Annotated in this window: 56 protein-coding genes (1 of these 56 running past the window's edge); 30 read left to right on the top strand and 26 right to left on the bottom strand. The window is 65.8% G+C overall.

Features of this window, described 5'->3' with window-relative positions; translation table 11 throughout:
- From AKN83_RS36310 to AKN83_RS36320, 3 genes are all read right to left on the bottom strand, one after another.
- On the bottom strand, positions 1-237 hold a 237-nt coding region (locus AKN83_RS36310; protein WP_157113748.1), incomplete at its 3' end, for a helix-turn-helix domain-containing protein.
- A 94-nt stretch (positions 238-331) separates the two neighbouring features.
- On the bottom strand, positions 332-778 hold the full coding sequence (locus AKN83_RS36315) for a VOC family protein (RefSeq protein ID WP_050403947.1): 447 nt from the start codon (positions 776-778) through the stop codon (positions 332-334).
- A gap of 157 nt (positions 779-935) precedes the next feature.
- Positions 936-2,105, bottom strand: a complete 1,170-nt coding sequence (locus tag AKN83_RS36320) for a PA0069 family radical SAM protein (protein ID WP_050403948.1) — start codon at positions 2,103-2,105, stop codon at positions 936-938.
- 162 nt (positions 2,106-2,267) lie between these two features.
- On the opposite strand from AKN83_RS36320, the gene AKN83_RS36325 reads away from it, so the two are divergent.
- Both AKN83_RS36325 and AKN83_RS36330 read left to right on the top strand, forming a co-directional pair.
- A complete protein-coding gene (locus AKN83_RS36325; RefSeq protein ID WP_050403949.1) occupies positions 2,268-2,837 on the top strand; it encodes a glycosyltransferase in 570 nt (189 codons plus the stop codon).
- A gap of 42 nt (positions 2,838-2,879) precedes the next feature.
- The gene (locus AKN83_RS36330) at positions 2,880-3,821 is read left to right on the top strand and encodes a bifunctional helix-turn-helix transcriptional regulator/GNAT family N-acetyltransferase (protein WP_050403950.1); all 942 of its coding nucleotides are present in this window, start codon (positions 2,880-2,882) and stop codon (positions 3,819-3,821) included.
- A 126-nt stretch (positions 3,822-3,947) separates the two neighbouring features.
- Here AKN83_RS36330 and moaB read toward each other — a convergent pair whose 3' ends face one another.
- Together moaB and ypfJ are read right to left on the bottom strand one after the other, a co-directional pair.
- On the bottom strand, positions 3,948-4,511 hold the full coding sequence (gene moaB, locus AKN83_RS36335; protein WP_050403951.1) for a molybdenum cofactor biosynthesis protein B: 564 nt from the start codon (positions 4,509-4,511) through the stop codon (positions 3,948-3,950).
- 162 nt (positions 4,512-4,673) lie between these two features.
- Positions 4,674-5,609, bottom strand: a complete 936-nt coding sequence (gene ypfJ, locus AKN83_RS36340; protein WP_050403952.1) for a KPN_02809 family neutral zinc metallopeptidase — start codon at positions 5,607-5,609, stop codon at positions 4,674-4,676.
- A gap of 381 nt (positions 5,610-5,990) precedes the next feature.
- Here ypfJ and AKN83_RS36345 point away from each other — a divergent pair, with 381 nt between their 5' ends.
- The 3 genes from AKN83_RS36345 to AKN83_RS36355 all read left to right on the top strand — a co-directional run bounded on the left by AKN83_RS36345 (position 5,991) and on the right by AKN83_RS36355 (position 8,493).
- Positions 5,991-7,124 (top strand): site-specific DNA-methyltransferase, encoded by a 1,134-nt coding sequence (locus AKN83_RS36345; protein WP_050403953.1) that lies wholly within the window; start codon positions 5,991-5,993, stop codon positions 7,122-7,124.
- 223 nt (positions 7,125-7,347) lie between these two features.
- Positions 7,348-7,674, top strand: coding sequence for a hypothetical protein (locus tag AKN83_RS36350; protein WP_050403954.1), 327 nt, complete (start codon positions 7,348-7,350; stop codon positions 7,672-7,674).
- A gap of 132 nt (positions 7,675-7,806) precedes the next feature.
- The gene (locus tag AKN83_RS36355; RefSeq protein WP_050403955.1) at positions 7,807-8,493 is read left to right on the top strand and encodes a glutathione S-transferase family protein; all 687 of its coding nucleotides are present in this window, start codon (positions 7,807-7,809) and stop codon (positions 8,491-8,493) included.
- Positions 8,494-8,558: 65 nt separating this feature from the next.
- Here the strand turns inward: AKN83_RS36355 and AKN83_RS42190 are convergent, their stop codons facing one another.
- Entirely contained in the window at positions 8,559-8,750 is a 192-nt protein-coding gene (locus AKN83_RS42190) for a DUF1127 domain-containing protein (protein WP_083992401.1), read from the bottom strand.
- Positions 8,734-9,177 (bottom strand): nuclear transport factor 2 family protein, encoded by a 444-nt coding sequence (locus AKN83_RS36360; protein ID WP_050403956.1) that lies wholly within the window; start codon positions 9,175-9,177, stop codon positions 8,734-8,736. Before AKN83_RS36360 ends, AKN83_RS42190 begins: the two co-directional genes overlap by 17 nt.
- Positions 9,178-9,328: 151 nt before the next feature.
- Between AKN83_RS36360 and AKN83_RS36365 the strand changes: the two genes are divergently transcribed.
- On the top strand, positions 9,329-10,243 hold the full coding sequence (locus AKN83_RS36365; RefSeq protein ID WP_050403997.1) for a LysR family transcriptional regulator: 915 nt from the start codon (positions 9,329-9,331) through the stop codon (positions 10,241-10,243).
- Positions 10,244-10,321: 78 nt separating this feature from the next.
- Here the strand turns inward: AKN83_RS36365 and AKN83_RS36370 are convergent, their stop codons facing one another.
- Entirely contained in the window at positions 10,322-10,942 is a 621-nt protein-coding gene (locus tag AKN83_RS36370) for a glutathione S-transferase family protein (RefSeq protein ID WP_050403957.1), read from the bottom strand.
- A gap of 171 nt (positions 10,943-11,113) precedes the next feature.
- Here AKN83_RS36370 and AKN83_RS36375 point away from each other — a divergent pair, with 171 nt between their 5' ends.
- Positions 11,114-12,385, top strand: coding sequence for a flavin-dependent oxidoreductase (locus tag AKN83_RS36375; RefSeq protein ID WP_050403958.1), 1,272 nt, complete (start codon positions 11,114-11,116; stop codon positions 12,383-12,385).
- Positions 12,386-12,561: 176 nt separating this feature from the next.
- On the opposite strand, the gene AKN83_RS36380 is transcribed toward AKN83_RS36375, so the two are convergent.
- Both AKN83_RS36380 and mutY read right to left on the bottom strand, forming a co-directional pair.
- Entirely contained in the window at positions 12,562-13,035 is a 474-nt protein-coding gene (locus AKN83_RS36380) for a PaaI family thioesterase (protein ID WP_347336852.1), read from the bottom strand.
- Between the two features lie 73 nt (positions 13,036-13,108).
- A complete protein-coding gene (gene mutY, locus AKN83_RS36385; protein ID WP_157113749.1) occupies positions 13,109-14,221 on the bottom strand; it encodes an A/G-specific adenine glycosylase in 1,113 nt (370 codons plus the stop codon).
- Between the two features lie 142 nt (positions 14,222-14,363).
- Here mutY and AKN83_RS36390 point away from each other — a divergent pair, with 142 nt between their 5' ends.
- The 8 genes from AKN83_RS36390 (at position 14,364) to AKN83_RS36425 (ending at position 24,286) form a co-directional block, all read left to right on the top strand.
- Entirely contained in the window at positions 14,364-14,843 is a 480-nt protein-coding gene (locus tag AKN83_RS36390) for a DUF721 domain-containing protein (RefSeq protein ID WP_063695701.1), read from the top strand.
- A 122-nt stretch (positions 14,844-14,965) separates the two neighbouring features.
- A complete protein-coding gene (locus AKN83_RS36395) occupies positions 14,966-15,622 on the top strand; it encodes a DsbA family protein (protein WP_050403998.1) in 657 nt (218 codons plus the stop codon).
- A gap of 346 nt (positions 15,623-15,968) precedes the next feature.
- Complete coding sequence (smc, locus tag AKN83_RS36400) at positions 15,969-19,433, top strand: chromosome segregation protein SMC (protein ID WP_050403961.1); 3,465 nt, start codon at positions 15,969-15,971, stop codon at positions 19,431-19,433.
- 125 nt (positions 19,434-19,558) lie between these two features.
- Positions 19,559-20,554: a small ribosomal subunit Rsm22 family protein gene (locus tag AKN83_RS36405; protein ID WP_050403962.1), complete on the top strand. Its 996-nt coding sequence runs from the start codon at positions 19,559-19,561 to the stop codon at positions 20,552-20,554.
- A 214-nt stretch (positions 20,555-20,768) separates the two neighbouring features.
- Positions 20,769-21,329 (top strand): LemA family protein, encoded by a 561-nt coding sequence (locus AKN83_RS36410; RefSeq protein ID WP_050403963.1) that lies wholly within the window; start codon positions 20,769-20,771, stop codon positions 21,327-21,329.
- 35 nt (positions 21,330-21,364) lie between these two features.
- Entirely contained in the window at positions 21,365-22,603 is a 1,239-nt protein-coding gene (locus AKN83_RS36415; RefSeq protein ID WP_050403964.1) for a M48 family metallopeptidase, read from the top strand.
- Between the two features lie 164 nt (positions 22,604-22,767).
- Complete coding sequence (locus tag AKN83_RS36420; RefSeq protein WP_050403965.1) at positions 22,768-23,511, top strand: P-loop NTPase family protein; 744 nt, start codon at positions 22,768-22,770, stop codon at positions 23,509-23,511.
- Positions 23,512-23,617: 106 nt separating this feature from the next.
- Positions 23,618-24,286, top strand: a complete 669-nt coding sequence (locus AKN83_RS36425; protein WP_050403966.1) for a P-loop NTPase family protein — start codon at positions 23,618-23,620, stop codon at positions 24,284-24,286.
- 157 nt (positions 24,287-24,443) lie between these two features.
- On the opposite strand, the gene AKN83_RS36430 is transcribed toward AKN83_RS36425, so the two are convergent.
- Both AKN83_RS36430 and AKN83_RS36435 read right to left on the bottom strand, forming a co-directional pair.
- On the bottom strand, positions 24,444-24,983 hold the full coding sequence (locus AKN83_RS36430) for an adenine phosphoribosyltransferase (protein WP_018273383.1): 540 nt from the start codon (positions 24,981-24,983) through the stop codon (positions 24,444-24,446).
- Positions 24,984-25,097: 114 nt separating this feature from the next.
- Positions 25,098-27,263: an anthranilate synthase component I gene (locus AKN83_RS36435; RefSeq protein ID WP_050403967.1), complete on the bottom strand. Its 2,166-nt coding sequence runs from the start codon at positions 27,261-27,263 to the stop codon at positions 25,098-25,100.
- Between the two features lie 330 nt (positions 27,264-27,593).
- Here AKN83_RS36435 and AKN83_RS36440 point away from each other — a divergent pair, with 330 nt between their 5' ends.
- Positions 27,594-28,592 (top strand): VOC family protein, encoded by a 999-nt coding sequence (locus AKN83_RS36440; RefSeq protein WP_050403999.1) that lies wholly within the window; start codon positions 27,594-27,596, stop codon positions 28,590-28,592.
- Between the two features lie 56 nt (positions 28,593-28,648).
- Here the strand turns inward: AKN83_RS36440 and AKN83_RS36445 are convergent, their stop codons facing one another.
- The gene (locus AKN83_RS36445) at positions 28,649-29,713 is read right to left on the bottom strand and encodes a glutathione S-transferase family protein (RefSeq protein ID WP_083992402.1); all 1,065 of its coding nucleotides are present in this window, start codon (positions 29,711-29,713) and stop codon (positions 28,649-28,651) included.
- A gap of 37 nt (positions 29,714-29,750) precedes the next feature.
- The gene (locus AKN83_RS36450; protein WP_050403968.1) at positions 29,751-30,530 is read right to left on the bottom strand and encodes an SDR family oxidoreductase; all 780 of its coding nucleotides are present in this window, start codon (positions 30,528-30,530) and stop codon (positions 29,751-29,753) included.
- 130 nt (positions 30,531-30,660) lie between these two features.
- On the opposite strand from AKN83_RS36450, the gene AKN83_RS36455 reads away from it, so the two are divergent.
- Entirely contained in the window at positions 30,661-31,563 is a 903-nt protein-coding gene (locus AKN83_RS36455; protein WP_050403969.1) for a LysR family transcriptional regulator, read from the top strand.
- Positions 31,564-31,723: 160 nt separating this feature from the next.
- Here AKN83_RS36455 and AKN83_RS36460 read toward each other — a convergent pair whose 3' ends face one another.
- The 3 genes from AKN83_RS36460 to petA form a co-directional block, all read right to left on the bottom strand.
- Positions 31,724-32,398 carry a dienelactone hydrolase family protein gene (locus AKN83_RS36460; protein WP_050403970.1) on the bottom strand — a complete coding sequence of 225 codons (675 nt, stop codon included), beginning with the start codon at positions 32,396-32,398 and terminating at the stop codon, positions 31,724-31,726.
- Positions 32,399-32,602: 204 nt separating this feature from the next.
- A complete protein-coding gene (locus tag AKN83_RS36465; RefSeq protein ID WP_050403971.1) occupies positions 32,603-34,678 on the bottom strand; it encodes a cytochrome c1 in 2,076 nt (691 codons plus the stop codon).
- A 72-nt stretch (positions 34,679-34,750) separates the two neighbouring features.
- Entirely contained in the window at positions 34,751-35,281 is a 531-nt protein-coding gene (gene petA / locus AKN83_RS36470) for a ubiquinol-cytochrome c reductase iron-sulfur subunit (protein ID WP_050403972.1), read from the bottom strand.
- Between the two features lie 278 nt (positions 35,282-35,559).
- Between petA and AKN83_RS36475 the strand changes: the two genes are divergently transcribed.
- The 6 genes from AKN83_RS36475 to AKN83_RS36500 all read left to right on the top strand — a co-directional run bounded on the left by AKN83_RS36475 (position 35,560) and on the right by AKN83_RS36500 (position 39,096).
- Complete coding sequence (locus AKN83_RS36475) at positions 35,560-36,039, top strand: tRNA (cytidine(34)-2'-O)-methyltransferase (RefSeq protein WP_050403973.1); 480 nt, start codon at positions 35,560-35,562, stop codon at positions 36,037-36,039.
- 10 nt (positions 36,040-36,049) lie between these two features.
- Positions 36,050-36,682, top strand: a complete 633-nt coding sequence (queE, locus tag AKN83_RS36480; RefSeq protein ID WP_050404000.1) for a 7-carboxy-7-deazaguanine synthase — start codon at positions 36,050-36,052, stop codon at positions 36,680-36,682.
- 34 nt (positions 36,683-36,716) lie between these two features.
- Positions 36,717-37,082, top strand: coding sequence for a 6-pyruvoyl trahydropterin synthase family protein (locus AKN83_RS36485; protein ID WP_050404001.1), 366 nt, complete (start codon positions 36,717-36,719; stop codon positions 37,080-37,082).
- A gap of 2 nt (positions 37,083-37,084) precedes the next feature.
- Positions 37,085-37,981 carry an oxygen-dependent coproporphyrinogen oxidase gene (gene hemF / locus AKN83_RS36490; protein ID WP_172803669.1) on the top strand — a complete coding sequence of 299 codons (897 nt, stop codon included), beginning with the start codon at positions 37,085-37,087 and terminating at the stop codon, positions 37,979-37,981.
- On the top strand, positions 37,972-38,712 hold the full coding sequence (locus AKN83_RS36495; protein ID WP_050403974.1) for an HAD family hydrolase: 741 nt from the start codon (positions 37,972-37,974) through the stop codon (positions 38,710-38,712). The genes hemF and AKN83_RS36495 overlap by 10 nt, the downstream gene beginning before the upstream one ends.
- Positions 38,713-38,823: 111 nt before the next feature.
- A complete protein-coding gene (locus AKN83_RS36500) occupies positions 38,824-39,096 on the top strand; it encodes a YodC family protein (protein WP_050403975.1) in 273 nt (90 codons plus the stop codon).
- Positions 39,097-39,228: 132 nt separating this feature from the next.
- On the opposite strand, the gene AKN83_RS36505 is transcribed toward AKN83_RS36500, so the two are convergent.
- The 4 genes from AKN83_RS36505 to AKN83_RS36520 are packed head-to-tail and all read right to left on the bottom strand — an operon-like array spanning position 39,229 to position 42,066.
- The gene (locus AKN83_RS36505) at positions 39,229-40,485 is read right to left on the bottom strand and encodes a CCA tRNA nucleotidyltransferase (RefSeq protein ID WP_050403976.1); all 1,257 of its coding nucleotides are present in this window, start codon (positions 40,483-40,485) and stop codon (positions 39,229-39,231) included.
- Positions 40,482-40,745 (bottom strand): DUF6111 family protein, encoded by a 264-nt coding sequence (locus AKN83_RS36510; RefSeq protein ID WP_050403977.1) that lies wholly within the window; start codon positions 40,743-40,745, stop codon positions 40,482-40,484. The genes AKN83_RS36505 and AKN83_RS36510 overlap by 4 nt, the downstream gene beginning before the upstream one ends.
- On the bottom strand, positions 40,742-41,377 hold the full coding sequence (locus AKN83_RS36515; protein ID WP_394329917.1) for a CoA pyrophosphatase: 636 nt from the start codon (positions 41,375-41,377) through the stop codon (positions 40,742-40,744). Before AKN83_RS36515 ends, AKN83_RS36510 begins: the two co-directional genes overlap by 4 nt.
- A 32-nt stretch (positions 41,378-41,409) precedes the next feature.
- On the bottom strand, positions 41,410-42,066 hold the full coding sequence (locus AKN83_RS36520) for a DUF1285 domain-containing protein (RefSeq protein ID WP_244522230.1): 657 nt from the start codon (positions 42,064-42,066) through the stop codon (positions 41,410-41,412).
- 229 nt (positions 42,067-42,295) lie between these two features.
- On the opposite strand from AKN83_RS36520, the gene AKN83_RS36525 reads away from it, so the two are divergent.
- The 6 genes from AKN83_RS36525 to AKN83_RS36550 all read left to right on the top strand — a co-directional run bounded on the left by AKN83_RS36525 (position 42,296) and on the right by AKN83_RS36550 (position 52,204).
- Entirely contained in the window at positions 42,296-43,300 is a 1,005-nt protein-coding gene (locus AKN83_RS36525) for an AAA family ATPase (RefSeq protein ID WP_050403979.1), read from the top strand.
- Positions 43,300-44,241: a DUF58 domain-containing protein gene (locus tag AKN83_RS36530; RefSeq protein ID WP_050403980.1), complete on the top strand. Its 942-nt coding sequence runs from the start codon at positions 43,300-43,302 to the stop codon at positions 44,239-44,241. Before AKN83_RS36525 ends, AKN83_RS36530 begins: the two co-directional genes overlap by 1 nt.
- Entirely contained in the window at positions 44,241-47,051 is a 2,811-nt protein-coding gene (locus tag AKN83_RS36535; RefSeq protein ID WP_050404004.1) for a DUF4159 domain-containing protein, read from the top strand. The genes AKN83_RS36530 and AKN83_RS36535 overlap by 1 nt, the downstream gene beginning before the upstream one ends.
- 1 nt (position 47,052) lies before the next feature.
- The gene (locus AKN83_RS36540) at positions 47,053-49,116 is read left to right on the top strand and encodes a hypothetical protein (protein WP_050403981.1); all 2,064 of its coding nucleotides are present in this window, start codon (positions 47,053-47,055) and stop codon (positions 49,114-49,116) included.
- A gap of 172 nt (positions 49,117-49,288) precedes the next feature.
- On the top strand, positions 49,289-49,714 hold the full coding sequence (locus AKN83_RS36545; protein ID WP_050403982.1) for a DUF2946 family protein: 426 nt from the start codon (positions 49,289-49,291) through the stop codon (positions 49,712-49,714).
- Positions 49,715-49,843: 129 nt separating this feature from the next.
- Positions 49,844-52,204 carry a TonB-dependent receptor gene (locus tag AKN83_RS36550; RefSeq protein WP_050403983.1) on the top strand — a complete coding sequence of 787 codons (2,361 nt, stop codon included), beginning with the start codon at positions 49,844-49,846 and terminating at the stop codon, positions 52,202-52,204.
- A gap of 60 nt (positions 52,205-52,264) precedes the next feature.
- Here AKN83_RS36550 and AKN83_RS36555 read toward each other — a convergent pair whose 3' ends face one another.
- The 3 genes from AKN83_RS36555 to AKN83_RS36565 form a co-directional block, all read right to left on the bottom strand.
- Positions 52,265-52,582 carry an EthD family reductase gene (locus tag AKN83_RS36555; RefSeq protein ID WP_050403984.1) on the bottom strand — a complete coding sequence of 106 codons (318 nt, stop codon included), beginning with the start codon at positions 52,580-52,582 and terminating at the stop codon, positions 52,265-52,267.
- A gap of 113 nt (positions 52,583-52,695) precedes the next feature.
- Positions 52,696-53,208, bottom strand: a complete 513-nt coding sequence (locus tag AKN83_RS36560; protein ID WP_050403985.1) for a GNAT family N-acetyltransferase — start codon at positions 53,206-53,208, stop codon at positions 52,696-52,698.
- Positions 53,209-53,247: 39 nt separating this feature from the next.
- Positions 53,248-53,736, bottom strand: coding sequence for an NUDIX domain-containing protein (locus tag AKN83_RS36565; protein ID WP_050404005.1), 489 nt, complete (start codon positions 53,734-53,736; stop codon positions 53,248-53,250).
- A 147-nt stretch (positions 53,737-53,883) separates the two neighbouring features.
- Here AKN83_RS36565 and AKN83_RS36570 point away from each other — a divergent pair, with 147 nt between their 5' ends.
- Entirely contained in the window at positions 53,884-54,771 is an 888-nt protein-coding gene (locus AKN83_RS36570; RefSeq protein WP_050403986.1) for a metallophosphoesterase family protein, read from the top strand.
- Positions 54,772-54,774: 3 nt separating this feature from the next.
- On the opposite strand, the gene AKN83_RS36575 is transcribed toward AKN83_RS36570, so the two are convergent.
- Complete coding sequence (locus AKN83_RS36575; protein ID WP_083992403.1) at positions 54,775-55,530, bottom strand: glycine-rich domain-containing protein; 756 nt, start codon at positions 55,528-55,530, stop codon at positions 54,775-54,777.
- A gap of 22 nt (positions 55,531-55,552) precedes the next feature.
- Positions 55,553-56,021 carry the 3' portion of a hypothetical protein gene (locus AKN83_RS36580; protein WP_050403988.1) on the bottom strand. 107 nt of this gene lie beyond the right edge of the window, so only the last 469 of its 576 coding nucleotides appear in the window; the start codon falls outside the window, past its right edge — the gene reads right to left on this strand; the stop codon is at positions 55,553-55,555.

Consider the following 56,021-nt stretch of genomic DNA (forward strand, 5'->3'; position numbering starts at 1 on the left):
AATGGCGCGTGCCCGCTCCTTTAGGCTCGGCACAACGGCATCGCTTTTGCGCGGGCGGCCGATCGGCCGCAGCGCTGCCGCCCCGCCTGCCCGAAATAGATCGCGCCAGGCGTAGAGATCCTTGCGCAGCACCTTCAGCTCGTCTGAAAGCGCCCTTATCCGCTCGCCCGCCAGAATGCGGCGAACCGCCTCAAGCTTGAACTCTCGGCTGAAAACACGGGGTGATTTGTTGGGCATAGGTTCTCCGTTAGAGAACTGTCCCTAATTTCCCGTGTCTCACTTTTGGGGTGCACTCCACTTCCCTTCCCCGCTATTCAATCCATATCTCTCTCTAATCCGGGATCGATACCCGCCCGTTTTCGAGAACCTCAAAGCCCGGCGCGCGCACCACTTCCCAGGCGTGGCCGTCGGGATCGCCGAAATAACCGCAATAGCCGCCATAGCTGGTCGGCTGCGCGCGCTTGAGCAGTTTGGCGCCTTTCGACAGCGCGAACGCCATCACGCGATCGACCTCGGCATCGTCATTGCAGTTCCAGGCAATCGAGACGCCGTGGAATGCGGCCGGCCGCGGCTGATCGGACAGTCCGGCGTCGTCGGCGAGCAGATGCCACGGGAACAGCCCGAGCACGCTGCCGCCGGTGTCGAAGAAGGCGACCTCCTCGCCGGTCGCGCGCATCTTCCTGGTGAAGCCGAGCGATTCGTAGAAGGCGATGCTGGCGCGCATGTCGCTGACGCCGAGCGTGAGGACGGTGAAGCGGGCGGTCGGGGCGTTACTCATGGTCGCACTCGCTGTTTTGACTTCTTCTTCGTAGCCCGGATGCAGCGAAGCGCAATCCGGGGAAGCTCTGGCCGCAGACACGAGACCCCGGATTTCGCGGAACCTGTCATCGGGCGCGCGTTCGCGCGACCCGTTGGCTGCATCCGGGCTACGGGTCTCACCCAAACAAGCTGAGTTGCTCCCCGCTACGCTTCGGCTTGGCGAAGTGATCGGTGGTCAGCTTGGTGCGCCGCTTGTTGAGGCCGAGCTTCTCGCAGGCGATCTCGAAGCGGCGGCCGATCATCCAGGCCATCGGGCCGGTGCCCTTCATCCGTGTGCCCCATTGCGAGTCGTAATCGCGGCCGCCGCGCATGTCGCGGATCAGCGTGAAGACGTGGCGATAGCGATCCGGATAGTTCGCCATCAGCCATTCGCGGAACAGATCGCGGACTTCGAGCGGCAGCCGCAGCAGCACGTAGCTCGCCTCCTTGGCGCCGGCGTGGGCTGCGGCATCGAGGATGCGCTCGATCTCGGAATCGTTCAGCGCCGGGATCACGGGCGCGACCATCACCGTGGTCGGGATGCCGGCATTGGCGAGCCGCTTGATCGCATCGAGCCGCTTCGGCGGGGTTGAGGCGCGCGGCTCCATGGTGCGGGCGAGCTTCGGGTCGAGCGTCGTCACCGAGAGTGCGACCTTGGCAAGATTGCGCTTGGCCATCCGTGCCAGGATGTCGATGTCGCGGGTCACCAGTGCCGACTTCGTGACGATGCCGACCGGATGCCCGGCACGCTCCAGCACCTCGAGGATGCCGCGCATGATCTTCCGGTCGCGCTCGATCGGCTGGTAGGGATCGGTGTTGGTGCCGATCGCGATCATCCGGGCCTCGTAGTCGGGCGCCGCCAGCTCCTTCTCGAGCAGCGCGGGCGCGTCCGGCTTGGCGAACAGTTTCGATTCGAAGTCGAGCCCCGGGGACAAGCCGAGATAGGCATGGGTCGGCCGCGCGAAGCAATAGACGCAGCCATGCTCGCAACCGCGATAGGGATTGATCGAGCGGTCGAAGCCGATGTCGGGCGAGTCGTTGCGGGTGATCACCTTGCGCGAGGTGTCGAGCGCCACGCTGGTCGAAAACGGCGGCAGGTCCTCGAGGCTCTGCCAGCCGTCGTCGAAGGCAACCCGCGCCTCGGCCTCGTAGCGGCCGCTGGCGTTGGACTGCGCGCCGCGACCGCGCCGTCGCTCGCGCTCGATCGCAACCGCAAGCTCGGGAAAGGGAGGGGGTGCACCCGCCGGGTTATCGGAGGGCGCCGTTACCGGCGGGTGCTTGAGGGCATGAGAGGATGCTCGGCTCATGCTGTGAAGCTAACACAGCTTGAGAACAAATCAAGAACATGGGCCGAGAAAATCCACAAATTGATGGCGTGAAAATCTGCAGGCGAACAGGCTGCTTTGAATATGACAAGGTGATAACAAGGCCTGAGTTCTCCAGTTTGAGCCATCGAAGCCTCAAAGTTCATGTTGAGCGTGATCATTCCAACCGACGGAGTCGAGCGCACCGCGGTCGCGACGCTCGCAGCGCTGGTGCCGGGCGCGGCCGCCGGCGTCGTCCGTGAGGTGCTGCTGGTCGACCGCACCGATACCGACGTGATCGAGCGCGTCGCCGACGTCGCCGGCTGCCACTTCCTGCGCTTCAAGGGCACGCGCGCTGCGGCGCTTGCGGCGGGCGCACGGCAGGCGCGCTCACCCTGGCTGATGTTCCTGCATCCGGGCGCGGTGCTCGATGCGGGTTGGATCGAGGAGACCACGCAATTCATCCAGATGGTGGCGGCGAGCGGCAAGGACCGCGCCGGCATCTTCCGCTACGCGCGCGCCCCCTATACCGACCCCGGCCTCCGCGACGGCCTCAAATTCGTCGCCCGGATTATCGCCGGGCCCTCGGCCGAACAGGGCCTTCTGATCGCGCGCGAGCATTACGAGCGGATCGGCGGCTACCGGCCGGATGCCCGACGCTCCGAGGCGCGGCTGCTGCGCCGGCTCGGCCGCTCATCCCGCACCATGCTGCGCAGCCGGATCATGGTCGCGTAAAATCGCTTGCAGTTTATTTGATTCCGTCAAATAATATGTTTGATGAAATCAAATTCCCATGACACCGCGCTCGAGAGCCAGGTCGCCGCGGTCCGCGGCTTCAGCCGGTTCTACACCCGCAAGCTCGGCATCATCGAGCCGAAGCTCCTGCACTCGACATTCACGCTGCAGGAAGCGCGGATCATCTACGAGCTCGCGCACCGCGAGACCTGCACCGCGACCGATCTGGTGCGCGATCTCGACCTCGATGCCGGCTTCGTCAGCCGCACGCTGGCGGCGCTGCAACGCCGCAAGATCGTGACGCGCAAGCCGTCGAAGGCCGACAAGCGCGTCAACGAGGTGGCGCTCACCGCCAAGGGCCGCACCGCTGCCGCCGATCTCGACCGCCGCTCGCGCAGCGAGGTCGGGGCGCTCTTGAAGCAGATGGACGGCGACCGCCGCGCAGCGGTGGTGCGCGCGATGAGCACGATCGAGCAGTCGCTGGAGCCACCGGCCGAGAAGCCGGCGGCCTTCCTGCTGCGCAGCCACCGCGTCGGCGACATCGGCTGGGTGATCTCGCAACAGGGACGCGCTTACGCGGAGGAGTATGGCTGGGATATCAGCTACGAGGCGCTGGTGGCCGAGATCTGCGCGCAGTTTCTGCGATCGTTCGATCCGGCCTGTGAGCATTGCTGGATCGCGGAGGTTGACGGCGAACCGGTCGGCTCGGTCTTCCTGGTCAACGGCGGCAACGGGATCGCCAAGCTGCGGCTGCTGGCGGTCGAGGAGAAGGCCCGCGGGCTCGGCGTCGGCCGCGCTTTGGTCGACCAGTGCATCCGCTCGGCACGCGAGATGGGCTACAGGAAGATGACGCTGTGGACCCAAAGCATTTTGGTCGCCGCGCGCGGCATCTATGCGCGCGCGGGCTTTGAGCGGGTCAAGGAAGAGAAGCACCACAGTTTTGGCGTCGACCTGGTCGGGGAGACCTGGGAAATGGAGCTTTAGGACACCACATCCCCGTCATTCCGGGATGCGCCGTCAGGCGCGGGCCCGGAATCCATCGGGCCACAAAACCTGCGGCAAAATGGATTCCGGGCTCGCGCTTCGCGCGCCCCGGAGTGACGATGGAGACTACGCGCTCGCGCCCTTCGCCTTGGCGCGGCGCAGGTGCTCGTCGAGCCGCGGCATGATCTCGACGAAATTGCAGGGCCGCGTGCGGTAGTCGAGCTGCGCGGCCAGGATGCCGTCCCAGCCGTCGCGGCAGGCGCCGGGCGAACCGGGCAGGCAGAAGATGAACGTCGCCCCTACGACGCCGGCGGTGGCGCGGCTCTGGATCGTCGACGCGCCGATCTTGGCGTGACTCAACATGTGGAAGGCGATCGAGAAGCCGTCCATCCGCTTCTCGAACAGCGGCTCGACCGCCTCCGGCGTCACGTCGCGGCCGGTGAAACCGGTACCGCCGGTGGTGATGACGGCATCGACGCCCGCGTCCGCGATCCAGCGCCGGATGACCGCGCGGATCGCCTCGACGTCATCGGTGACGATCTCGCGCGCCGCGAGCTTGTGGCCGGCCGCGGTGAGACGGTCGGCCAACGTGGTGCCCGATTTGTCATCCGCCAACGTGCGGGTGTCGGAAATCGTCAGCACCGCGATGTTGAGCGGGATGAAAGTTTTGGATTCGTCGATCGAGGACATCTCACACCTCTTTCCAAACCCACAGACGTCATCCTGAGGTGCGAGCGCTCGCGAGCCTCGAAGGATGGGCCACGGGCGTTTTATCCTTCGAGGCTCGCCGAAGAGGCGAGCACCTCCCGAGTGAGCGCGTTCGCGCTCATCCGGGGATGACGCGACGTAGAGCTACGCACCGCCGCCGAACGTGTTGCAGGCCTGCACCGTGCCCTGCTGGTAGCCGGTCATGAACCATTGCTTGCGCTGCGCGGCGGAGCCGTGGGTGAAGGAATCAGGCACCACCCTGCCCGTCGCCTGCCGTTGCAGCGTGTCGTCGCCGATCGCGTTCGCGGTGGTCAGCGCGGCGTCGATGTCGCCGGCCTCGAGGAAGCCCGGCCGCTTCTTCTCCTCGCGGTTGACCCAGACGCCGGAGAGACAATCGGCCTGCAACTCGACCTTGACCTGCAGCGCGTTGGCCTCGGCCTTGCTGCCGGCCTGCTGCTGCAACCGGTTCACCCGCGGGATGATGCCGAGCAGATTCTGGATGTGATGGCCGGCCTCATGCGCGATGATATAGGCCGCGGTGAACTTGCAGGCGTTGCCCGAGCAGCCGCGGAAGCGCGTCTCGACCTCGCGGAAGAAACCTGTGTCGAGGAAGATGGTCTTGTCCGGCGGGCAGTAGAACGGTCCCATCGCCGACTGCGCCATGCCGCAGCGGCCGCCATTGGTGGCGTTGCGGAACAGCACGATCTTCGGACCGGTGTAGGACTGGCCTGAGGCCTGGAAGATCTCGCTCCAGCGATCGTCGATCTCGCCCAGGATGCCTGAGATCATACTCCCCATCTCGTCGGTCGGCGCGCCGCGCTTGACCTGGCCGCCCGACGCCTGCCGGTCGGTCTGATAGGTCGGCGCCTGGCCGCCGCCGGTGAGAATCTCGGCGCCGCCGATCAGGATGCGCGGATCGATGCCGAAGGCATAGCCGAGGAGGCCGAGCACGATGATGGTGCCGATGCCGAGCCCGCCACCGCCGCCCATCGGAATCCCGAAGCCACCACCGCCGCCGCCACCACTGTCGTCGCGACGATCTTCAATGTCGTCGCTGCGGCGGAAATCATCATAGCGCATGGCGGTTTCCCTTCATTCCGGTCGGCGCCCCAATGCGGGACACACCAACCTAAAATTTCCATTCTGTTAATCAATATCCTGCCCGGCAAAAATTGCCTAGTCCGTTGGGCGCGCATCCTGCGCGCCGCGAAGAGTGCAAGCGGCGGGCAATTTACCGGCCGAATCGTGCCGGTTTGATGATCCGCAAAATTTTTCGCCGAACGCGCTGATGTTGCAGCACAACGCCAACGACACCGCGCCACGTCACGCAAAAGATGCAGCAATCTTTTGCATGAACATTTCCAATTAAGTCGATTTTTACTTTGCCGGGTCAATGTGACGCCAGTCGGTTGTTTAGTCCCGCGTCGCCGACAGCGTCGCCTGAGTCAGAGTTCTTGAGTCATGGTAGTGTCGCGTCGCGGGGCGTCTGCAAGGGCGCCCCGCACTAAATTTGAGAGTGCCCCGTCGAGCCACATCGTCATTGGCGATTGCGTGGCCGAATTGTCGAAGCTTCAGGCCGGCTCGGTCGACCTGGTCTTCGCGGATCCTCCTTACAATCTGCAGCTCAAGGGCGATCTCAAGCGCCCCGACGAATCGCATGTCGATGCCGTCAACGACGACTGGGACAAGTTCTCGTCGTTCGCTGCCTATGACGATTTCACCCGCGCCTGGCTGCTGGCCTGCCGCCGCGTGATGAAGCCGTCGGCGACGTTGTGGGTGATCGGCTCCTATCACAATATCTTCCGCGTCGGCGCGATCATGCAGGACCTCGGCTTCTGGCTCCTGAATGACATCGTGTGGCGCAAGTCCAATCCGATGCCGAATTTCCGCGGCCGTCGCTTCACCAACGCGCACGAGACCATGATCTGGGCCGCGCGCGACGAGAAGGCCAAGGGCTACACCTTCAATTACGAAGCGCTGAAGGCGTCCAATGAGGACGTGCAGGCGCGCTCCGACTGGCTGATCCCGCTGTGCACCGGCGAGGAACGCCTCAAGGGCGAAGACGGCAAGAAGGTCCATCCGACGCAGAAGCCCGAGCAGCTGCTCGCCCGCGTGCTGCTGTCGTCGTCGAAACCCGGCGATCTCGTGATCGATCCGTTCAACGGCACCGGAACGACAGGCGCGGTCGCCAAACGGCTCGGTCGCAACTATATCGGCTTCGAGCGCGACCGGACCTATGCCGCCGCAGCGGAAGCGCGCATCGCCGCGATCGAGCCGCTGCCGGCCGAGACCTTGGCGCCGTTCATGACGGCGCGCGAGGCGCCGCGGGTGGCGTTCTCCGAGTTGATCGAGCGCGGCATGATCACGCCCGGCGCCAAGCTGGTAGATGCCAAGAAGCGCCATGGCGCCCTGGTGCGCGCCGACGGCGCCATCATGCTCGGCGACAAGGTCGGCTCGATCCACCGCATCGGCGCCGTCGCGCAAGGCTCCGGCGCCTGCAATGGCTGGACCTTCTGGCACGTCGAGACCAAGACCGGCCTCAGGCTGATCGACGAGCTACGCGCCGAGATCCGTTCCGAGATGGCGGTGGGCTGAGGCCGGCGGAATTCACCTTCCTCGTCATTCCGGGGCGCCCAAAGCGGCGAACCCGGAATCCATTCATCCACCTGTTCTGCGGTCCAATGGATTCCGGGCTCTCGCTGCGCGAGCCCCGGAATGACGAGAAAGATGACGCCGTCTTGAACCCGGGCCGCCTTGTTGCGCTGTCGGGGCGAGCCTACATTGGCCTCCGTCACTCGCCGTTTCGATTGGTCGCCCGATGCGAAGACAATCCGAGACCTTGCTGCTGGTGCCGCTGCTGCCGGTCTTCCTGCTCGGCATGTTTCCGATGCTGCTGATCGGCCTGCTCGGATTCTTCGGCCTGATCATTTTCGGCATCCTGCTGGTCTGCGTCGGCCTAACGCTCGCCCTCGAGGCACATGGCGAATTCAATGAAGAGGTCATCGTGCACGGCTATGCCCGCGGCTCCGAGCGCGCGACGCAGCTTTCCAACCTGCATGCGGCGACCCGCTCCGCCGCCGTGCTGGAGGTCGCGGGAGTTGCGCTGGTCGTCGCGGGTATCCTGGGCTTCTTCTGGGCCGGCTGACCGGCGCGGCACGCGACCCTGATTCACAAACTCGTCGCTTGCGCATTGCAGCGAATTTTGCGCATGAGGGGCCATGCGGCCTTGCCCCGCCGCGTCCCGATTTGCCGGTCACAGAACCAAGGGAGTCCCTTCATGATCAAATTCTATTTCAATGGCGCGCCGAACCCGAACAAGGTTGCACTGTTCCTGGAAGAATCCGGCCTGCCGTTCGAGGCGATTCCGGTCGACACCCGCAAGGGCGAGCAGTTCGCGCCGGATTTCCTCAAGGTCAACCCGAACGGCAAGGTGCCGGCGATCGACGATGATGGCGTGCTGGTGTTCGACAGCAATGCCATCCTGCTTTATCTCGCCGAGGAGCACGGCAAGTTCCTGCCCGCCAACACCCCGGCCAACCGTGCCGCGACGCTGTCCTGGCTGATGTTCATCGCAACCGGCCTCGGGCCCTATTCCGGCCAGGCCGTGCATTTCAAGCATTTCGCGCCGAAGGATCTCGACTACGCCAACAACCGCTACCAGTACGAGGCGCATCGCCACTACAAGATCCTCGACGATCACCTCGCGAAACAGCGCTACATGGTCGGCGACAGCTACACGATCGTCGACATGGCGTTCTGGGGCTGGGCGCGGATGGCGCCGTTCATCCTCGGCGAGGAAGGCTACGCCAAATATCCGAACGTGAAGCGGCTGGTCGACGAAATCTCGGCGCGCCCGGCGGCGGCGCGCGCGATCGCGCTGAAGGACAAGCACACCTTCAAGGCCGAGATGGACGATGCGGCGCGCGACATCATGTTCGGCCACCTCAAGAACAAGGTGGCGTAAGCCGCCCTTGAACGCCGCGCGGGGTGGGCGCCGACGCCCACCCCGCGCATTTTTCTCGTCGCATCTCACGGCGGCCAGTACGGACTGCCCTTCCCATCACGACGATCATAGTCGGCGCGGCAGACGCCGATGTCCTGCAGCTCGCGTTCGCTCATGGCAGCGAGTTTCCGCCATGCGCGCCGGTCCTCACCCCACCGCCGGATCGAAGCCAGCGCTGCCGCGGCTGCGACCGTCAGTGCTTCAACCCGCCGCGCCAACCGCGGCCGCCGGAAACGGACCGAGCGCCTTCTCGGTCAGCACCGAGTCGCAATATTCCCGCACCTCCTTGATCCGGCCGCCGGCGAAGCGGAACACCAGGCAATAGTCGTTGTCATAGCGCTGGCCTTCCTTGGTGAGGTTGTTGCCCTTGGCCTCGACCACGACGATGTCGCCGTCGGCGATGATGCGATGGGCAATGGTGCGGCCGCGCTCGACCAGTCGTGAGCGGACATGGCCATGCAGATCACTCATGATCGATTGCTTGCCAGTGAAGGTGCGCGACCAGGAATATTGCCCGGTCACGGTCCAGGTCGCGTCGTCGGCAAGCGTCGCCATGAACAGCGATTTCTCGCGCACCGCGGGATCGGGACTGCCCGCGATCACGAACATCTCCTGCACCAGTTTCTTGTTGTCGGTTGCGCTCATGCGCGTCTCCTTGCAGATGGGGTGGCTTTGATGTCACGCGTTTGCTCACGCGAACCGATAACCGCTTCGCGTCAAAACGCCTTGCCGCCCCATCCTGCGGCTCCGGTGCGCATTCTTCCAATCGATAGGTGGTATGATATATATTCACCTGATGAATTTGAATTCGCTTGACCTCAATCTGCTGGTCGCGCTCGAGGCCCTGCTGCGCGACGCCAATGTCAGCCGCGCCGCGATGCGGCTCAATCTGTCGCAGCCGGCGACGAGCCACGCCTTGCAGCGGCTGCGCGATTTGATCGGCGATCCGCTGCTGGTGCGCAACGGCGCGCGGATGGAACTGACGCCGCGGGCGCAGGCGCTGCGCTCGCCGCTGGCGCAGGCGCTCGATCAGGTGCGCACGCTGTTCGTCTCCGATGATTTCGACCCGGCGCGCAGCGAGCGGCATTTCCGCCTGATGATGCCCGATCTCGCGGTAGAGCTGCTGATGCCGCCGCTGATGGAGAAGGTGACGCGGCTCGCGCCCAACGTCACCATCGACGTGGTGCCGTGGCGCAGCTCCACGATCTTCACGCCCGACTTCGCCCGCACCATCGATCTCGTGATCTCGATCGGCAATTCCTTCAAGGGATTTCACCGCCAGCGGCTCTACACCGACATCGATGCGCTGGCGGTGCGGCGCGGCCATCCCGTCGGCAGCAAGCTCCGGAAACGCGAGGCGTTCCTCGCGGCACGGCACGTCGCCGTGATCATCCGCGGCCACAACGAGGATCTGATCGACACCTGGCTGCGCGCCAAGGGCATCCAGCGGCGAATCGCGCTGGTGGTGCCTGGCTATATCGAGGCGCTCCACGTCACCGCCCGCACCGACCTCGTCGCCTTCGTGCCGCGCCGGCTGATCTCCGCACTGGCAAAACAATTATCGCTGGTGACGGTGACGCCGCCGCTCGATCCGGGAATCGACGAGCAGCACATGTTCTATCCGACACGGGCCCAGATGGACCCCGGTTCGATCTGGCTGCGCCGGCTGATGCTGGAGACTGGGCGGGAGCTGGAGACGCGGAAGGTGTGACGGTACACTCCATCCGCACGTCGTCCCGGCCTGCGCCGGCACGACAGCGAGTTCTTGGCTTCCGCTTCGCTTTCCGCCTTACACCTTCTGCTCCGCGAGCACCTTCTGCACCGCAGGCCGCTGCTCCATCGCCGCGCGATGCGCCTTCACCTTCGGCAGGGTCGCGATGTCGACGCCGTCGCCGTCGAGCCAGAGCGTCAGGGTGTAGAGATAGGCGTCGCCCACGGTGTAGTTCTCGCCCATCACCCACGGACCCTTCAGCATGTCGCGCTCGATCAGGTTGAAGCAGGCGCCCATGGTCTTCGGGACCATCGCCTTCATGTCGGCGAACGACGTCTCCTGCGTCGCCCAGCGCGCGCCGCGCATCTTGTGGGCGTGGCAGACATGCACGGTCGAGCAGAGATAGGAATTGAAGGCCTGCAGCTTCGCGAATGCGAAGGCGTCGTCGAGCGGCGCAAGCTTCGCCTGCGGATAGGTCTGCGCGATGTAGGCCAGCATCGCCGGCGTCTCGGTCAGCACGCCGTGGTCCGTCACCAGCGACGGCACGCGGCCCTTCGGATTGATCTTGAGATATTCCGGGCTGTTCTGCTGGTTGATCTTGAAATCGAGCCGCTCGACCGAATAGGGCGCGCCTGCCTCGGCCAGTGCGATGTGGGACGCGAGGGCGCAGGTGCCGGGGGCGGTGTAGAGCTTGAGCATGTCGTTGTCCTCTGCGGGCCTTGTCGGTTCGTTGCGAACCCGGCCTGGCTTGTTATGAGATGCGGCGGACGTTAGCGGCAGCCCCCCTTGCCGTCCACCCTGCGCCGTGCCGCGGACCTTGCCCGCGGCGGGGCCGCCATGCGATGACCTTGGCCAACCGGGAGGCTTTTCATGACTGTGCTCATTGCAGGTGGCGGAATTGGCGGGCTGACGCTGGCGCTCAGCCTGCACCAGATCGGCGTGCCCTGCCGCGTGTTCGAAAGCGTGCCCGAGCTCAGGCCGCTCGGCGTCGGCATCAACGTGCTGCCGCATGCGGTGCGCGAACTGATCGAGCTCGGCCTGCACGACGTGCTCGACGCGACCGCCGTGCGCACCCGCGAGCTCGCCTATTTCTCCAAGCACGGCAAGCCGATCTGGAGCGAGCCGCGCGGACTGGAGGCCGGCTACAAGTGGCCGCAATTCTCGATCCATCGCGGCCGGCTGCAGCAGCTGCTGCTCGATGCCGCGACCGAACGGCTGGGACGTGACAACATCCTGACCAGCCATCACCTCACCGGCTGGACCGAGACTGCCGACGGCGTCCGCGCCGATTTCATCGACAAGGCGACCGGCAAGCCCGCCGGCAGTTATGAGGGGACCGTGCTGATCGCCGCCGACGGCATCCATTCGGCGGTGCGCGAGAAGCTTTATCCGCAGGAAGGACCGCCGATCTGGAACGGCCGTATCTTGTGGCGCGGCATCACCCGGGCGAACGCCTTCCTGACCGGCCGCACCATGATCATGGCCGGCCACGAGATCCTGAAATTCGTCTGCTATCCGATCTCGAAGGAAGCCGGCCCCGACGGCAAGTTCGACATCAACTGGGTCGCCGAGCGGCACATGCCGCCGACCTATCAGTGGCGCCGCGAGGACTATAACCGCACCGCAAAGCTCGACGAATTCCTGCCGTGGTTCGAGACCTGGGATTTCGACTGGCTCGACGTGCCCGGCCTGATCCGGAACTGCCCGCATGCCTACGAGTATCCGCTGGTCGATCGCGATCCGATCCCGCAATGGACCTTCGGCCGCGTCACGCTGATGGGCGACGCCGCGCATCCGATGTACCCGATCGGCTCCAACGGCGCCTCGCAGGCGATTTTGGATGCACGCACGCTGACGCGCGAGATTTTGGCGCATGGTGCAACGCAGGCGGCGCTCTCCGCCTATGAGGCCGAACGGCGGCCGGCGACGACCGATCTCGTGATGCTCAACCGCCGCAACGGTCCGGAGCAGGTGATGCAGCTGGTCGAGGAGCGCGCGCCCAACGGTTTTGGCGTCGTCACCGAGGTGCTGTCGCAGCAGGAGCTGGAAGACATCGCCGCCAACTACAAGCGCGTCGCCGGCTTCCAGGTCGAGGGGCTGAACGCCAAGCCGCCGATCGTGCCGCGGGTGGGAGCCTCTTGAACGGAGCGCGAACTCCATCTCCGTCATGCTGAGGAGCCGCGAAGCGGCGTCTCGAAGCATGCACGGCCCGGCCGGTGGCCGTCGCCCCTTCGAGACCGCGCGCGTGCGCGCTCCTCCAGCGACAAAGGCAAAGCCTTTGCGCGGGGGTGACGGACCAAATTGCAGTGTGCGCGGCATCATCGCAATGCCCGCGCCGCTTCGACCAGACGGATGCTGCTGCTCGCCGTGGCGAGCAATGTACCGTCGGCGGCGGTCAGCCGGCCCTCGACGAAGGCGATGGTCTTGCCAAGCTGGGTTACGGTCGCCTCGCCGGTGATCGGCCCGGGCCTGGCGGGCGCGAGAAAATTCACGGTCATCGTGATGGTGGTGGTGAAGAGCCTGCCCTCGGTCATGATGAACGCCGCCGGCCCCATCGTGTCGTCGAGCATCGAAGACAGCATGCCGCCCTGGATGAAGCCGGCCGGATTGCAGAAATCTTGCTTGCCGTCGAACACGATCCTGATCCAGCCGTCCTGCGGACGTGCATCCGCCACGCGCCAACCCAGCAGCTTTGCGACGGGCGGCATCGGGATGCGGTCGAGAGCGGTTGCGATCATCGCGGCCTCCGTTTTGGAAGTCGTAGCCGGGACCTGCCGCCAGCATGGTGTCAGCAGATCAGAGCATGATCCGGAAAAGTGGGAACCGGTTTTCCGAAGAGATCATGCTCAAAAAAATGAGCCGGCGTCAGAAGTCCAGTCCGTGCGCGACGACCTTGCGCATCACGTTGGGAAACGCCTCGCCGTCCAGCGTCGCCACCGGCACCCAGCGCATCCCCTCCGGCGCGCGGGTCCGCGGCGGCACGCTGGCCGTATAGACAACGAGCTCCAGCGGAAAGTGCGTGAACACATGGGCGACGACGCCGGTCTTGCGATGCCAGCGCGCGACGCCCTTGAGCTGCGGCGCCTGCGCCAGCGCGGCGGCATCCGCCTGCCCGGCCAGCCACTCCGATCCCGGCACTTCGGTCATGCCGCCGAGCAGGCCTCTTTCAGGACGCGAACGCACCAGCAGCTCGCTGCCCCGTGTCACGACGAAAGCGGCGCCGCGGCGGAGCGCGCCGGTCTTCTTCGGCGCCTTGCGCGGAAATGTCTCCTGATCGGCGCGAATGCGGGCCGCGCAATCGTCATTCAGCGGACACAATGCGCAAGCCGGCTTCTTCGGCGTGCAGATCGTGGCGCCGAGGTCCATCAGCGCCTGAGCACTATCGCCGGCGCGAGCGTTCTCGTCGCCGGCACGGGACGGGCCGAGCAATGTCGCAGCCATCTGCTTGATCAGCGGCTTGGCTTGCGGCAGCGGCTCCTCGATGGCGTAGAGCCGGCTGACCACGCGCTCGATATTGCCGTCGACCGGCATGGTACGGCGGTCGAACGCGATCGCGGCGATCGCCGCCGCGGTGTAGGGGCCGATGCCGGGCAGCGCGCGCAGGCCCCCCTCGGTGTCCGGAAAGGCCCCGCCATGGTCGCTCAGCACCGCAACCGCGCAGGCATGCAGGTTGCGCGCCCGCGAATAATAGCCGAGCCCGGCCCACATCCGGAGCACGTCATCGAGCGAGGCCCGGCCGAGCGCGGTCACATCGGGCCAACGCGCCACGAATTTCTCGAAATACGGCCCGACCGCCCTGACCGTGGTCTGCTGCAGCATGATCTCGGACAACCAGACGCGGTACGGATCGGCCCGCTCCCCCGCCTCGGCACGCCACGGCAGCCGCCGGCGATGCCGGTCATACCAGGCGAGCAGCCGCGCCGGGCGGCTGGCTTGCTGGTCGGTCCGATTGGTTTTGGCGGCCGCGCGAGAGCTCATGGACATATCTTAAGGCACATCCCGCGACGGTATGCCCGGGCTTGACCCGGGCATCCACGCCTTTCTTGTCCTGGGATGGAAGCGCGACCACATTGATGAACACGGTTTCGGCCCCATCGCTACCGCTGCTATAGTCCCGCCCATGTCCAAACCCGGCCCGATCAGCGCAAAGCCCCTGTCGATCCTGCTCAGCGATGTCTTCACCCACGCCTATGCCAAGCAGGGCTTTGCCGCGCGCGAACTGGTGACGCGGTGGACCGAGATCGCGGGCGAGCGGATCGCGGCCTATTGCGAGCCGATGAAGATCCAGTGGCCCCGGCCGGTAGAGGGGCAGCCGCAGGAGCCGGCGACGCTGGTGCTGCGGGTCGAGGGGCCGATGGCGCTGGAGATCCAGCACTCCTCCGACGTCATCCTGGAGCGGGTGAACCGATTCTTCGGCTGGCACGCGGTCGGCCGCCTGACGATCCGGCAAGCGCCGCTGTCGCGCCGCAGCCGCCCGGCCCGGCCGCGCCCGCCGGACGCCAAAGCGCTGGCCCGGGAGGCGGCCAATCTTGCGGCCGTCGAAGATGACGATCTGCGCGCGGCGCTGGCCCGCCTGGGTGCCTCGATCAAGCGAAATTGACGCTTTTCGCAGGCACGGCCGCAAGACCCCGGCATTGCCACAATGGTCGTTTCAAGCTAGCGAAGGCTTCTTTTCGGGACCCCCTTCATTCTGGCGTGAACGCGCCAATCCGGGAGCTGACCTTGATCATCACGCGCCGCGCTTTCACCACCGCTCTCTCGCTGACCGGGCTTGCCGCCCTCGCCGGGCTGTCGCCGCTGCGCCTGATCACGGACGCGTTCGCGCAGACCGCCGCCGAGGTCGCCAAGCCGCAGTCGCTGCCGGACATGGGGCTGGGTCCGCAGGACGCCAAGGTGACGATCATCGAATACGCCTCGATGACCTGCCCGCATTGCGCCAATTTCAACGAGACCGTGTTCCCGAAGATCAAGTCGACCTACATCGACAGCGGCAAGGTCCGTTACGTGTTCCGCGAATTCCCGCTCGACATCAAGGCCGCCGCCGGCTCGATGCTGGCGCGCTGCATCGCCAAGGACGACGCACCGAAATTCTTCGCCGTGATCGACCTGCTGTTCCGCCAGCAGAACGACTGGGTGGTCAAGAACACCACCGAGACGCTGACGCGGATCGGCAAGCAGGCCGGCCTCAGCCAGCAGCAGGTCGAGGACTGCCTGAAGGATCAGACGCTGCTCGACAAGATCGCCGCAGACCAGAAATACGCCAACGACGTGCTGAAGGTGAACTCGACGCCGACCTTCTTCGTCAACGGCGAGATGCTGAAGGGCGAGACCTCGTTCGAGGAGTTCAGCAAGCACATCGATCCGCTGCTGAAGAGCTGATCGCACGCGGGTGAACTCGACGCCGTCGTACCCGCGTTCGAGTCGCGGCACGATAATTGTGGATGATTTGCGATCACGGTGTGCCGCCTTCGCATAATTTGGTTGTTGAAAACCCGATTCGCGCGATGCGAATCTTCAAGGCCATGCAGAGGTCGCAAAACCCCTGCAAATCCCTTGCAAATCCCTTGGGAAAAGCTTGGTCAAGCGGTTGCCCTGACGCACGCGCATCGCCATTGTCGCCGCTCATGAGAGCTGCACGCAGCTATTCACCCCAGACACCGACATTGCCATCCATGGTATTGTCACGGCAGGGAGATTCGCGCCCGGCCAAGCGAGATTTGTGTACATGAAGCTCACGCGCCTCCGCCTGCACGGTTTCAAGTCGTTCGTTGAACCCACCGATTTCATGATCGAGCCGGGCCTGACCGGCGTCGTTGGACCGAACGGCTGCGGCAAATCCAATTTGGTCGAAGCGCTGCGCTGGGCGATGGGCGAGACCTCGCACAAGTCGCTGCGCGCCGCCGACATGGATGCGGTGATCTTCGCCGGTTCCGGCAACCGTCCGGCGCGCAACCACGCCGAAGTCGTGATGACGATCGACAATTCCGATCGCTCGGCGCCGGCCGCAATGAATGACAGCCAGATCCTCGAAATCTCCCGCCGCATCGAGCGCGAGGCCGGCTCGGTCTACCGTATCAACGGCCGCGACGTGCGCGCCCGCGACGTGCAGATCCTGTTCGCCGATGCCGCCACCGGCGCGCGTTCGCCGGCGCTGGTTCACCAGGGCAAGATCGGCGAGATCATCCAGGCCAAGCCGGAGCAGCGCCGCCGCGTGCTGGAAGACGCCGCCGGCGTCGCCGGCCTGCACGCACGCCGCCACGAGGCGGAACTGCGGCTGAAGGCCGCCGAAACCAACCTCACCCGCGTCGAGGACGTGATCGGCCAGCTCACTGGCCAGATGGAAGGCCTGAAGAAGCAGGCGCGCCAGGCGATCCGCTACCGCGAGGTCGCGGCCAAGGTGCGCAAGTCCGAAGCCATGCTGTTCCATCTGCGCTGGATCGGGGCCAACGCCGACGTCAACGACGCCGCGCAGACCCATGATCTCGCCGTGCGCGAGATGGCCGAGCGCACCCAGCATCAGGCGGAAGCCGCGCGTATCCAGGCGATCCGCGCCACCGAACTGCCGGCGCTGCGCGATGCCGAGGCGCGCGCCGCCGCAGGCCTGCAGCGCCTGACCAACGCCCGCGAGATGCTCGACCGTGAGGAGCAGCGCGCCAAGGAGCGGGTCGGCGAACTCGATCGCCGCCTGACCCAGTTTGCCCAGGACATCGCGCGCGAGCAGCAGCAGACCTCGGATGCAGACATCGCGCTGCAGCGGCTCGACACCGAAGACGCCGAGCTGAAGGAAGAGATCAAGTCGCGCGTCGAGAAGCGCTCCGGCGTTGACGAGCGTGTCTCCGAGGCCGAGGAGATCCTGGCCGCGACCGAGCGCCAGTTCTCGGAGCTGACCACGCAGCTCGCCGATCTGACCGCCAAGCGCAACCAGCTCGAGGCCGGCGTGCGCACCCATCGCGACCGGCTGGCGCGGCTCGATCAGGAAATCGCCAACGTCCAGGCCGAGGAAACCAAGCTCGCGCAGGAGACCGGCAATCTCGGCGACATCGACGCGCTCGCCGCTGCCATGGAGATGGCACAGCAGACGCTCGCCGAATCCGAGGCGGCCGTGCAGGAGAGCGAAGCCCATCACGCCGCCGCACGGCAGACACTGGAGTCCTCCCGCAATCCGCTCGCCGAGGCCGAGAAGCGCGTGCAGCGGCTGGAGACCGAAGCCCGCACCATCTCCAAGCTTGTCACCAGCGAGACCAAGAATCTGTGGCCGCCGATCATCGACGGCATCACGGTCGCCAAGGGCTATGAAAAGGCGATCGGCGCCGTGCTCGGCGACGACCTCGATGCACCGGTGGATTCCTCCGCGCCGATGCGCTGGACCAATGTCGGTGAACTTTCGGGCGATCCGTCGCTGCCTGACGGCGTCGAGCGGCTGGCCGATCACGTCCAGGCGCCGCCGGAACTGGCGCGCCGCCTGGCCCAGATCGGCGTGGTGGCCAAGGAACGCGGCGCTGAGCTGGTGTCGCAGCTGAAGACCGGCCAGCGGCTGGTGTCGCTCGAAGGCGACGTCTGGCGCTGGGACGGTTTTGTCGCCGACGCCCATGCCCCGACCGGCGCAGCGCGCCGCCTCGCCGAGCGCGCCCGCCTGGTCGATATCGAGCATGAGCTGGAGCAGGCCCGCATCGATGCCGCCGCCAAGCGCCAGGCGCTGGAGACGGCTGAGGAAGAGCTGCGCTCGGCGTCCGCCGCCGAGAGCGCCTCGCGCGAAGCCGTGCGCGCCGCCCGTCGCGAGGCCGACGCCGCACGTGAACGCCATGCCGCGACCGAGCGCGAAATCAATCGCCACGCCGCGCGCAAATCGGCGCTGGCCGAGGCGCACAGCCGCGTCGCCGCCGACCGCGCCGAGGCCGAGGCCGCGCATGAAAGCGCCGTTGCCGCGCTGTCCGAGCTGCCGCCTGGTGTCGAGACCGAGGCCCAGCTCGCCGCGGTTCGCGCCGAGATCGACAACCAGCGCCGTGCCGCGGCGCAAGTCCGCGCCGAGGCGCAGGCGCTGGCCCGCGAGGCCGAACTCGCCGACCGCCGCGTCCAGGCGATCGTCGCCGAGCGCAATGAGTGGCAGAACCGCAAGACCAGCGCCGCTTCGCAGGTCGAGACCGTCGAGGCCCGCATCGCCGAAGTGTCGGCCGAGCGCGAGGAACTGGCCAATGCGCCGGAGGTGTTCGCCGAGAAGCGCAGTGCGCTGATCTCGGAGATCGAGCACGCCGAGGGGGATCGCCGCATCGCCGCCGACGCGCTCGCGACCGCGGAAGCCGCGATGGCGGAAACCGACCGCGTCGCCAAGGCGACCCTCGAAGCCCTCTCCTATTCCCGTGAGGCAACCGCGCGCGCCGAGGAGCGCATGGAAGGCACCCGTCGCCGCCTCGCCGACATCGAGCGCGAGATCCACGACATGCTCGAGGTCGAGCCGAGCGCGGTCGTGGGCCTCGCCGAGATCGAGCCCGGCCAGGAGCTGCCGCCAGTCACACAGGTCGAGGAAGAGCTCGAGAAGCTGCGCCGCGACCGCGAGCGGCTCGGCGCCGTCAACCTGCGCGCCGAGGAAGAACTCAAGGAAGTCGAGACCCAGCACACTGCGCTGACCACCGAACGCGACGACCTGGTCGAGGCGATCAAGCGGCTGCGACAGGGCATCCAGAGCCTCAACCGCGAAGCGCGCGAGCGCCTCTTGACCTCGTTCGAGACCGTCAACAACCATTTCAAGCGGCTGTTCACCGAGCTGTTCGGCGGCGGCGAAGCCGCGCTGCATCTGATCGAGAGCGACGATCCGCTCGAGGCAGGCCTCGAGATCATCGCCAAGCCGCCCGGCAAGAAGCCGCAAACACTGTCGCTGCTGTCAGGCGGTGAGCAGGCGCTGACCGCCCTCTCCCTGATCTTCGCGGTGTTCCTCACCAACCCGTCGCCGATCTGCGTGCTGGACGAAGTCGACGCGCCGCTCGACGACCACAACGTCGAACGGTTCTGCACCCTTCTGCACGAAATGACAGGCTCGACCGACACGCGCTTCATCATCATCACGCACAACCCGATCACGATGGCGCGGATGAACCGGCTGTTCGGCGTCACCATGGCCGAGCGCGGCGTGTCGCAGCTGGTGTCGGTCGACCTGCAGGGCGCGGTCGACATCCTCGACCAGAACGTGGCGTAAGGGGCTGACGCTCGCGCACCCGCTTCCGCTCCGTCATTGCGAGCGCAGCGAAGCAATCCATGTCTCGGCAAGCGGCGCGATGGATTGCTTCGCTTCGCTCGCAATGACATGCGATAGTGCGTCGCATGACCTCTCCCGATCTTCCCGCCGAACTGCGCGCGGCGCTCAACAGCCACCTCGAAGGCCTATCGCGCAGCGACGCCGCCGGCCGCGCGGCGGTGATCTCGCGGACTTATCGCGAAGGCGGCAACTCCGCGACGATCAGGACCGAGACCGATGCGCTGGCCTACGCGCTGGCGCGGATGCCGGCGACCTATGCGGCCGTGATGGCGAGCCTGAATGCGCTGACGGAGATCAGGCCGGACTTCGCGCCGGCGAGCCTGCTCGATGTCGGCGCCGGTCCGGGAACCGCGACCTGGGCCGCCGCTGAGACGTTCACCTCTCTGCAAGGCTTCACCCTGCTCGACGCCAACGCCGCGTTGCGAACGCTCGCCGAAGGGCTGTTTCACGGCAGCATCCGCCTGCACGACACTAGTTATCAACTCGGCCAGGCCCACGCCCTGATCGACAAGGCCAACCCCGCCGACCTCGTCGTCGCCAGCTACATGATCGGCGAACTTGGTGACGCCGAACGCGCGGCACTGACCGATGCCATGTGGTCCAAAGCGCGCGACACGCTGCTGGTCGTCGAACCCGGCACGCCGGCGGGCTATGCGCGGATCATCGCGCTCCGCGCACGCTTGATCGCCGCCGGCGCGCATGTAGTTGCCCCTTGCCCGCATGACGGCGCCTGCCCGCTGGTCGCGCCGGACTGGTGTCATTTCTCGCAGCGCCTGCAACGCTCGCGCGCACACAAGCAGGTCAAGGGCGCCGACGCCCCGTTCGAGGACGAGCGCTTCGCCTATGTCGCGCTGAGCCGCGCGCGCGTTGAGAACCGGCCACCGCGCGTGCTGGCGCAGCCGGATGTCGGCAAGGTCGAGGTTGCGGCCAAGCTCTGCACGGTCGATGGCGTCGTTGTCACAAAAGTGCCCCGGCGCGCCAAGGCCGAATACGCCCGCGCCCGCAAATGGCGCTGGGGCGATGCGGTAATTGGTCGTCCCGGCGAAGGCCGAGACCCATAACCACCGAAATGCGTCGTTGAAGCGAGCTGGGGCCCAACGAATTCTCACTGCACATAGCGGCGGCAATGGGTCCCCTTCGCCGGGACGACGAATATGTTGAACCGGTCTCGGCCGATCTACGACCAACCCATGCCCACCTCTTCGCGGCGGGCTGCCCTGCGCCCCGATCTTGGGCTACGGTGCCGCCGTCTCGTCCATCAGGAGCTGCCCTGTCATGTCGACCAGCTGGATCGTTATCGGCGTCATCGTCCTTCTCGTGCTGTTTGCGTTCAGCGCCTACAACCGCCTCGTCGCGCTCGGCCAGCGGGTCAGCCAGGCGTTTGCCGACATCGATGTGCAGCTCAAGCAGCGCCACGACCTGATCCCGAACCTGGTCGAGACCGTGAAGGGCTATGCCGCGCATGAGCGCGGCACGCTCGACGACGTCATCAAGGCACGCAACTCGGCGATCTCGGCACAGGGACCGGCCCAGGTCTCGGCGGCTGAGAACCAGCTCTCCGGTGCACTCGGCCGGCTGATCGCGCTGTCGGAGGCCTACCCGGACCTCAAGGCCAACGCCAATTTCCAGCAGCTCGCATCGGAGCTTTCCGATCTCGAGAACAAGATCGCCGCCAGCCGCCGCTTCTTCAACAACGCGGTCCAGGAATACAACACCGGCATCCAGCAGATGCCGGCCGCGCTGTTCGCCGGCATGTTCGGCTTCACCCGCAAGGATTTCTTCGACCTCGGCGCCAGCCGCACGGAGGTCGAGGCGGCACCGAGCGTGAAGTTCTAAAGGCGCAACGCGCGCCGGCGGGAGGCTGCTCCGTCATGGCCGCCTATGGTCTCTACACGCATATCGCATCGAACAAGTTTCGTTCGATGCTGCTGCTCGCCGGCCTGTTCCTGCTGATCTACGTGCTGGTCTATGCCGGCGCGCTGGTCGCGGAGGTGATGACCGATGGCGGCCGCACGGCCGACTACTATCTGACCCATGCCGCGCGCGATCTGGCCTCGGCCTTCCCATGGGCGACGATCGCTGCACTGGCCTGGATCGTGATCGCCTATTTCTTCCACCAGAAGATGATCGACGCCGTCACCGGCGGCGAAAGCGTGACGCGCCAGCAGCAACCGCGGCTCTACAATCTCCTGGAAAACCTCTGCATCTCGCGCGGCATCCCGATGCCGAAGCTGAAGGTGATGGACAGCCCGGCGCTGAACGCGTTCGCGACCGGACTGAACCCGCGGCAGTACGCCATCACGGTCACCACCGGACTTCTGAGAGCGCTGAACGACCAGGAGATCGAGGCTGTGCTCGGCCACGAGCTCACCCATATCAAGAACGGCGACGTGCAACTGATGGTGGTCGCGGTGATCATCGCCGGCGTGGTCGGCTTCTTCGGCGAATTGTTCTTTCGCCTGTTCACAAATCTGTCGTGGAGCGGCGGCAGCGGAGGTGGCTGGTCGTCCTCGTCATCCTCCCGGTCGTCATCCTCCTCGGACCGCGACAGCAAGGGCTCGGGCGGCGGCGCGATCATCGTCATCATCATCGCGGTCGCATTGATCATGCTGGCCTGGCTGCTGTCACAGGTGGTCAAGCTCGCGCTGTCGCGGTCGCGCGAATTCCTCGCCGATGCCGGCTCGGTCGAGCTGACCAAGAATCCCGATGCGATGATCTCGGCGCTGCGCAAGATCGAGAACCGCGGCGAGTTGCCGGGCGCCACCTCGGCGGTGATGGAACTCTGCGTCGACAATCCGCGCGAGGGCTTTGCCGACCTGTTCGCGACCCATCCGTCGGTGAAGTCCCGGGTCGATGCCCTGGTGAAATATGCCGGCGGCCACGACCCCGGACCGCTGGCGCTGCCGGATGACACGGAGCCGCAGGACCAGCCGCCCACGGCAGGCGACCAGCCCCCGCCGGTGACCCATGGCCCGTGGGGTGACACGCCGCCGGCACAACCGAACAATCCGCCGCCGCTGCCCGGCACTGCCCCCAGGCAGGGACCGTTTGGTCCGCTCCAGGGACCGCTCCAAGGCCCACTTCAAGGTCCTTGGGGCCCGCACCGCTGATCGTGCCCTAGGTCACTCAGTCCATTAAGGAAATCCCCACCAAAGCCAATGTGGGCGCGTTAAGGAATTGAATTCTCCCTCGTTTCTGCCATGTTCGCGCCCAAAGCAGTGTGGGGACTTGCCGATCGCCATCGCGGTCGGGAGCGCGCTTTCAAGGGATTTCCATGGCAAAGCCGGTTGTGATCGTGGTGGGCGCCGACAAGGGCGGGGTCGGCAAGACCACCGTCTCGCGGACGCTCCTGGACTATTTCAGTGCCAACAACGTGCAGACCCGGGCGTTCGACACCGAATCGCCGCGCGGCACGCTGAAGCGCTTCCATCCCGAGATCACCGAGATCGTCGACATGACGACGACCGCGGACCAGATGAAGATCTTCGATACGCTGAACTCGGGCCCGGCGGTCACCGTGATCGACGTCCGCGCCGGGCTGCTGTCGCCGGCGCTGGCCTCGCTGCGCGACATCGGCTTCCTCGACGCCGCGCGCTCCGGCCAGATCACCTTCGCCGTGTTCCACATCCTCGGCCCGTCGATCGCCTCGCTGGACGAGATCGCCGAGACCGCCAACTTTATGGGCGGCGCGAAATATTTCCTGGTCAAGAACTTCATCAACGACACCCAGTTCTTCCAGTGGGACCAGGCGACCTATAATTCCTACTTCCACCGCATCAAGGATGCCGTCGACCTGACCATCCCGAAGCTCAACGAAATGGCCTATGAGCAGGTCGAGGTCTCCTCGGTTCCGTTCCTGAAATTCGTCGCCAACAAGGGCATCAACGACGACGCAGCGAATTACTCCTTCGTGCTGCGCGGCTATGTCCGGCACTGGCTCGCCAATGTCTGGAGCGAGTACGACCGGATCAAGCTCACCGACCTGGTCGGCGCCAAGGCGGCCAAGGGCGAAAAATAGTCGCGCGCGAAGGCAGTGAAAAGCTCGCCCCCGGCAGCGAAAAAAGTCGCGCCCGAGGCGGCGATGGGGCTGGATTGGGCGAAAATTTGGCCTGATATAGCGGGCGATGTCGTCCACGCCCGTTTACATCATCTGCTCGCCCCGCCCGCAGGTCGGCAAGACGCTGATCGCGCGGCTGCTCGGCGAATTCCTGCTGCTCAAGAACGGCGACGTGGTCTGCTACGACATCAACCTGAAGGAGCCGTCGCTGCTCGACTATCTGCCGCGGATCACGGAAACCGCCGACGTGATCGACACCTACGGCAAGATGCAGCTGATGGACCGTGTCATCGTCAATGACGGCATCGCCAAGGTGATCGACCTCGGCTACCACGCCTTCGATGAATTCTTCAAAATGTGCGACCAGATCGGGCTGATGAAGGAGGCGCTGCGCCGCCGCGTCTCGCCTGTCATCCTGTATGTCGCCGATACCGACCGCGCCTCGGTGCACGGCTACCAGACGCTGGCCGGCATGATCCCGCCGAACGCGCTCATCGTCATCGACAACGAGTTCGTGGTGCGCGGCGAACTGCCGCCGGTCATGACCGCCAGCCGGGTGCTGCGCTTCCGCGCGCTGCCGGTGTTCCTGAAGACCTATATCGACCGGCTGAGCTTCTCCTTCACCGGCTATCTGCGGCAGGAGAAGGATTCATCGACCGAGCTGCATCAGTGGATCCGGCGGAATTACACCACCTTCCGCGATCTCGAGCTCAGCATGCTGCTGCAGCGGGGATAGCTCTGCTCCCTCGCCCGCTCTTGCGGGGAGCGGGTCGGGGTGAAGAGCCGGCTCCGCAGCCTCAATCAGCATTGGAGCGCCCGGAGACTCCCCCTCTCCCGGATCGCATTCCATGCGATCCGGCCTCTCCCCGTAAGCTGGGCGAGGCAAGAGAAGTTCAGTGCCCTTCGAATGCCATCAGCGTGCGCACCGGCACGTCCATCGCGCGCAGCTTGGCCGCGCCACCAAGATCGGGCAGGTCGACGATGAAGCAGGCGGCGACCACGTTGGCGCCGATCTGGCGCAGCAGCTTCACCGCGCCCTCCGCGGTGCCGCCGGTGGCGATCAGATCGTCGACCAGGATCACGCGCTCGCCGGGCTGCACGGCGTCGGCGTGCATCTCCATCTCGTCGATGCCATATTCCAGCGAATAGGCGATCCGCACCGTGGTGTGCGGCAGCTTGCCCTTCTTGCGGATCGGCACGAAGCCGGCCGAGAGCTGATGCGCCACCGCGCCGCCGAGGATGAAGCCGCGGGCCTCGATGCCGGCGACCTTGTCGACCTTCGCCCCCGCCCAGGGGTGCACCAGCTCATCGACCGCACGGCGGAAGGCTCTCGCATCCGCGAGCAAGGTCGTGATGTCGCGAAACAGGATGCCCTTCTTCGGATAGTCCGGGATGGTACGAACGGTCGCCTTGATGTCGTGGTCGAAGGTCATTTGATCTCTCGCTTTCACCGCATCGTCATTGCGAGGAGCGCAAGTGACGAAGCAATCCACCTCTCCGCGGAGGAGAAATGGATTGCTTCGCTGCGCTCGCAATGACGGTCCAAATCAATTCGTCCCCGGATCAAGCCGGAATGCATTCTCGACAATGCGCAGGCCGACCTCGTTGCCGAGCGACATCAGCGATTCCGGATGGAATTGCACGCCGCCGACCGGCAGGGTCTTGTGCTCGATCACCATCGCGACGCCGTCTTCGGTGGTCGCGGTCACCGCCAGCACCTCGGGCACGCTGTCGCGCTCGACATAGAGCGAGTGGTAGCGACCGATCACGATCTCATTGGGCAGATTGTGCATCAAGCGCCCGCCGCGGACCAGGACGCGCGAGGGGCGGCCATGCGCGGGCTGGCCGAGCTGACCGAGTTCGCCGCCGAAATATTCGCCGATCGCCTGCACGCCGAGACAGACGCCGAAGATCGGCAGCTTCTTCTCCAGCGCGGTGTCGATGGTCTTCGCGATGCCGAAATCCTCCGGACGGCCCGGACCGGGCGACAGCACCAGCAAGTCCCAACCGCGCTGCTTCAGCATGTCCTGGGCATGGATATGCCGGACCACGGTGACGTTGGCGCCGACCTGGCGGAAGTAGTCGGCCAGCATGTGCACGAAACTGTCGTCGTGATCGATCAGCAGCACGTTCTTGCCGGAGCCGGTGGCGTCGGGCGCGAAATCCGACAGCGGCTTCGGCGGATCGCCGCGCAGCGCCTGGAACAGCGCTGCCGCCTTGACCTGGCACTCGCGGTCCTCGGCCGCCGGATCCGAGTCGAACAGACAGGTTGCACCGACGCGCACCTCGGCGAGGCCATCCTTCATGCGGATGGTGCGGATGGTGAGGCCGGTGTTGATGCTGCCGTCGAAATTGACGCAGCCGATCGCGCCGGCGTACCAGCGCCGCGGCGAGCGCTCGTGATCCTCGACGAACTGCATCGCCCATAATTTCGGCGCGCCGGTCACGGTCACCGCCCAGGCATGGGTCAGGAAGGCGTCGAGCGAATCGAAGCCTGGCCGCAGCATGCCCTCGACGTGATCGACGGTGTGGAACAGCTTCGAGTAGGTCTCGATCTGCCGCCGCGCCAGCACCTTGATGGTGCCGGGCACGCAAACACGCGCCTTGTCGTTGCGATCGACGTCGGTGCACATGTTGAGCTCGAACTCGTCCTTCTCCGAGTTCAGCAGCTTGCGGATCTGCTCGGCATCGCCGATCGAGTCAGAGCCGCGCGCGATGGTGCCCGAGATCGGGCAGGTTTCGACGCGGCGGCCGTCGGAGCGCACGAACATTTCGGGCGAGGCCGAGACCAGGAATTCGCCGTCACCGAGATTCATCAACGCGCCATAGGGCGACGGATTGATGCGGCAGAGCCTCTGGAACACTTCCGCCGGCGAACGCTCGCAGGGCTCGGCAAACAGCTGCCCGGGCACCGCCTCGAACAGATCGCCGCGGGCGAACGCCGCGCGGGCGACTTCGACGGTCGCCTGGTATTCGCCCGGGGCGTGATCGGCAAAACCTTGCCGCCCCGTCTTGGCGTAGACGCTCGGCGCGGTCTCGTGCGACTGGCCCGCGGTGGATTTGCCCTTCCAGGAAAACTCGTAGTTCAGGGCCACGCCGCGGCCGGTGGCGCGGTCATAGGCCAGCAGCCGGTCCGGCACGTAGAGCACGATGTCGCGCTGGTCGGCCTCGCGGGCGCGCTTCTGCACCAGGTCCTCGATCTGGAACACGAGGTCGTAGGCGAAGGCGCCGAACAGGCCGAGCAGCGGATCGGCATTGGAGGTGAACGCCGCCACCATGTCGCGCACCAGCGACATCACGCTGGCGCGGCGGGTGCGCTGGTCTTCCTCGACCGGCGCCGCACCGCGGATGATGTGGCCGGCGAGCCGCGTGGCGCTCCGCTCCGAGATCACGACGCAGGGCTCGCGCAACACGTCGCCGAGGAAAGCGATCAGGACCTCGCCACGCGGGTTCAGCGCCTGCAGCGAGAAATCAGTGCCTGACGTTTCGAGCACCAGCGGCGGATCGGCAAAGCCGAGGTCAAAGCTCTCGTAGCGGCCCGGCACCGTCGTGCCCGAGGACAGCACCACGCCGCGGCGGCGGTCCAGCAGCGCGATCAAGTCGTCGAGGCGATTGGCGCCGCCGGTGAACTGCTCGACCACGCGCGCGACCGCAAGGCCGCCATTGGTGAGGTATTCGCTTTTGGCCGGCAGGGAGAAGACTGTCCTGTTCATGTGATCCTCTTACGAGACTTGGGAAGAGAGCGCCACACAGGACAAACGAAGGAGACCGTCGCACTGCGATGGCGACCTTCGACGTTTTTGGGAAATGAAACGCACCGGCCACCTATGAGAAGGTGGGCCACCAACGACGGGATGGACTGGCAACGGTGCTCATGGCCGTTACACACCACCCGCCGCGCGCCGTGTCAAGGGACGGCCCGACACCCCTGCCCCGAGGTGGGACGCCACTTTCGGGGTTTGAAGGCACTGGAATCCGCGTAGGATTTGTCGAAATGGCGGCCGATCGGCCGCCCAAAAAACAGACAGATGGCGGAGGCGCAGATGGCGATTTTGGGTCTCGGATATGCCGGCTTCGGCTCCGACGCGCTCGACGACTGGCGGCAGTTCGGCACTGGCCTGGTCGGACTGCAGGCGGTCGAGCGCGGCAACTCGCTGCTCGCCTTCCGGATGGACGACCGCAAGCAGCGCATCCTGATCGACCGCGCCCAGGGCGAAGGCACAAGGTTCTTCGGCTGGGAGGTGGCGGACGCCGCAGCGCTGGACGCGCTGGCGGTGCGGCTCGAGCAGGCCGGCATGCCTGTCAGCACCGAGCCGCAGGGGCTCGCCGACGCGCGGCGGGTCCGCGAACTGATCTCGTTTCAGGACCCGGCCGGCAACCGCCTGGAGGCGTTCCACGGCCCCGAGATCGACGACACGCCGTTCCGGCCGGGGCGCTCGATCTCCGGCTTTCGCACCGGCGCGCTCGGGCTCGGCCACGCAGTGCTGACCGTCGAGAACATCGTACCCGTGATGAGCTTCTATGTCGACGTGCTGGGCTTCGGCCTCAGCGACTTCATCGAAAAGCCGTTCCGCGCCTATTTCTTCCACGTCAATGCCCGCCACCACTCACTCGCGCTGATCGAGACCGGCACGAACGGCATGCACCATCTGATGGTGGAGCTGTTCTCGCTGGACGATGTCGGTCAGGCCTACGACATCGCGATGAAGGAAGACCGGGTCAACGTCACGCTCGGCCGTCACACCAACGACCTGATGACGTCGTTCTACGCAAAATCGCCGTCGGCCTTCATGGTCGAGTGCGGCTGGGGCGGCCGCGAGATCGACCCTGCGAACTGGACGCCGTTCGAAATGTACGACGGCCCGAGCCTGTGGGGCCACGAGCGGGTCTGGCTGTCGCCGCAGGATCGGGCGGTCGCGCGCGAGATGCGGATGCGCGCCGCGGCCGAGGGCAAGCGCGCACCCGTGCAGGTGATCGAAGGCAATTTCAAGCTGATGTCGGGCACCTGCCCGTGGTGGGACGGGGTCAGGGCGGAGAGTTGAAGCGCAGCCCGGATGAAGCGCAGCGCACTCCGGGACGGCCTTCTGATCGGAGAGAACTACTCGAGCGCCGCCGACGTGCGATCCGGACAATCAGGCGGTAGACCGGGATGCGCGCCAACCGGCGAAGCCGGTGTGCCGCGCCTAACCAGGCTCTCGCGTCCGTGCGGTGCCATGAAATCAAGCAGAGGGCCGACGGGGACGATTCCGGTAGGATTGATCGAGCGGTGGCTCTGGTAATAATGCCGCCGGATATGCTCGAAATTCACGGTCGAGGCAATGCCGGGCCATTGATAGATGTCGCGCGCATAGCCCGACAGGTTGGGATAGTCGGCGATGCGGAGGATGTTGCACTTGAAATGCCCGACATAGACCGCGTCGAAGCGGATCAGTGTCGTGAACAGGCGGATATCGGCTTCGGTGAGGCTGTCGCCTAGCAAAAACCTGCGGTCGGCAAGCCGCTGCTCTAGCCAATCGAGCGTGTCGAACAGCGGGACGACGGCCTCCTCGTAAGCTTGCTGCGTCGTCGCGAAGCCGGCCTTGTAGACTCCGTTGTTCAGCGTGTCATAGATACGGGCGTTGACCCCATCGATCTCCGCACGCAGCCCTTCCGGATAATAGTCGCCGGACTTCGCACCGATCGCATCGAAGGCCGAGTTCAGCATACGGATGATCTCGGACGATTCGTTACTGACGATCGTGCGCGCATGCTTGTCCCAGAGCACCGGAACAGTGACGCGACCGGTATAGTGTGGATCGGCTCCACTGTAGATCTGATGCAGGAACCGTGCACGGAAGACACTATCCGGGATGACGCCCGGGCCGTCCGCGAAGGTCCAGCCGTTCTCAAGCATCAGCCAATGCACCACCGAGACGGAGATCATGTCCTCGAGCCCCTTGAGGGCGCGCATGATCAGCGTGCGATGCGCCCAAGGGCAGGCGAGGCTGACGTAGAGATGGTAGCGGCCGGCTTCCGCCTCGAAGCCGCCGCGACCGCTTGGGCCGGCGCTGCCATCGGCCGTGATCCAGTTGCGGAACGCTGCGTCCTTGCGTACGAAGCGACCGCGCGTTGCGGCGGTGTCGTACCAGGCGTCGCGCCATTGGCCTTCGACCAGAAGTCCCATGTCAGCCTCCTCATTGCCCTGCGTGGTCGAGTCCTGCTCAGGTGCGGGTGATGGAAAGGCCACCGTCGATCAGGGATGCGGTGCCGGTGACGAAGCTCGAGTCGTCGGATGCCAAATAGAGGACCGATCGCGCGACTTCTTCTGATCGGCCGACCCGCTTCAACGCATGAAGATTGGTGACGAAGGCCGCCTTGTCTGGGGTGTCGTTCATCTCGCGATACATGTCGGTATCGACCGCGCCCGGCAGGATCGCGTTGACCCGAACATTCTGCGGGCCAAACTCGGCAGCCAGCGTCTGCGTCAGTCCGATCAGGCCCGACTTGCTCGCGGCATAGGCGGCGACGCCGGGAAATGACGAGCTGTGGCCGACGAAGGTGGAGGTGAAGATCACCGAGCCGCCGCCATGCTTGACCATCTCGGCGATCTGATGCTTCGCACCGAGGAACGAGCCGGTGAGATTGATGGCGATGGCATCGTTCCAGCCGGCCTCGGAAATGCCAGTCGAGGGGCCGCCTTCGCCCAGCGTGCCGGCATTGTTGAAGGCGATGTCGAGCCTGCCAAATGTCTTGACGGCGAGCGCTACGAGTGCCTGGGCGTAGGCTTCGTTGCGCACATCCCCGGCCAGCGCCACCGCTGTGCCACCGGTCGCCTTGATCTCGTCCACGAGGCTCGCAAGTTCGGATTCCCGCCGCGCGCCGACGACGACCTTGGCGCCTTCGGCCGCGAACAGCTTGGCCGTGGCCCGGCCGATGCCGGAGCTCGCGCCGGTGATGATCGCGACCTTGTTCTGAAGACGTCCTGTTTGCTGTTGGGCCATGTCCGTTTCTCCTTTTCGGGGCCGCGTCAATCGCGGCCGGGTGATTCTTAGGTAAACCCGTCGCGAAATTGAAAGAAGGCGCGAAAACTGGTTATATTGTTCATCTTTTATGAATGATACGAGGTGAGACATGGACCGATTGCGGGCTTTCGAGGTTTTCGCGGCTGTTGTCGGCCAAGGCAGCTTCACCCGCGCCGCGGACAAGCTCGACACCTCCCCCGCGAATGTCACCCGATACGTCAACGAACTGGAGGGGGCGCTCGGCGCCCGTTTGCTCAACCGCACATCGCGGCGGCTGTCGCTGACCGAGACCGGAAGGATGCTGCACGAACGGGCGCTCGCCATCCTCGAGGACGTGGCCGAAGCCGAAGCAATCGCCTCTACCGCCGCGATGCAGCCGCGCGGACGGCTGCGGGTCAACGCGCCATTGAGTTTCGGCATTCTTCATCTGGCACCGCTCTGGCCGCGCTTCTGCGCGCGCTATCCGGACATCGAATTGGACGTCAGTCTGGTCGATCGGGTCGTCGATCTCGTCGAAGAGGGCTACGATCTGGCAATCCGCATCTCGCGTGGCGGGTCACCGGCGCTTGTCAGCCGCAAGCTCGCGACCGCGCGCCACCTGATTTGCGCATCTCCCGACTATCTCGCACGACACGGCGCGCCGACGAGACCCGAGGATCTCAAGGAACATGCCTGCATTGCCTATGTCTATTCGGATTCAGTTGACGATTGGCGACTGCTGGACAATGCGGGCAAGGAGCATTCCGTCGCGGTGCGTCAGATCATGCGCACCAACAACGGTGACACCGCCCGCGCAGCAGCCTTGGCCGGCCTTGGCATTGTCCGACAGCCGACATTCCTGATCGGACAGGATTTGCGCCGGAAACGGCTGGTGCCACTGTTGACCGGCTACCACATGGCCGAAACCGATGTACTGGCAGTCTATCCCAGCCGCCGCCACCTCAGCGCCAAGGTTCGCGTAATGATCGATTTTCTGGCCGAAGCATTTCGCGGCACGCCACCGTGGGAATAGGGGCAGTCGCTATGAGCTCTCGGTCGTCTCAGCGAAAGCGGGCCTCCATAACCACAGGGTGCGGTTGTTTGGCGAGATGACTGCCAGCGTGCCATGGCCGCAGCCGTGGCGTATGGGTCCCTGCTTTCGCAGGGACCAGAATGGTGACCGCGAGCGCCGCCTAGCCCAGATGCTTCCTGAAGAACTCCGTCGCGCGGTCCCAGGCGAGCTCCGCACACTGCCGGTCGTGCACCGACAGGCGCTGCTCGTTGCCGAAGCCGTGCTCGGCGTCGTAGCGGTACAGCTCCAGCGATTTGCCGGCGGCCTTCATCGCTTTTTCAAAACCATCGACCAGTTCCGGCGTGCACCAGTCATCCTTGGTGGCAAAATGGCCCTGCAGCGGAATCCGGACGTCCGCGGGCTTGGCCGCCTGCTCCGGCGGAATGCCGTAGAACACCACGCCGGCCGTCAGCTCCGGGATCTTGGTGGCGCCGATGATGGTCACCGCGCCACCGAGGCAGAAACCGGTCAGGCCGACCTTGGCGCCGTTCTTGGCGAGATATTGCGCGGCGCCGCGCACGGTCTGCGTGGTGGCGTCCATGAAGTCGAGCGAGTTCATCTCTTTGCCGGCCGCGTCGGTGTCGTGATACGGCACCACCTTGCCCTTGTAGAGATCGGGCGCCAGCGCATCGAAACCGGCCCGCGCGAAGCGGTCGCACATGCCCTTGATCTGGTCCTGCAGCCCCCACCATTCCTGGATCACGACGACCCCGGGTGCGTTGCCGCGCGCGGCATTGGCGAGATAGCCCGACGCTTCCTTGCCGTCCGGACGCTTGAAGTTGATGGTGGTACCCATGAGTTCCTCCGCAATGTTTGGCCGGCTGATTGGCCGGCATTTTGTCCGTACTCGGTGGCGGACGCAATCAATTAGCCGTCATTGCGAGCGCAGCGAAGCAATCCATATCTCCGCACAAGGACGGGTGGATTGCTTCGTTGCGCTCGCAATGACGACAACAAAAAAGCCCCCGAAGGGGCTTTTTCCAACTCGCGACGATCGAGCTCAGTGAGCGTCGGCCCAGACCTTGCGCTTGGTGAAGTACATCAGGATGGCGAACACCACCAGGAAGAAGAACACCTGCATGCCGATCCGCTTGCGCGCTTCCATGTGCGGCTCGGCGGCCCACATCAGGAAGGTGGTGACGTCATGCGCGTACTGCTTGACGGTCGCGGGCGAGCCGTCGTCGAAGGTCACCTGGCCGTCGGACAGCGGCTTCGGCATCTTGATGGCGTGGCCGGGGAAGTACTTGTTGTAGTAGGTCCCCTCCGGAACGGTCACGCCCGCCGGCGGCTTGTCCTCAAAGCCCTGCAGGATGGCGTCGACATAGTCCGGGCCCTGCTCCTGGTATTGGGTGAAGAAGTCGAACACGAACTGCGGGAAGCCGCGCTTGTAGGAGCGCGCCTTCGCCATCAGCGACAGGTCCGGGGGCGCCTTGCCGCCGTTGGCCGCGGCTGCGGCCTGCTCGTTCGGGAACGGTGCCGGGAAATAATCCGCGGTGCGGCCCGGACGCTCGAACATCTCACCCTGGTCGTTCGGACCGTCCTTGATCTTGTACTCGGACGCGAACGCGGCTGCCTGCGCCTCCGAATAGCCGGGACCACCGGGATCGGCGAGGTTGCGGAACGCGACGTAGTTCAGGCTGTGGCAGGCCGAGCAGACTTCCTTGTAGACCTTCAGGCCGCGCTGCAGCGAGCCGCGGTCATACTTGCCGAAAGGGCCGGAAAACGACCACTTCTGGGCCGGCGGCGCATCGCCGCCCTCCTCCGCCTTGGCGCTCTGGATGCTGCCGGCGAACACGAGCCCGCCTGCAACCATGATTGCAATCATGGTCGAGACCATCGGCTGCGGACGGCCCTTGCTCTTCGCCAGCACGTCGTCGGCGATCGAGTTCGGCACCGGGCGCGGCGTCTCGATGCGGGCGAGCAGCGGCAGCACGATCAGGAAGTAGGCGAAGTAGCACACCGTCAGGATCCGGCCGGCGATCACATAGATGCCTTCCGGCGGCTGGGAGCCGAGATAGCCGAGCAGGATGCAGACCACCACGAAGATCCAGAAGAACTGCTTGGCCAGCGGACGATACTTCGACGACCGGGTCCGTGCGCTGTCGAGCCAGGGCAGGAAGCACAGGATGATGATCGCCGAGAACATCGCCACGACGCCGGCGAGCTTGTTCGGGATCGAGCGCAGGATCGCGTAGAACGGCAGGTAGTACCATTCAGGCACGATGTGCGCCGGGGTCACGCCCGGGTTCGCCGGGATGTAGTTGTCGGCGTCGCCGAGGTAGTTCGGCATGTAGAAGATGAACCAGGCGAAGAAGATCAGGAAGCACGACACTCCGAAGGCGTCCTTGATCGTCGCATAGGGCGTGAACGGCACGGTGTCCTTCTCGGTCTTGGCCTCGACGCCGGCCGGGTTGTTCTGACCCGCGACGTGCAGCGCCCAGACGTGCAGCACGACCACGCCGGCGATCACGAACGGCAGCAGATAGTGCAGCGAGAAGAAGCGGTTCAAGGTCGGGTTGCCGACCGAATAGCCGCCCCACAGCAGGGTCACGATGCTCTCGCCGAAATACGGCACGGCCGAGAACAGATTGGTGATGACGGTGGCGCCCCAGAAGCTCATCTGGCCCCACGGCAGCACGTAGCCCATGAAGCCGGTCGCCATCATCAGGAGGTAGATGATGACACCAAGGATCCACAGCACCTCGCGCGGCTCCTTGTACGACCCGTAATAGAGACCGCGGAACATGTGGATGTAGACGGCGAAGAAGAACATCGACGCGCCGCAGGCATGCATGTTGCGCAGCAGCCAGCCGTAATTGACGTCGCGGACGATCAGTTCGACCGACTTGAAGGCGAGATCGGCGTGCGGCGTGTAGTGCATCGCCAGGATCACGCCGGTCAGGATCTGCAGCGCCAGCATCATCGAAAGGATGGCGCCGAAGGTCCACCAGTAGTTCAGGTTGCGCGGCGTCGGGTAGGCCACGAACGAGGAGTGGATCAGGCCGAAGATCGGAAGGCGCCGTTCGATCCACTTCAAGGCGGGGTTGCTCGGTTGAAAATCAGATGGTCCGCTCATTGATGCGATCCTGAAGAAGAAAAACGACGCGATGGGTCCAAGGGGAAGCCGAAATCCCGTGATGTCCGGGACTTAGCCGATCTGGATTTTGGTGTCGGTAAGGAAGGCGTAGGGCGGCACCGCCAGGTTGGCGGGCGCCGGCCCCTGTCGGATACGACCGGAGGAGTCGTACTGGGAGCCGTGGCAGGGGCAGAAGAAGCCGTCGTAGTTGCCCTCATGGGCGATCGGGATACAGCCGAGATGGGTGCAGATGCCGATCACGACCAGCCACTGGTCGTGGCCTGCCTTGACGCGGGCCGAGTCGGGCTGCGGATCGGGCAGGCTCGAGAGCGCCACGCTCTGGGCCTCCTGGATCTGCTTCTTGGTGCGGTGGCTGATGTAGATCGGCTTGCCGCGCCAGAACACCTTGATGTCCTGGCCTTCGGCGATTGGCGCCAGGTCGACCTGGATCGGCGCGCCGGCCGCGATCGTCGCGGCATCCGGGTTCATCTGGGCAACCAGCGGCCAGACGGTGGCGGCTGCGCCGACCACGGCGGCAGCTCCGGTTGCAACAAAGAGAAAATCACGGCGTGTCGGATGGTCCGCCGAAGACGCTGTCGTCACGATTCCTAGCCCTTTCTTTTCTGCAGCCGGTGGAACCGCCCCGGAGACGCTGGGAAGCGCCCCAAGAAAGGCTGCCGGCGCCCGCGGCCCCCGCGGCGGCAGAAAACCACTATTCCCCACCCCAAATGGCGGAACAGCAGTCCAGAATCGTTCTATTGGCACCCTTGCCGGACGAGCGCAAGCCCGCTATCGGCTCGCACACGTGCAATGCACGAAATCCGCGCCGAGCGATGTTTTATTGAGACAATTTCATCCGGATTTCACGGGTCGTCCGCACCATGCAGATCGCGCTGTTCCAGCCCGACATCCCCCAGAATACAGGGACGATTCTGCGCCTGTGCGCCTGCCTTGACGTGTCAGCCCATATCATCGAACCGGCGGGATTCGACACTTCGGACCGGAATTTCCGCAGGGCGGGTATGGACTATCTCGACCATGTGCGGTTGAAGCGTCACGACTCATGGTCGAAATTCGAGGAATGGCGGGCCGAGGCCGGATGCCGGCTGGTCCTGTTCACGACCAAGGCGGCGAAATCCTATCTTGATTTCGCGTATACGGCCTCCGATGTCCTGCTGTTCGGGCGCGAAACGGCAGGGGTGACCGACGCGGTGGTGGCCGCCGCGGACGCGCGGCTGGTGATTCCGATCAGGCCGAGTTTGCGCTCGCTCAATGTGGCGGTCACCGCGGCCATGGCGGTCGGTGAGGCGCTGCGGCAGACAGGATTTGCCGGCTCAGGACTTGCCGGTTCTGCAACTTGAGGGATTTTTGGTGAGCTACGCGGTCAAGGAGATCTTTCTCACCCTGCAGGGCGAAGGCGCCCATGCGGGCCGGGCCTCGGTGTTCTGCCGGTTCGCCGGATGCAACCTCTGGAGCGGTCGCGAGCAGGACCGCGCTGGCGCGGTCTGCCGGTTCTGCGACACCGATTTCGTCGGCACCGATGGCACGCTCGGCGGCCGCTATGCGACCGCCGACGAGCTGGCCGGCACCATTGCCGCGCAATGGACCGGGGGCGAGGCCGATCGCTACGTGGTGCTAACCGGCGGCGAGCCGCTGCTCCAGGTCGATACGGCCCTGATCGCGGCGCTGCACGGCCACGGCTTTGCGATCGCGATCGAGACCAACGGAACCATCGCCACGCCCGACGGGCTCGACTGGATCTGCGTCAGCCCCAAGGCCGCGTCCGAGCTCGTGGTGCGCAAGGGGCACGAGCTCAAGCTGGTCTATCCACAACCGGAGAACGCGCCGGAGGATTTTGCGGGGCTCGCCTTCGAGCGCTTCTCGCTGCAGCCGATGGACGGCCCCGACCTGATCGCGAACACCGAGCTTGCGATCGCATACTGCCTGAAGCACCCGCAATGGCGGCTCAGCGTGCAGACGCACAAGACGCTCGGCATTAGATGAACCCTACCTGAGCAGAACTGGATTGTTGAACGAGATGTGGGAATTGACGAAAGCGTTTCGGTTCGAGGCTGCGCATGCGCTGTCCGGAACGACCTTTGGCACCGCCAGCGAGGAGATTCACGGTCACTCCTTCCGCGCTGAAGTCACGGTGCGCGGCACGCCCGATCCGAAAACCGGAATGGTGATCGATCTCGGCCTGCTCGAACGCGCCATGGCTGAGGTGCAGAAGACGCTCGACCACAAGTTCCTCAACAAGATCGAGGCGATCGGCGTGCCGACGCTGGAGAATCTTTCGCGCTTCATCTGGGAGCGGTTGCAGCACGCGGGCAAGCTGACCCGCGTCAGCGTCCATCGCGACAGCTGCAACGAGAGCTGCACCTATTTCGGCCCACAGGGTTAGCCATGCTGCCGACAGACCCCGCCATCATCGAAGACCGCAAGGCGCGTGCGCGCGGCTGGTTCGAGGCGCTGCGCAACGACATCTGCGCGGCCTTCGAGAAGCTCGAGGACGATGCCTCCGCAACGCTCTATCCCGGCAATGCCGGCCGGTTCGTGCGCACCCCCTGGGACCGCACCGATCACACCGGCAAGCATGGCGGCGGCGGCGTGATGTCGATCATGAAGGGCCGGCTGTTCGAGAAGGTCGGCGTACACTGCTCGACCGTACATGGCGAGTTCGCCCCCGAATTCCGCGCGCAGATTCCCGGCGCCGCCGACGATCCACGCTTTTGGGCCTCGGGCATTTCGCTGATCGCGCATCTGCGCAATCCGAACGTGCCTGCCGTGCACATGAATACCCGCTTCGTCGTCACCACCAAGGCCTGGTTCGGCGGCGGCGCCGACCTGACGCCAGTGCTGAACCGGCGGCGTTCCCAGGAAGACCCCGATACGGTCGCCTTCCATGCCGCAATGAAAGAAGCCTGCAGCGGGCCGAACGGCGTCGCCGACTACGACAAGTACAAGAAATGGTGCGACGACTATTTCTATCTGCCGCATCGCAAGGAAGCCCGCGGTGTCGGCGGCATCTTCTATGACTGGCACGACAGCGGCGACTGGGAGGCCGATCTCGCCTTCACCCAGGACGTCGGGCGCAGCTTCCTGAAGATCTATCCTGAGCTGGTGCGACGCAATTTCGCGAGCGACTGGAGCGCGGAGGATCGCGACGAGCAGCTGGTCCGCCGCGGGCGCTATGTCGAGTTCAACCTGCTCTACGATCGCGGCACCATCTTCGGCCTGAAGACCGGCGGCAATGTCGATTCGATCCTGTCGTCGCTGCCGCCGGAGGTGAAATGGCCGTAATGAACCTGCCACGCGCGATGCTGATCGACATGGATGACACCATCCTGTCGGCCTATGGACGCCCCGAGATCGCCTGGAACACGATCACCGCCGAATTCGCCGCGGAGCTCGCTCCCCTGCCCCCGGAGATGGTCGCGACCGCGCTGCTGGCCTATGCGCGGCAATTCTGGTCGACCGCCGAGCCGATCTGGCGGATCAGGCTCGGCGAGGCGCGCCGGCTGACCGTGAAGGGCGGCTTCGCTCAGCTGGCGGCGGCCGGCCACCGTGCGCTGCCGGACGATCTCGCAGACCGCATCGCCGATCGCTTCACCGCCTATCGCGAGGAGGAGATGTTCGTCTTCCCCGGCGCGCATGAGGCGATCGATGCGTTCAAGGCGCTCGGCATCAAGCTCGCGCTGGTCACCAACGGCGCCGCCGACATGCAGCGCGCCAAGGTCGAGCGCTTCGCGCTCGGCCATCGCTTCGATCATATCCAGATCGAGGGCGAGCACGGTTTCGGCAAGCCCGAGGAGCGCGCCTATCTGCACGCAATGCAGGCGCTCGGCGTCACCGCATCGGACACCTGGATGATCGGCGACAATCTGGAATGGGAAGTCGTGGCGCCGCAGCGGCTTGGCATCTACGCGATCTGGATGGACGTGCACGGCGTCGGCCTGCCGGAGGGTTCGACGATCAAGCCCGATCGCATCATCCGCTCGCTGACCGAACTGGTTCCGGCCGCGCGGCAATAATGCAGCAGCGGTTTTCACAGCAAATCCACCGCGCCAGGCGCCGATCGTGATTTGACTGTCATCACCGGTCGCTAGCTTGCCGTCCGCGTCATCCATCGCGGAGGGAAAATCATGGAACTGAAACCAGGCGACGTCGTCATGCTGAAATCCGGCGGCCATCCGATCACGGTGGTCGACGTCGACGAGGACAAGGTGGAGTGCCTGTGGATGGGGACGGACGGCGATCTGTTCCGCGAAACCCTGCCGCTCGTCGCACTCGAATCGACCGAGATCGATCCGGAAGACGATGAAGAGGAAGACGACGAGGACGAGGACGACGACGAGGAAGAAGAGGACGACGAGGACGAGGACGGCGACCGCAAGAAGAAGCGCAAGGCGGCTTGATTTCCGTTGGCGCGATGCTGCCTGGCGGATGCTGGCGGCATCGTCTCCACCCGACGTTCAATCGTCGTTCAGCCAATCGTCACCGTGCCGCCGATGAGCGGCGGCATCGAGGTGCCGGCATTCAGCGGAAACTCACAGCCGATGATCGCGGGTGAAACGGGAGACGGTCTGGTCGGCGATGCCAGACAACACCTGCGGATCGAGCGGAAAATCCGCGGCTAGCCAGGCATCCTCGGCCAAGGTCAGTACATGCCCGAGCGCCGGTCCCTCGGCGATCCCGCGCGCGATGAAATCCGACGCCCTCAACGGAAAGTGAGGGGCGCGCCAGCGTTGCGGCAACGTGGCGAGCGCGCGCCACTGCTCCACGTCGCGGTTCGCGCCGGTTCGCGCCCAGGCGAGCAGCAGCCGGTCACGATAAGGTTCCTCGTCGAGCCGGTAGAGCCTGCGCTTGGCGCGTGCCTCGTCCATGCCCGGCAGGCGCCACCAGCGATGGCCCATCGAATCGAGCGCCTTGGCTTCGGCGTTGGAGAGCCGCAGCCGGCTCGCGATGCGCCGCGCGTCCTCGGTCACGGCAACCGTCAGCGCGGCCAGCCTGCGCGTCGCGCTCGGCTTGAGCGCCATCAACTGCTCGATCTCGATCATCGCCGCGAACGGCCCGGTATAGGCGACGCCGCCGAACAGCGGCAGCAGCAATCCTCCGTCGCCCATCGCCACCACCGCGCCGGCGGCGCCGTTCGCGACCACGAGCTTGAGCATCTCCATGCGGATGCGCTCGGCCGACAGGCCGGCAAGTCCGGCGCGCCCGCTGATGCACGCGAGATAGCCGGCGCGGTCGACCTCGCCGACACCATAGGCGGCGTGGAAACGGAAGAGGCGCAGGATGCGTAGATAATCCTCGGCTATCCGCTGCGCGGCATCGCCGATGAAGCGCACGCGCCGCGCCTCGATGTCGGCGAGGCCGCCGACGTGGTCATGCACGACCCCCGAGGTGTCGACCGACAGGCCGTTGATGGTGAAGTCGCGCCGCTCGGCGTCGCGCACCCAGTCGCGCCCGAACGCCACCTTGGCCTTGCGGCCATAGGTCTCGGTGTCCTCGCGCAGCGTCGTCACCTCGAAGGGCTGGCCGTCGACCACCAGGGTCACGGTGCCGTGCTCGATGCCGGTCGGCACGCTCTTGATGCCCGCCCGCTTGGCGCGGCGGATCACCTCCTCCGGCAATGCCGTGGTGGCGATGTCGATGTCGGCGAGCGGAAGCCGCATCAAGGCGTTGCGCACGGCGCCACCGATCACCCGCGCCTCCTCGCCGTCAGCATTGAGCAGGCCGAGCACGCGCGCCGCGGGCCCCGAAGCGAGCCATGGCGCGTCGGACAACAGGCGCACCTCGCTCATTTCTCAGCTCCCGGCACCAGCCTGCCGTTCTCGATATGGGCGGGAACGTAGGTCGAGTTCGGCGGCGCGCCGGTCAATTCGGCAAGCAGCACGAAGCTCACGATGACCATCACCAGCGCCGCCAGCGTCAGCTTCGCGATCATGTCGAGCGGCCAGGATGCCGGCAGCGTCACGCCGGACCGCGTCGCGATGAGGAAGATGGCATAGACCGCGAACGGGATCAGAAAGATTCCGATCTCGGTCAACACCGTGCGGATCATGACAGATAGATCCGCTCATATAGCACCCGCAGGATGCCCGCGGTCGCGCCCCAGATGTAGCGCTCGGCGAACGGCATCGCATAGTAGGACCGGTCCATGCCGCGGAATTCCTTGGTGTGGATCTGATGATTCTCCGGGTTCATCAGGAAGGCGAGCGGCACCTCGAACGCATCGACGACCTCGGCTTCGTTGATCTCCAGCGCAAATCCCGGCTTCACCTTGGCGACCGTCGGCAGGATGCGGAAGCCGAATGCGGTACCATAGAGGTCGAGATAACCGACGGGATCGATGAATTCCCGCTTCAGCCCGACTTCTTCACAGGCTTCGCGCAGCGCCGCATCGAGCGGCGAGGCGTCGGTGGCGTCGATCTTGCCGCCGGGAAACGAGATCTGGCCGGCATGGCTCGACAGGTTGGGCGAGCGCTGCGTCAGCAGCACGGTCGGCTCGGGATGATCGACCACCGGGATCAGCACCGCGGCCGGCCGCACCGGCTGCTCCTGGGCGACGATCTCCAGCATGCGATCGTTGCCGGAATCTCCGGTGCGCGGAATGATATGCGGATCGACCAGGCCCGGCGGCACTTCGAAATTGAGCCGCGTGCGGGCTCGCGCGAAGAATTCCGTCGAGCTGATCGTCGCCGGCTTCACCTTCAGCAACGGCTCGTTCAAAGTGCGCCCCTCACCTGGCTGGCATCGGCCATCGCGAAAAATTCGCCGCCGGACTCGATGCCGAACATCTCCTGACCATCGACCATCCGCTCCTCGCCCATGTCAACCAGATCGTAGTAGAGCGCGCGGGTGACCTTGGCCCACAGGTCGGCGCGGACGTGCAGATAGGGCGTCAATCCGCCGTCCGCGGCGGCCTCGAATCTGAGGCCGTGGCCCTTCTCGCAATCGACCCAGTCGTCGACATTGGTGCGGAACCGGAGCAAACGGCCGCGCGCGTCTTGCTCCGTCTGCATTTCCACGGCAAGGAACGGCGCGTCATCGACGCGGATGCCGACCTTCTCCACCGGTGTCACGAGAAAGTGCTTGCCGTCCTCGCGCTTCAGGATCGTGGAGAACAGCCGCACCAGCGCGGGGCGGCCGATCGGCGTTCCCATGTAGAACCAGGTGCCGTCGGGCGCGATTCGCATGTCGAGATCGCCGCAGAACGGCGGATTCCACAGATGAACCGGCGGCAGGCCCTTGCGTCCGGCTGGACCCGAGGTCGCGGCTTGATTGGCGGCAGTGGTCAGTCCTTCAAGGCCCTTGCCTCCGAGACCCCTCGTTTCAGGGCCCGTAGTTTCGCTGCCGGAATCGCTCTGCCCTTGCTTCGCCATTGTTTGCCCTGAAGTTTCCCACCCTCAATCTGGCACATTTGGTGCACGTATCCTGAGATGTGGTCGGGATGTCATTCTCGCCACATCGTGATGCCGTTCATACCCTGAAATACCGATAAGGTGGGGATAGTTTAATTCAACGAATACATGGCCTTCGCACAGGTTTAGCATGCAAGCCATGTAGTGACGACGCGAGAATCGAGCGCATCGTCGAGAAGGAGCGGATCGAATGGCCGGTGCAGACAGCGTCGAGAAACTGGAGGATGTGATCGTCCGTTCGGCCGAACAGGTCGCGGGCCAGATCAAGGCCGCCAAGGAAGCGGTCTCCACGGTCATTTTCGGCCAGGACCAGGTGATCGAAAACACCCTGGTGACGATCCTGTCCGGCGGCCATGCGCTGTTGATCGGCGTCCCCGGCCTTGCCAAGACCAAGCTGGTCGAGACGCTCGGCGTCACGCTCGGTCTCGACGCCAAGCGCATCCAGTTCACGCCCGACCTGATGCCGTCGGACATTCTCGGCGCAGAAGTGCTCGACGAGAGTTCGGCCGGCAAGCGCTCCTTCCGCTTCATCTCGGGTCCGGTGTTCGCGCAGCTGTTGATGGCTGACGAGATCAACCGCGCCAGCCCGCGCACTCAATCTGCGTTGCTGCAAGCCATGCAGGAGCAGCACATCACCATTGCCGGCGCGCGGCACGATCTGCCGAAGCCGTTCCACGTGCTCGCGACGCAGAACCCGCTCGAGCAGGAAGGCACCTATCCGCTGCCCGAAGCACAGCTCGACCGCTTCCTGATGGAAATCGACGTCGACTATCCCGATCGCGACGCCGAGCGGCGCATCCTGTTCGAAACCACCGGTGCCGAAGAGGCGCATGCCAAGCCGTCGATGGACGCGGAGACGCTGCTGTCGGCGCAGCGCCTGGTGCGGCGGCTGCCGGTCGGCGATTCCGTGGTCGAGGCGATCCTGACGCTGGTGCGTGCCGCGCGCCCCGGCACCGAAGGCGGCGAGGCCGGCAAGCTGATCGCCTGGGGACCCGGTCCCCGCGCCAGCCAGGCCCTGATGCTCGCGGTGCGCGCCCGCGCGCTGCTCGACGGCAGGCTCGCGCCGTCGATCGACGACGTGCTCGATCTCGCCGAGCCCGTGCTCAAGCACCGCATGGCGCTGACCTTCTCGGCGCGCGCCGAGGGCCGCACCATTCCTGACGTGATCAAGCAGTTGAAGACGCGGATCGGTTGATGGCGGCAGACAACAGGCACCAGAACGAGGAGATCCTGGCGGTTCGACGTGCCGATGGCGAAAGCCGAACGCTCGCCGCATCGCTGCCGCGTCTGGTGCTTGAGGCCCGCCGTGTCGCCGCCAACGTCATCCATGGCCTGCACGGCCGCCGCCGCGCCGGCTCTGGCGAGAATTTCTGGCAATACCGCCGCTTCGTCTCCGGCGAGCCGTCGCAGCGCGTCGACTGGCGCCGCTCGGCGCGTGACGACCATCTCTATGTCCGCGAGCAGGAATGGGAAGCCGCGCACACCGTGTGGATCTGGCCCGACCGCTCGTCCTCGATGGCCTTTGCCTCCCGCGAGGCGCGCGACTCCAAGCTGGAGCGCGGACTGATCGTCGCCTTCGCGTTGGCCGAGTTGCTCGTTGCCGGCGGAGAGCGCGTCGGCATTCCCGGCCTGCTGAACCCGACCGCAAGCCTCAACGTGATCGACAAGATGGCGGAAGCGATGTTGCACGACGAGACGACGCGCCCGAGCCTGCCGCCGTCCTTCGTGCCGTCGTCGCTGGCCGAGATCGTGGTGCTGTCGGATTTCTGGTCGCCGATCGCGGAGATCACGGCGATGCTGGCCGGGCTTTCATCCTCGGGCGCGCACGGCACCATGATCCAGGTCGTCGATCCCGCCGAGGAGACCTTCCCCTATTCGGGCCGCGTCGAATTCGTCGAGCCGGAGGCCGGCAGCGTCATCACCGCGGGCCGCGCCGAGAGCTGGGCCAGTGATTATGTCGCGCGCGTCGCGCTGCATCGCGACGAGATCCGCAGCGAGACCAACCGGCTCGACTGGCTGTTCTCGACCCACACCACCAGCCGCTCCGCGGCCGAACTGCTGCTGTTCCTGCATGCCGGCATGATGGTGAGCAAGGGCGGCGGCCGCTCAACCGTCAAGGCGGGACGCAGCGCATGATCGCAGGCCTCCCGCTCTCCTTTGCCGAACCATTGCTGCTGCTGGGGCTGGTCAGCCTGCCGGTACTGTGGTGGCTGCTCCGCGTGATGCCGCCGCGGCCGCGCCGGATCGAATTCCCACCGACGCGGCTGTTGTTCGATATAGCGCCCAAGGAGGAGACGCCGTCGCGCACGCCGTGGTGGCTGACCTTGCTGCGGCTCGCCGCCGCTGCGCTCGTCATCTTCGCCGCCGCCGGACCGATCTGGAATCCGCAGACCGGCGTTGCCGCCGGCAAGCAGCCGCTGGTGATCCTGCTCGACGACGGCTGGAGCGCGGCCTCGAGCTGGGACGCGCGGATCAAGGCGGCGGACGAATTGGTCACCAATGCCGACAGCGACCGCCGCGGCGTCGCGCTGGTGCCGCTGTCCGAGCCCGCGCGCGACATCACGCTGATGCCGGCCGGTGCCGCGCGCGTCGCGCTGCGCCAGCTTGCGCCAAAGCCCTACTCGATCGATCGCGTTGAAACCCTGGCGACGCTGGAACGTTTCCTCAAATCGACCGGCGACTGCGACATCGCCTGGCTGTCCGACGGCGTGGACACCGGCCGCGGCAGCGAATTCACCGAAGGTCTCGGCAGGGTTATCGAGAACCGCAATCTGACGATCTATGCCGGCGGTGCGCAATCGGCGCAGGCGCTGGTCGCGGCCGAGAACGCCGCCGCCAAGATGACCGTCAAGGTGCTGCGCACCGAGAGCGGCATCGCGGCGGGAACGGTGCGCGCGGTCGACGCCAAGGGCTCGCCGATCGGCGAGGCCCGCTACGCATTCGGCCCGCAGGAGCGCGAGACCGAAGCTGCCTTCGATCTTCCGGTCGAATTGCGCAACGACATCGCGCGGCTCGAAATTGCCGGCGAACGTTCGGCCGGCGCCGTGCAGCTGCTCGACCGGCGCTGGCGCCGCCGCGCCATCGGCGTGGTCTCCGGTGCGAGCAACGACACCGCGCAGCCGCTGCTGGCGTCGACCTTCTATCTCTCACGCGCACTGTCACCCTTCGCCGACGTCAGGCTCGGCGATCGTGGCGCGCCGCAGCAGGTGATCGGGCAGTTCCTCGATCAGCGGCTGCCGATGATCGTGTTGGCCGATGTCGGCACGCTGTCGCCGGAGATCCGCGACCGGCTCAACGCCTGGATCGAGCAAGGCGGCGTGCTGGTGCGCTTCGCAGGTCCCCGCCTCGCCCAGGCCGATGACGACCTCGTTCCGGTCAAGCTGCGCCGCGGCGGACGCACGCTCGGCGGCAGCCTGACCTGGGAGAAGCCGCAGCACATGGCCTCGTTCGCCGCCGACGGCCCGTTCACCGGCCTCATTGTGCCGAAGGACATCACCGTCAGCCGCCAGGTGCTGGCCGAGCCCGACGCCGTGCTCGCGACCAAGAGCTGGGCCTCGCTGGAGGACGGCACGCCGCTCGTCACCGGCGAGCATCGCGGCAAGGGCGTGGTCAGCCTGTTCCACGTCGGCGCCGACATGCGCTGGTCCGATCTGCCGATGTCCGGCACTTTCGTCGAGATGCTGCGCCGGCTGATCGACATGTCCGGTTACACCTCGAAGCCCGGCCCTGGCGTCGCCAGCGATCCCACCGCCGAGACGGTGGCGCCGCTGCGCACGCTCGATGGCTTCGGCACATTCGGCCCGCCGCCCTCGACCGCCAAGCCAATGTCGGCGGACTATCGCGACCGCGGAACGGCGGACCATCCGCCCGGCTTCTACGGCACCACCGAGAGCCCGATCGCGGTCAACACGCTGGCCTCCGCCGACCGCATCGCGCCGCTCGACACCTCCGGCCTGCGCGCGAAGCATGCGACCTACACCAACACCGAGCCGCGTGACCTGCGCGGCATCATGCTGTCGACGGCGCTGGCGCTGTTCCTGCTCGATGCGATCGTGGTGGCGATGCTCGGCGGCAGCCTTGCGGCGCTGATCCGACGGCGCGCCGCACCAGCGGTGCTTGCGTTGGCCTTCGTGCTTGCGACCATGATTGTGCCGTCGCAGACGCGCGCGCAGAACGCCAGCAGCGACGATTTCGCCATCAAGGCGGTGTCGCAGACGCGGCTGGCCTATGTCGTGACCGGCAATGCCGACGTCGATTCCATCGTCAAGGCCGGGATGTCCGGCCTGACGCTGTTCCTCGGCCAGCGCACTGCACTCGAAGCCGGCGATCCCGTCGGCATCGATCCCGCGCGCGACGAGCTGGCGTTCTTCCCGCTGATCTACTGGCCGATCGTGCCGGGCGCGCCGAAGCCGCCGCAGGACGCCATCAACAAGATCGACGCCTACATGAAGCAGGGCGGCACCGTGATCTTCGATACCCGTGACGCCGTCGAGGCGCCGCCGGGCGACAACGGTTCGTCGCAGACCCCGGGCATGCAGACGCTGCGCGAACTGCTGTCGACCCTCGACGTGCCCGAGCTCGAGCCGGTGCCGCGCGAGCACGTGCTGACCAAGACGTTCTATCTGCTGCGCGACTTCCCCGGGCGCTTCAACTCGGGCCAGACCTGGGTCGAGGCGCTGCCGCGCGAGGACGACGAGGAGAGCGCGCAGCGCCCGGCACGCGGCGGCGACGGCGTCTCGCCGATCATCATCACGTCCAACGATCTCGCCGGCGCCTGGGCGATCCGCCCCGACGGGCAGCCGATGCTGCCGCTGACGCCGGGCGAGCCGCGCCAGCGCGAATTCGCCTTCCGCGCCGGCGTCAACATCGTGATGTACACGCTGACCGGCAACTACAAGGCCGACCAGGTGCACGCGCCTGCCTTGATCGAGCGGCTGGGACAATAATATGAACTACGGTATCGCGTTCACACCGCTGGTTCCCTCACTCGTGCTGTGGGTCGGGCTCGGCGCGATCGTCGTCATCGCGGCACTGTTGCTGCTGTCGCGCCCGCGCGGTGCCGCGGTGCGTGTCGCCGCGCTGGCGCTGATCCTGCTTGCGCTGGCCAATCCCTCCTTCACCCGCGAGGACCGCGAGCCGCTATCCTCGGTTGCCGCCGTCGTGGTCGATAAGAGCCCGAGCCAGAATTTCGGCACGCGCAACCAGGAGACCGACAAGGCGCGGCAGGCGCTGGTCGACAGCCTGAAGCAGATCAAGGGCCTCGAGGTCCGCGTCGTCGAGGCCGGCCAGGCCGATGGCGAAACCGACGGCACCAAGCTGTTCGGCGCGCTGACGTCGGCGCTGTCGGACGTTCCGGTCGAGCGCGTCGCCGGCGCGTTCATGATCACCGACGGCCGCGTGCACGATATTCCCGCCAACGCGCAGGCGCTTGGATTCCAGGCCCCGGTGCACGCCTTGATCACCGGCCGCAAGGACGAGCGCGACCGCCGCATCGCGATTACAGCGGCGCCGCGCTTCGGCATCGTCGGCCAGACCCAGACCATCACCTTCCGGCTCGACGACCAGGGCGTCAGCGGCGAGCGCGCCAAGGTCACGATCCGCCGCGACGGCGAGGTGATCAACGAGCGCACGATGACCTCAGGCCAGACCTCGAGCGTCGACATCGACATCAAGCATGCCGGTCCCAACATCGTCGAGATCGAGGCCTCGCCGCTCGAGAACGAGCTGACGCCGGTCAACAACCGCGCCGTGGTGGCGATCGATGGCGTGCGCGACAAGCTGCGCGTGCTGCTGGTGTCCGGCGAGCCGCATGCCGGCGAGCGCACCTGGCGCAACCTCTTGAAGTCCGATCCCAGCGTCGATCTCGTCCACTTCACCATTCTCCGCCCGCCGGAGAAGCAGGACGGCACGCCGATCAACGAGCTGTCGCTGATCGCGTTTCCGACCCGCGAGCTGTTCCAGCAGAAGATCAACGAATTCCAGCTGATCATCTTCGACCGCTACGCCCGCCAGGGCGTGCTGCCGATCGCCTATTTCGACAATATTGCGCGCTATGTCCGTTCTGGCGGCGCGGTGCTGGTGTCGGCCGGCCCCGATTATGCCTCGACCACCAGCATCTGGCGCACGCCGCTGGATTCGGTGCTGCCGGCCGAGCCGGTCGGCGTCACCGAGAAGCCGTTCTATGCGCATCTGAGCGATGCCGGAAAACGCCACCCGGTGACGCGCGGGCTGGAAGGTTCGAATGCCGAGCCGCCGCATTGGAGCCGATTCTTCCGCACCGTCGACACCCGCAACGCGATCAACCCGCCGGTCATGACCGGCGCCGACGGCAAACCGCTGCTGCTGCTTTCGCGCTTTGGCGAAGGCCGCGTCGCATTGCTGCTGTCCGACCAGATCTGGCTGTGGGCGCGCGGCTATGAGGGCGGCGGGCCGCATCTCGATTTGTTGCGGCGGGTGTCGCACTGGCTGATGAAGCAGCCCGACCTCGACGAAGAGGCGCTGCGCATGCAGGTGCAGGGCAAGGACCTGATGGTGGTGCGCCAGACCATGGCCGACACCGTCGCGCCGGTCACCGTGACGTCGCCGAGCGGCGCCACGCATGAACTTACCTTGACCGCCGGCGATCCCGGCGAGTGGCGCGCGACACTGCCGGCAAACGAGCTCGGCCTGTGGCAGGCCACCGACGGCACGCTGAAGGCGCTGATCAATGTCGGCCCGACCAACCCGAAGGAATTCTCGGAAGTCACCTCGACCACCGACATGCTGAAGCCGCTGGCGCAGGCGACCGGCGGCGACGCACGGCGCATCGTCGACGGCTCGAGCCTCGACATGCCGCGCATCGTGCCGGTGCGCGCGTCCTCGATCTTCCGCGGCGACAACTGGCTCGGCGTCAAGATGCGCGACGCCAGCGTGGTCAAGGGCGTCGGCGTGCTGCCGATGTTCGCCGGCCTGGTCGGCCTGCTGCTGCTGCTCGGCGCATTCGCCGCGACCTGGCTGCGTGAGGGACGCTGAGACCAACAGCGCGCGACGTCCCATCGGCCCCGTCGCTGCAATCCCACACCAGCAATGGATCGACACAATGTGTCTGAACCACCGTTGACATCGCGGCCACCCTCCGATGTTATAATGTAACATCGGATGGCCGGGGAATGAGCGCCGCCCCGATGGTGGGGGTTCAATCGGCGTGAAGTGGTTCCGGAGACATATCAGGACTGGTTCGCGGCTGGCGCTGTTCGCGCTCGCTGTCCAGTTCGTGCTGTCGTTCGGGCATTTCCACCCGATTGCCGCCGCGCAAGCGGCGCCCGCAATCCAGTCCGGTCTGTCGCTGCTCGATCTCGCCTATATCGGGACCTCGGCGACGCCGGACCTCGCGGTCCAGGTGACCGGGACCGAGCCGCCCGTCCGGCACGACAACGACCGGCACCATCCCGCCGACAATTGCGCGATCTGCACCGTCATCTCGCTCGCGAGCAGCGTGCTGTTCACGGCGCCGCCGGTGCTGTTGCTGCCGGAGGCCGTCGAGCTTCTGTTCCGCACCACCAATGCCGAATTCCTCCATCTGAAGTCGGCGCCCGCGGCGTTCCGTTCCCGCGCACCTCCTGTGTCCTGACATCGACTGATTGCTGCACGCCCTGAGCGGACGGCCGCGTCACGATTGCGGCTTCCCGCAGGGCAAATCGGAATCGATCCGTCGTTTCGACGGGGCTGGATCAGCACTTCCAGCATTTGGACCAAGACAATGACACTTCAGAAGATACGAGCACTCCACATCGGAGGCGCGAGCTGGCTGCTGCTCGGCGCAATGCATGGCAGCGCGCTGGCCGATGACACGCCGACGCAACTCCCTGACGTCACCGTAACGGCGCCAAGCCCGATCCAGCGGCACCGCACTGTGCCAACACGCGCGCTGACCCGCGCTGTCCGGGCAGCACCGAGCCGCAACGGCGAACGCGCCGCAGCCGTGCAACCGGTACCCACGGCGCCGGCGCCGCAGCAGGGCGTGCTGCCCGTCGTCACCGACCAGTTCGCAACAGTTACCGTGGTACCCAACGAGGAACTGCGGCGCTCCGGCGGCGCCACGCTCGGCGATCTCCTGTTCTCCAAGCCAGGCATCACCGGTTCGAGCTTCGCGCCCGGCGCATCGAGCCGGCCGATCATCCGCGGCCTCGACGTCAATCGCGTCGGCATCGTCGAGAATGGCCTACCCGGTGGAGGTGCCTCCGATCTCGGCGAAGATCATTTCGTTCCGATTGATCCGTTCTCGACCAACCAGATCGAAGTGGTGCGGGGACCTGCGGCGCTGCGTTACGGCTCGACCTCGATCGGCGGCGTGGTGAGCGCCACCAACAACCGGATTCCCGACGCCATGCCGACCTGCGCGGCGACGCCGTTCCAGACTTACGGATTACCGGTGAAGGCCCCGCTCTCCGATGCGGGCGGCCCGGGCTGCCTCAATGTCGAGACCCGCACCTCCGTGAGCTCGGTCAATCGCGGCGTTGAGGGCGGCATGCTGCTGGACGCCGGCGGCAACAATGTCGCCGTGCATGCCGACGTCTTTGGTCGCACCACCAGCGACTACAGCATCCCGAGCTATCCGTATCTGTTCGATCAGACCCGGCCGGTAGGCGGCCGCCAGCCCAACTCCGCGACGCAGTCGGACGGCGCGTCGGTCGGCGCCTCCTATTTCTTCACGGGGGGCTATATCGGCGCGGCGATCACCCAGAACGACTCGCTCTATCACATCCCCGGCATCGACGGCGCAGATCACCATACCCGGATCGACGCGCACCAGACCAAGATCGCGGTCAAGGGCGAGTACCGGCCGGACTCCGCGGCGATCGACGCCGTACGGTTCTGGGTCGGCGCAACCGACTACCGCCACAACGAGCTCGGCCTTGCCGATCCGGCCGACCTGACCAGCGACGGCGTGCGGCAAACCTTCACCAACAAGGAGCAGGAGGCCCGCGTCGAGGTGCAACTGATGCCGTTCAACGCGCGCTTCGCCACCGTGACCACCGCGTTCGGCCTGCAGGGCGGCCATCAGGAGCTGACGGCGCCGAGCCCCGACGATCCCGGCTCGCTGTTCAACGGCCTCTGGAATCCGAACAACAACAACCGCGTCGCAGGTTACGTCTTCAACGAATTCAAGTTCACGGAAGCGACCAAGGCGCAGATCGCGGCTCGCATCGAGCATGTCGAGTTGCACGGCTCGACGCCGGATTTCCCGGCGGACTTCCTGCCGGACGGCTCGCCGCAAGCCTCGATCGGACGCAATCCGTCCTTCACACCGGTCAGCGGCAGCGTCGGGCTGATCCAGAATCTGCCCGGCGATCTCGTCGGCAGCATCACGGCGCAATATGTCGAACGCGCGCCGAAGCCGGCCGAGTTGTTCTCGCGCGGCGGACACGACGCGACCGCGACCTTCGACATCGGCGATCCGAACCTGACCATCGAGACGGCGAAATCGGTCGAGGTCGGTTTGCGCAAGGCGACCGGACCGTTCCGGTTCGAAGCCACCGGCTATTACACCTTCTTCAACAATTTCATCTATCGCCGCTTGACCGGCGTGATGTGCGGCAGCGATTTCGACTCCTGCGGCAATGGTGAGCCGGACAACGAATTGCGACAGGCGGTCTATTCGCAGCGCAACGCCGTCTTCCGCGGCGCCGAGTTCCAGAGCCAGCTCGACATCGGCCCGCTCAATGGCGGCATCTGGGGCATCGAGAACCAGTTCGACGTGGTGCGCGCCACCTTCACCGACGGCAGCAACGTGCCGCGGATTCCACCGGTGCGGCTCGGCGGCGGCGTGTACTGGCGCGACAGCAACTGGTTCACCCGCATCAACCTGGTGCACGCCTTCGCGCAGAACGACATCGCCGTGATCGGCGAGACCCCGACCGCAGGATACAATCTCTTGAACGCGGAGATCACCTACAACACCAAGCTCAGTCAGTCATGGATCGGCGCGCGCGAGATGACGCTGGGCCTGGTCGGCAACAACCTGCTCAACCAGAACATCCGCAACTCGGTGTCCTATACCAAGGACGAGGTGCTGATGCCGGGCCTCGGCGTGCGGGCCTTTGCCAATTTGAAGTTCTGAGACAAGCGTATCCCTCTGCCATCAGCGGCAGAGGGATGGTGCCTTGACGGTCGCGCCGTTTCAGTGACCGACGACGACTTCGCTGATCTGGATCACCGGCTGCAGATCGGTGTAGTTCGGGATGTCGCTCATGATCTCCTGGGCGTGCTTGCCCATGGCGGCCCCGAAGGCCTCAACCGAGTCGCAGAAGATGTGGCACATTCCGACATAGGTCGCGGGCGTCCCCGGTGCGCCGCCGGCGAGGCCCTTGTCGACGGTGTAATATTTGCAAGCGTCGCCGAGGCGCGCCTTCACCAGCGGCATGTGCTTGTCGCGGTAATACTCGTGATCAAAGCGTGCGCCTGGATTGTTCGGATACATCACACTGACCTTGATCATGGCGCGCACTCTCCCTGTTGATATGACATGCGCCGGTCTTGTCCCGGCGCTTGCTTCAACTGTGCTTCAGTTTCCGAGTGCGCGCAACCGTTCCGCCATTGCTCGCAGCAATGTCAGATCGCCTTGCTCCAGTCCGGCTGGATCGGCCCGGATACCCCCTCGAAGGCGCCGTCGACCAGTTCCATGACAAGCAGGCGACTGTAGTCGACCGGGCCGGGCATCGTCATCCGTCCCTTCGGGACCGGCTTGAAGCCGACCCGCGCATAATACGGCTCGTCGCCGACCAGCACGATCAGACGATGGCCTTTGGCGCGGGCGTCGTTGATCGCGCGTTCGAGCAGCGCGCGGCCGACGCCGCGGCTGCGAAACGGCGGCTCGACCGTCAACGGCCCGAGCATCAAAGCCGGCGTATCGCCGATGCACACCGGCAGCTGACGCACCGAACCGACCAGCAGCGTGCCGATCCGCGCCGTGAAGGAGACATCGAGCAGATGATCGACATGCTCGCGCAGCCGGTAGGCGCTGAGCGCGAAGCGACCGGGCCCAAAGGTGCGCTCGTGCAGGCGCTCGATCGCCTGGGCGTCTTTCGGGGTCTCGGGCAGGATGGTCAGGGACAGTTCGGTCATTGTGGGGCGCGGGATAGCATCTGGCGCGGGCGCGGTCCATCACCGCCATGTGGCCGGCGGCGGCTTGCCGTCGAGCACCTCAGCGATCCGCAGCCGCGTACCGGGGGTGGTGTCGTCAGGCAGATCGGCCGGATCGAAGAAGCCGCAGGCCACGATCTCGCGATTCGGCCCCGGCAGGCGGTCCTGCCGGTACGTCCTGACGACATAGACCGCGACATGATCGCGCGGCGAGACGTGGCTGTTGTGGAAGATGCCGTGCAGCACCGGCTCGCCGGCAAGCTCGATCCGCCCCTCCTCCTCCAGCTCACGCCGCAGCGCATCGATAAAACTTTCACCAACCTCGACCCCGCCGCCGGGCAGATACCAGCCATGGACATAGCTGTGCTTGACCAGGAATACCTTGTTGTCGGCGTCGAGCACGACGGCGCGGACCCCGAGCGTCATGCCGCGGGCCAGGCGCCAGTAGAAATGAAACACCCGCCTGATCTGCGGTTCGCAGCGCCTGCGCAAATCCTCAAGGACCGTCACTGAACCCTCGACATCATGGTGGTTGATCCCTGCTTTGATCCTTGCGCGGCTGCGCAGCTCTTGCCAATACAGGGCAGCACGTTCGGGATAGCACGACATGACCGGTGGCCGGCCACTTTTCACCGACAATCCGAAGGGAATCGCGTGATGGCGGCGTTCCGCCTCGCGCATCTGTCGGATCCGCATCTGCCGCCGCTGCCGGCGGCGCGGCTGCGCGATCTCGCCGGCAAGCGCGCCTTCGGCTACCTGAACTGGACGCGCAACCGTCACAAATATCATCGCCGCGACGTGCTCGACATGCTGGTGTCGGACATGCAGGCGCAGCAGCCGGACCACGTCGCCGTGACCGGCGACCTCGTCAATCTGGCGCTGGATGCCGAGTTCAATCCGGCGCGGCAATGGCTCGAAGGTGTCGGCGGCTCCGCCGACGTCACCGTGGTCCCCGGCAATCACGACGCCTATGTGCGCGCGACCCGGCATCGCTTCGTCAGTCATTTCGGCGACTATCTGCGCGGCGACGCCGATGGCGCGGCGACGCATTTTCCGTTCGTGCGCCGGCGCGGCCCGGTGGCGCTGATCGGCGTCTCCTCGGCAGTGCCGACGCCGCCGCTGATGGCGACCGGCTGGCTCGGCCACGCGCAGCTCGGCGCGCTCGATACGATCCTGGCGCGGCTGTCGCGGGAGGATGCCTTCCGCGTCCTGCTGGTGCATCACCCGCTGCACTCCGACGGGCGCGCCAAGCGGCTGACCGATTCGCATCAGCTGCTGGCGCTGCTCAAGCAGCACGGCGTCGAGCTGGTGCTGCATGGCCATGACCACATCCATTCGACGATGTGGTTCGACGGCCCCGAGCGCAAGATCCCGGCGATCGGCGTGCCGTCCGCATCGGCGCTGGCGCGCAAGCATTATCCGGCGGCGGCCTACAATCTGTTCTCGATCGAGCGCGACGGCAATGGCTGGCGCTGCGAGCAGACCGTGCGCGGCCTCGGCGCGCACGACGGCATTCGCGAGCTGAAGCAAGTGCGGTTGTCCTAACAGCTAGTCCCCGCCCCCGCCGCCGCCACAACCACCGCCGCAGCCACCTCCGCTGTCGCCGCCACCTCCACCGTCACCACCGCCGTCGCCACCATCGCCGCCGCTGCTTCCATCGCTGCCGGCATCGCCGAATCCGGCCGACGATCCGTCGATCGACGAATCCGAGAAATCGCCGCCGCAATAGGGACTACTGCCGCTGATGCCGCTGCGGCGCAGCGCTTCGCAGTCGGTGTGGTAGATGAAGCCGTTCGCGATGTTCAGCTTGGCGTCGAGCGCGAACAGCAGCGGCAGCCGCGTCGGCCGGACCGGATCGATGTTCTCGTATTTGCAGCAGTACCACCAGACCCGCCGCAGCCCCTCATTGCTCCGGCGCTGCTCCTTCACCAGCACGACCGCGGGCGTGTGATGCAGGAAGGATCCGAAGGCGCGGCGGCAGAACGCGTCGTATTCGCGGGTGTAGAGAATGAATTCGTGCCAGAGGTCGTCGGCCGCCTGCGACGGCATCGAGACGAAACGCTTGCCGCTCATCAGATGAGCGAGGAAGAACTGGCGCAAGCCGCGCGAGACCAGCGCGCTGTCCTTGCGGGCGAAGCCGGGGTGATGCCTCTCGAGCCGGGCCAGCAGGCCCGCCGGCCACTTGAAGGTGCGGATATATTCGGCGCGCCGCAGCGTCTGCCATTTGCCGAACAGCACGGCGCTCCCGACCACCGCGGCCGCGGCGAGCACGCCGAAAAATGCCGAGGCGGGTGTTATGACCACGATGCCCCCCGCCGGTCAGCGGCTAAAAGTTCTGCGAACTCGCCAGCAGCGCGAAGCCGAACAGCGCCAGCGCGCCCAGGATGAAGCCGAGCACGAACATACCGACCCCGCCGCGGCGCTTCGGCGCCACCACCGGCACGGGCGGGGGTGCCGGCGGCTCGGCAACCGGAAGCGGCGTTGCCACCATCGCGTGCTCGCGCTCGATCAGGCGCCGCGCGACATAGTCGGTGACCGCATCGACGATCACGGGCACATCGTGCGATTCGGCGAGCACGATGCGACCGAACCTCGTGTCTTGCACGAAGCGATAGATGCGCTTGTCGCGGCCCATCAGCACGTGGGCGACGACGTCGATCCACAGTCGCGGCGTCTCGCCCTGGCTGATGCCGCGGTCGAACAGATCGATCTTCTCGGGCACCTGCGCGAACAGCGGATCGAGCGCATCGTTGAGGATCTCAAGCCGCGCCACCTCGGCGTCGCGCAACTCGACC

Source organism: Bradyrhizobium embrapense (assembly GCF_001189235.2).
Classification (GTDB): domain Bacteria; phylum Pseudomonadota; class Alphaproteobacteria; order Rhizobiales; family Xanthobacteraceae; genus Bradyrhizobium; species Bradyrhizobium embrapense.

Bases quoted from the DNA above. Each gene is read 5' to 3' on its own strand.
- AKN83_RS36350 (WP_050403954.1), top strand. From the start codon at position 7,348: ATGCGAAGACAATCCGAGACCTTGCTGCTGGTGCCGCTGCTGCCGGTC.
- AKN83_RS36330 (WP_050403950.1), top strand. From the start codon at position 2,880: ATGAAATCAAATTCCCATGACACCGCGCTCGAGAGCCAGGTCGCCGCG.
- AKN83_RS36475 (WP_050403973.1), top strand. From the start codon at position 35,560: ATGCAGATCGCGCTGTTCCAGCCCGACATCCCCCAGAATACAGGGACG.
- AKN83_RS36525 (WP_050403979.1), top strand. From the start codon at position 42,296: ATGGCCGGTGCAGACAGCGTCGAGAAACTGGAGGATGTGATCGTCCGT.
- AKN83_RS36530 (WP_050403980.1), top strand. From the start codon at position 43,300: ATGGCGGCAGACAACAGGCACCAGAACGAGGAGATCCTGGCGGTTCGA.
- AKN83_RS36415 (WP_050403964.1), top strand. From the start codon at position 21,365: ATGGCCGCCTATGGTCTCTACACGCATATCGCATCGAACAAGTTTCGT.
- ypfJ (WP_050403952.1), bottom strand. From the start codon at position 5,609: ATGCGCTATGATGATTTCCGCCGCAGCGACGACATTGAAGATCGTCGC.
- AKN83_RS36325 (WP_050403949.1), top strand. From the start codon at position 2,268: ATGTTGAGCGTGATCATTCCAACCGACGGAGTCGAGCGCACCGCGGTC.
- AKN83_RS36455 (WP_050403969.1), top strand. From the start codon at position 30,661: ATGGACCGATTGCGGGCTTTCGAGGTTTTCGCGGCTGTTGTCGGCCAA.
- AKN83_RS36430 (WP_018273383.1), bottom strand. From the start codon at position 24,983: ATGACCTTCGACCACGACATCAAGGCGACCGTTCGTACCATCCCGGAC.
- AKN83_RS36460 (WP_050403970.1), bottom strand. From the start codon at position 32,398: ATGGGTACCACCATCAACTTCAAGCGTCCGGACGGCAAGGAAGCGTCG.
- AKN83_RS36500 (WP_050403975.1), top strand. From the start codon at position 38,824: ATGGAACTGAAACCAGGCGACGTCGTCATGCTGAAATCCGGCGGCCAT.
- AKN83_RS36550 (WP_050403983.1), top strand. From the start codon at position 49,844: ATGACACTTCAGAAGATACGAGCACTCCACATCGGAGGCGCGAGCTGG.
- AKN83_RS36425 (WP_050403966.1), top strand. From the start codon at position 23,618: ATGTCGTCCACGCCCGTTTACATCATCTGCTCGCCCCGCCCGCAGGTC.
- AKN83_RS36560 (WP_050403985.1), bottom strand. From the start codon at position 53,208: ATGACCGAACTGTCCCTGACCATCCTGCCCGAGACCCCGAAAGACGCC.
- AKN83_RS36375 (WP_050403958.1), top strand. From the start codon at position 11,114: ATGACTGTGCTCATTGCAGGTGGCGGAATTGGCGGGCTGACGCTGGCG.
- AKN83_RS36495 (WP_050403974.1), top strand. From the start codon at position 37,972: ATGGCCGTAATGAACCTGCCACGCGCGATGCTGATCGACATGGATGAC.
- AKN83_RS36410 (WP_050403963.1), top strand. From the start codon at position 20,769: ATGTCGACCAGCTGGATCGTTATCGGCGTCATCGTCCTTCTCGTGCTG.
- hemF (WP_172803669.1), top strand. From the start codon at position 37,085: ATGCTGCCGACAGACCCCGCCATCATCGAAGACCGCAAGGCGCGTGCG.
- AKN83_RS36405 (WP_050403962.1), top strand. From the start codon at position 19,559: ATGACCTCTCCCGATCTTCCCGCCGAACTGCGCGCGGCGCTCAACAGC.
- AKN83_RS36370 (WP_050403957.1), bottom strand. From the start codon at position 10,942: ATGCTCAAGCTCTACACCGCCCCCGGCACCTGCGCCCTCGCGTCCCAC.
- AKN83_RS36450 (WP_050403968.1), bottom strand. From the start codon at position 30,530: ATGGCCCAACAGCAAACAGGACGTCTTCAGAACAAGGTCGCGATCATC.
- AKN83_RS36365 (WP_050403997.1), top strand. From the start codon at position 9,329: ATGAATTTGAATTCGCTTGACCTCAATCTGCTGGTCGCGCTCGAGGCC.
- AKN83_RS36435 (WP_050403967.1), bottom strand. From the start codon at position 27,263: ATGAACAGGACAGTCTTCTCCCTGCCGGCCAAAAGCGAATACCTCACC.
- AKN83_RS36485 (WP_050404001.1), top strand. From the start codon at position 36,717: ATGTGGGAATTGACGAAAGCGTTTCGGTTCGAGGCTGCGCATGCGCTG.
- moaB (WP_050403951.1), bottom strand. From the start codon at position 4,511: ATGTCCTCGATCGACGAATCCAAAACTTTCATCCCGCTCAACATCGCG.
- AKN83_RS36570 (WP_050403986.1), top strand. From the start codon at position 53,884: ATGGCGGCGTTCCGCCTCGCGCATCTGTCGGATCCGCATCTGCCGCCG.
- AKN83_RS36390 (WP_063695701.1), top strand. From the start codon at position 14,364: ATGTCCAAACCCGGCCCGATCAGCGCAAAGCCCCTGTCGATCCTGCTC.
- AKN83_RS36355 (WP_050403955.1), top strand. From the start codon at position 7,807: ATGATCAAATTCTATTTCAATGGCGCGCCGAACCCGAACAAGGTTGCA.
- AKN83_RS36465 (WP_050403971.1), bottom strand. From the start codon at position 34,678: ATGAGCGGACCATCTGATTTTCAACCGAGCAACCCCGCCTTGAAGTGG.
- AKN83_RS36345 (WP_050403953.1), top strand. From the start codon at position 5,991: ATGGTAGTGTCGCGTCGCGGGGCGTCTGCAAGGGCGCCCCGCACTAAA.
- AKN83_RS36420 (WP_050403965.1), top strand. From the start codon at position 22,768: ATGGCAAAGCCGGTTGTGATCGTGGTGGGCGCCGACAAGGGCGGGGTC.
- AKN83_RS36320 (WP_050403948.1), bottom strand. From the start codon at position 2,105: ATGAGCCGAGCATCCTCTCATGCCCTCAAGCACCCGCCGGTAACGGCG.
- AKN83_RS36315 (WP_050403947.1), bottom strand. From the start codon at position 778: ATGAGTAACGCCCCGACCGCCCGCTTCACCGTCCTCACGCTCGGCGTC.
- AKN83_RS36505 (WP_050403976.1), bottom strand. From the start codon at position 40,485: ATGAGCGAGGTGCGCCTGTTGTCCGACGCGCCATGGCTCGCTTCGGGG.
- AKN83_RS36440 (WP_050403999.1), top strand. From the start codon at position 27,594: ATGGCGATTTTGGGTCTCGGATATGCCGGCTTCGGCTCCGACGCGCTC.
- AKN83_RS36360 (WP_050403956.1), bottom strand. From the start codon at position 9,177: ATGAGCGCAACCGACAACAAGAAACTGGTGCAGGAGATGTTCGTGATC.
- mutY (WP_157113749.1), bottom strand. From the start codon at position 14,221: ATGAGCTCTCGCGCGGCCGCCAAAACCAATCGGACCGACCAGCAAGCC.
- AKN83_RS36555 (WP_050403984.1), bottom strand. From the start codon at position 52,582: ATGATCAAGGTCAGTGTGATGTATCCGAACAATCCAGGCGCACGCTTT.
- AKN83_RS36510 (WP_050403977.1), bottom strand. From the start codon at position 40,745: ATGATCCGCACGGTGTTGACCGAGATCGGAATCTTTCTGATCCCGTTC.
- AKN83_RS36540 (WP_050403981.1), top strand. From the start codon at position 47,053: ATGAACTACGGTATCGCGTTCACACCGCTGGTTCCCTCACTCGTGCTG.
- AKN83_RS36520 (WP_244522230.1), bottom strand. From the start codon at position 42,066: ATGGCGAAGCAAGGGCAGAGCGATTCCGGCAGCGAAACTACGGGCCCT.
- smc (WP_050403961.1), top strand. From the start codon at position 15,969: ATGAAGCTCACGCGCCTCCGCCTGCACGGTTTCAAGTCGTTCGTTGAA.
- AKN83_RS36445 (WP_083992402.1), bottom strand. From the start codon at position 29,713: ATGGGACTTCTGGTCGAAGGCCAATGGCGCGACGCCTGGTACGACACC.